Below are 57,671 nucleotides of genomic sequence, written 5' to 3'. Positions count from 1 at the left end.
AGGTCCGGCCAAGGTAAGAATATTTTTAAAAAAATTCATACGAATTATAATGAAACTCAATAAAATTTTTAATAATAGCAAATAAATAACTGTCCGTTATGATCGCCTCTCGCCACGGTTCCTGCATTACAACAATCCTGTCAATAGTGCGAAGTACATGTATTCCCCTCATGGCGGCGGGCAGGTTTCTCTCAATGAAAAAACCCGTTGGCCGCAGCATCTGCATTGCCGCAGCACTCGTACTTGCTACGAGTCTTGTACTCTTCCCGATCGCCAGCGCAAACGAATACATGGGCGGCATCCCGCTCCGGACCGTAAGTTCCGGTGTTGTCTCGGGAGGTCTCTGGTACGATTCCTACCCGGGATTCCCCCACAGCTCAGCATACAAGTCCTTCTCCCTGCCCCCGCATACGACGATCGAATGGGCACGGCTGTATGTTGGGGTATATTGCGGCCACATGCAGAACAACTACGAGGGGAAGGCGACCATAAGCCTCGACACCAACGGGGACGGGACAGGGGATTTTCTCCTTGCCAACGAAGAACTGAATGTCCCGTACTCTTACCCCGGGAACGGCGGGACCGGCCCGGTATACCTGGCGCATGGCAACCGGGTGACCAGCGATTATGTCTTCGCGTACGATATCAAGAACCAGTTATCCGGCAATACGGTAGGTGTCAGTGTCAAGACCGAGAAAGTCGACCCCTCGTTCGACGACAGGATCAAGTTTATCGCGCTGGTCGTTGCCTACAATGATGACGATGGGGACAAAATCTATTACTGGGTCAACGAAGGCCACGACCCCATGAGCGCATTGAACGATAACGGCTATACCGGGGAAACCGAATTCGGTACGTCCCAGATCGTTGCAAGCGAAGACCGGGAATTTACGGCCACCCTCTCCTCGCTGTACATGGCAAGCGTGGACGGGACCTACACCTTCAATGGCGACGAACTTATCGGGAACGGTGCTCCTCAGGGAGAGTATTTTGGCACAGTGGACTGGGAGGTCACCGATTCGATCGATCTGGAAGATGACAGCACGCTGAAGTACGAACGGGCAGGCGGATATTTCAAACTGCCCCTCGCACTCCTCACCGTTGCATTCAGGGAACGGCCGGAAGGTACGCTGGAGATAACCTCCAACCCCGCGGGGGCACAGATCCTGCTTGATGACGAAGAGACCGGCAAGACAACCAACCAGACCTTCCCCGGCATCAGTATCGGGGAGCATACCGTGCAGGTAATCCTCGTGGACAATGATAAATACCGTGAACCTGATCCGGTAACCGTCAACGTCAGGAACAAGGAGACCACGATAGTGAACATCACCATCCCCCAGATCAACGGGTCCATTGACATCACATCCGATCCCGACGGTGCGTGGATATACCTTGACGGGAAAAACATGTCGGCCCAGTCAGACTCCCTCCTGGAGGGAGTAATTATCGGCGATCACACAATCGACCTCGTAAAACCCGGTTTCAGTAACGCAACTGCAACCGTCAGCCTTGAGGAGGACCAGACAGAGTCCGTCGATCTCATCCTTGAGGCAGCCGGGGGCAACACATCAGTCCTGAACGACAATTCAACGGAAGCGGTGGGGTATTCCGGGAAATCCCTCTCAATGCATACGCACGGATCCGCGCACGGCAGCCTTGACCTCAGGGACTCCGGGGGATATTCCGGGCTGCTTGGCAAGGGTATGAGCGCCACCTACCCGCTCACGCTCAACCTGACCCCGAATGCATCGGTAAAGGAAGCCCGGCTGTATGTCTATACGACATGGAGTTACAATGCCGATACCCTCGCCGGGACCCCTGCATCCCTCACGGTGGACATGAATGGCGAACAGCTGACAAAGGACCAGACGTATTCCGACCGGAAAGGGAGCGGGACCTACGATTACCCGGTCGAGACGCATTGTTACCTTCCTGACGGGATCGTGACCGGGAACCCAGACCTGTCGTTTACCATTACCAATACCGGGGAAACGCCGGACAAGTTTGCTGTGTACGGTGTCACGCTCCTTGTCGTGTCCGAGGACCCGGATGGCCAGGATATCGAGTACTGGATCGGGGAAGGTTCCGACGCTGTCTATGCAAACCCCGAGTTCAACGTTGATACGGAAAATGCCGTTACACGTATCACCTTCCCCGGCGCGCTCAATATGACCTCGATATCTCAGGGAGAACTGTACGCCATCAGCACTGCTGCATCCGGGAATGACAACCGGGTCATGTTCAATGGCCGTGAGTGGCAGAACCCGCTGAGTGGCGGATCCTCCGGCATCAGCATTGCGCGGCTGAACGTGAGCACGGATGTCCTGCGTTCCGGTAACAGCGCAGGTATCGGGAGCATTGGCCGGGAGACCAAAGGCGATTACATGGAAAACCGGAACCTCATTCTCGTGGTGAAAAAAGCCATTGAAGGGGGATTTGCCGTCAATAGCAGTTCCACGGTCAGAGGGGGTGAAGCCGATGTTGAGGAGGATACTTCCGATCCCACCAGTACCGTGAACCAGACAAACACGGCCCTGCTGGCAACCGGTCCGATTGAGGAAGTCCTCAACCAGTCCGGCAAGACGTACGCGGTCCGCGTCCTCTCCAACCCCCCCGGGGCGCTCGTCTCGGTGGATTACCAGTACCGCGGCAAGGCAACACCGGATACCGTCACGGGTCTTACGGCCGGGAACCATACCCTGTCCGTTGATATGCCGGGTTTTGACCCCGTAGAGGAACGGATTTTTCTTACCACAAACCAGACGATAACATTTGATCTGGCAACACGGGGAACTTCCGTGTTATCGTTGGAAAAGGTTGCAGACACCGAAAAAGAATTCCTGGATCAGGAAAAATACGGGGGTGTATATGTAACGTCTAGCCCCGACCAGGCCATCATTTATGTTGACGGGAAGAAGACCGGCTTTACCACCCCGGGAATTATTTACGGCCTCAAGGAAGGCAAACATACCGTACAGGTAAAACTCAGTACCACGGCGTCCGCAAACCAGGAGAAGATCAAGTTCCCCATCGAGAAGAAGGAAGTCTGGGTTGCTAACGGGATCATCACCCCGGTCTCTATCACTTCGTATGAGAACCCTGTCCTTGCACGACCTGTGATCAATTCAACAGCATTCAACAGTTCCGTATTCACGATAAACGGGAATTCGCACCAGTACCATATGGCAGAGAGCATCCCGGTACAATCATCGCAGAATTATGTCACGCTCCATGCAAACGATTCCTATATCACCTACACGATCTTCGCGGACAATTCCAGCGAAAACGTGATAGAACCCCGAAGATATACTCTCAACAACGTGTGGGTGGAATCCGATCCCCCCGGGGCAGACATCTATGTGGACGGGTTTTCCACGGGTCTTACCACCCCTTATCTCGTCAGGAACCTGTCGGATATGGACCATCTCATCAGGGTCTCGAAGCCGGGATATTATCCCCTTGAAAGCACCGTCCATATTACCGGTGTGGACCTGGTTCGCCGCTTTGTCCTCGACCCCTACCTGAACGGCATGCTTTCCATCGCAAGCACGCCTTCGGGAGGCAAGATCTACATCAATGGCAAGGATACCGGGAAGAAAACACCGTACGTATTCCAGTACATGACTGCTGGGGAATATACGATCAAGGTGGTCCAGAACCAGACCAAGGCAACCTATGAAGGATTCATGGTCCAGCCCAATATGGTCAATGAGGTCAACCTCACGCTGAAGAAAAAGTAAGTAAGCCGGATGGGGCGGGTCTTCCGGACCATTTTTTTATGAATCCCCAACGTGGGAACCGATGAGTGTGGAAGAACTGTTTCCCCAATTCAGTCGTCGACAGGGAACGATTGGACAACCCGGCCTGTTGCATGATAATCCGGGATCGTAAAAATCTTCTGAGAAATGGGTATTGGATTCGTGTAATAAACCCGATTTTACTGATATTGGTATATAATACCTAATCCTCAATAGCGATGGTCGTGAGTTTCACGGACTCGATACCCTTGTGGGCCATCAGTTTCTCGGCAAGGGTCTTAAGTTGTGAGCCGTCCCCGTGAACGAGGATAACTTCCAGGCACCGCTCATGGGTGATATGGGAGTGGAGCGATGCCTTGATGACTTCATGATAATTGTGCTCGATATCCATAATATCAGAAAGAAGATTCCGCTGCTCATGGTCGTACACCATCGTGATGACCCCCTCCCGCTCCCCTTTGACATCCGACATCCATTTGTAATACGAGATGTACGTGCGGATCGCATCTCGTATACCTTCAGAACGGGAGGAATAGCCACGATAGTTCAGGATTTCATCAAACTTGTCGAGCAGGTTTTTCGGCAATGAGATGCCAATACGGGAGAGATCGTCGTCCATGGTCATGGTAACCTCTGTCAGGAGAATATCATTTTTAAGATGTTTTAATGTTTTGAAACTTTGAGAGTAAAAATTGTACTTGGTAAGAATTTATTATTTGAGAGCGGCAGGTCTGTCCTATGGAACCTTCTGGCAGTATCGGGAGTGCTATGAAGAGTACGACATTATTCTCTCATGATCATCCGAAGTGATGGTCTCCCGCATGCCCCGCGTGAGTCGCAGGTTACGATTGTTAGTACGCACCAATCGTAATCTCTGTCGTTTCACGGATCAGGGTCAGGTTGGGATTGAAAGTCAGCTGGATCTCCCGCTTGTCGGGTTCTATGTCACCGGGCCTTTTTACATTTTTATTGCAGCGGGTGAGGGTTTTATTAACCGTTGCATTCAGGGAATTCCATACAGCGTTCTTGAACCGTCCTGATGGTGCAGTGATACTGAGATTTACGCTGGACGCATTGAGAGCACGTTCCGGGTTCATGCTCAGTTCCTTAAACGTGATTTTACGGGAGCATGATGACAAAACCTCGCTATCCATCAATGACGTCTCCTATAGCAGCAGTCTGGTAAGAAACTTCACGGAAGTGGGGAGCAGCGCCGATAACGCCGATGCCACGATCCAGGCCGGCGATACTTTTTTTTATCGAAGGTTTATACGATCCTAACGGCATGAAATTCGGCAGTGTCATCCTGAGAAATAATACCAGGATCACTTGGCTCGTTGTGGACAAGGAGATGAGCAAGACCATATCAATGGGTTCATTCTCTCTCTGAAAAAAAGTAAAGGCTGACAGGAGGGATATCTGATCATCATTCCGGCACATGTTTTTGATAGTATCCCGTGGTTAGATTACGGCCTTTGCCCGGAACGGCACGATGAATTTCCCGAACTCGTTCTCCACGATGAACGACTCGACTCCGTAAACCTTGTTGATGCATGTCGGTGTAAGGACCTCCTGGGGTTTCCCGTAGCCTGCCATCTTTCCCCCGTGAAGCACGACAACCGTGTCGGCATAGCGGTAGGCAAGGTTGAGGTCGTGGACGGCAATGATCATGCCGGCCCCGCGTTCCCACGTGATCTCCCGCATGGTCTCCATCACCTCGATCTGGTACCGGATATCGAGTGCGCTGGTCGGCTCGTCGAAGAGGAAGAGTTTCGGGTCCTGAGCCAGGGCCCGTGCAATAAACACTTTCTGCCGCTCCCCTCCGGAGAGCTGATCCATGTAACTGCCGGCCATCTGCCCCATCTCCAGCACATCGAGCGAGTGCTGCACCCGGGAGAGTTCCTCATCCGAAACCGACCACCTTATGTGCTGTCTCCTGCCAAGGAGGACCGTCTCGAAGACCGTGGAGTAGAGGGTGTAGGTGAAATGCTGGGGGACGTACCCGACACACCTGGCAAGCTCGATGGGATCGATCTTCCGGATGTCCGTCCCGTCGATGCTGATGCTCCCCGAGGTCTGTTTGTGGACCCCTGCAAGGGTTTTGATGAGCGTGGACTTGCCGGAACCGTTGGGGCCGACAAGGGCGACAATCTCGGATTTTCCAAAAGAGAACGAGATAGTATCCAGTACCCGTCTCTCCCCATAATCCTTACAGACATTCTCAATCGAGATCTCCATCCGGTCATACCTCCTAATACAGTCCCCTTCCTTTCCCCCGCATGATCATGAAGAGAAAGAAGATACCTCCGATAGCGTACATGATGATGCCTACTGGGATCTCCACCGGGCTCATGATGGTACGGGCAACCGTATCCGAGAGCAGCAGGATTGCCGCACCCATCAGGCCGGCACACGGGATAAGATAGCGGTGATCGCTGCCAATAATCATCCGGCAGATGTGCGGGCCCATGAGGCCGACAAAGCCGATAATGCCGGTAAACGCAAGGCAGCAGGACGCGGCAAAGGTCGAGACCATCAGGCCGGAGAGACGCAGGCGCTCGACATTGATCCCGAGGTTCTTTGCCACGTCATCTCCCGCAGAGAGGGCATTTAGGTCCCATGCCTTCCGTTCGAGAAGAAAGAAACAGATAATGACCAGCGGGATGAGAAGGAGGACGGCGTTCCAGCTCGCCCCCCACATCCCTCCCATCAGCCAGACCATCAGTTCGCGGAGTTTCTCGTTGTTGGTGGTGTACTTGAGCGCCATCACGCCGGCCGTGAAGAGATAGCCAATCACGACCCCGGCAAGGATCAGGGTCGACTGCGTTGTGCCCCGCGACCGTGAGATCCAGTAGACCAGGATCATCGAAAGCCAGCCGAAGAGGAATGAAAAAACCACGATCCACATGTCGTAGCTCAGCAGGAAGTACGAGACGAGGATGCCGGGCCCGAGCACGATCGCCAGTGCAGCCCCAAAGGATGCGGCGGACGAGAGCCCGAGCGTGAACGGGCTGACCAGCGGATTGCGCAGCAGCCCCTGCATGACCGTCCCGGCAACCGCAAGACTGATGCCGGTGAGGATTGCAAGGAAGATCCGGGGCAGCCGGAACCCGACAACGATCAGTTCGGCCTGCGGGTTTGTGGGGGTGGGGATGGTGAACGGGATGGCATCGTACCACGCGGCAATGGGAGGGAGGTACGCGTGCAGGAAGTCCTGCAGGGTAACCGCAGAGGAATGCCCGATGGCAAGGATGGTGTCCTGTGGGGTGATGGAGACCGTGCCGATACCGGCTGACAGGACCGCGGTTGCAATGACGAGGAGCGAGAGGCCGGTGATCAGGGCGATCCGCCGGGCGCTGCCATCTTTGTAGAGCGTGTGAACCGATACGTCCGATGCCGATACGGGTGATGCGCTGTCAGGCATATGTTTTCCGGATTTGTTGTATGTAATAATGGAACCTGCAGGACCGCTGGTGAAACCGCATTCACATCCCGATACCTTTCACCACGCCCGCGAGCTGTTCGGCCCGGAGGTCCTCGAGCTTGCAGTAGGTTGCGCCCAGTTCATCCGAAAGTGTCTGCGCAAGCCCAAAGGAGATAAATCCCTTTTCTGAATCGATGACGAGTGAGGAGATCCCTGCATCGCGGATACGGGTGGCAACCTCCTTTGCATCGTCAAGGGGAGAGCCGGAACCCATGCCCACGTTTCCTTTCCCGTCGGAGACCAGGACCATTCTCGGGATTGTGTGGTGGTTGATCATCAGCTCCCGTCTGATGACCTCGAAACCCTTTGAGAGCCCGTGGGCAAGGGGGGTCTTCCCGCCCACCGGCAGGGACTGCATGTACTTGCGCGCCAGTTCCACGCTCGATGTCGGGGGAAGGAGGACTTCAGCACTTTTCCCGCGGAATACCACAAGGCCCACCCGGTCGCGTTTCTGGTACGCATCGATGAGGAGCGTGAGGATCGCCCCTTTGACTGCCGTCATCCGCTGCTGGGTTCCCATGCTCCCGCTTGCGTCTACTACGAACAGGACGGTATTGCCGGTCTTCCGCTCCCTCACCTTCTCGCGGATATCTGCGGGTTCAACCTTTACGGCAAGATCTCCAACCCGCCCATGCTGGTGGGGAGCGGCGGCCCGGATTGTGGCATCAAGCGCAATATCGGGAGTGATTGTTTCCGGGATCCGGTTGCGGACGTACCTGCCGTCGTGGGATTCCGTCACGCTCCTCCGCCCGCTGCCCTCGCGACGGAATGCATCGGGGCGACGCGGGGGTGAGATCGGTTTCTGGTCAAGCCTGAACGGCGAACCTTCGGCACACTGCGTTGTCGTGGAACCATCCGGCATCGTGTTCTCTTTTGGCAGCTCGTGGCGGTTGTGCTCGTTCTCATGGTTTGGCTGCTGCCGTTCGTCCCGTGAATTCCGGATGGACTGCTCTATCTTCTGCCTGTCCATCGGCTGTTCGGAGAATGGCCGGCGGCGCATCCTATGGGAAAGCACAAGGGTGGCGGCCTCGCGGACGTCTTCCTCGTTTACCTCAGCACGGTTGTTGAATGCCGCGATGGTCGAGGCTGTTTTCATCATCGTGATATCGGCACGGTGGCCGTCGACTGCCATGTCAATGCAGATCTGTGCGATCATCATCAGCATATCGTCGGAAACTTTCACTTCCCGCAGGAGTATCTGTGCCCGGACAATGCGCTCCCGCATCTCCTGTTCAGAGGATGCCCACCCGAAGATGAACTCATCAGGTGCATCGTCATACTTCTGCCTCCGCCGGATCACTTCGACTCTCGTGTCCGCGTCATGGATCCCCTCGATATCCACGCAGAGGCCGAATCGGTCAAGGAGCTGGGGCCGGAGGTCGCCCTCCTCCGGGTTCATCGTCCCGATCAGGATGAATGCAGACGGGTGGACATAGGAGACGCCTTCCCGTTCGATGAAGTTCATACCCATTGCAGCGGCATCTAAAAGGACATCGACAATATGATCATTGAGCAGGTTGACCTCGTCCACGTACAGGATATTCCGGTGCGCCTGTGCAAGGATACCCGGCTCGAATTTTTTCTCTCCCTTCCTGAGGGCATGCCCGATATCCAGGCTGCCGACCACCTTGTCTTCGGTAGCGCTGATCGGGAGTTCGATGACACGCATCCGTGCGGTTGTCGTGACAAGATCCGGGTGTTTCTTCTGGCAGGCAGGGCAGAGGCCGTTTTTGTCGGCAGGGTCGCAGCCGAATTGGCATCCCTCCACTACCTGCCGGTCCGGCAGGAGGTGGGCAAGGGCACGGGCAGCCGTTGACTTCGCAGTACCTTTCTCCCCCTTGATCAGTACCCCCCCGATACGGGGATTGATCGCGTTCAGGATGAGGGCTTTCTTCATCAGTTCCTGGCCTACGATGGCGGAGAATGGGTAGATGTCATTGAAGTGGTGCATGCTGGACTCCTTGGTGAATATTATTGCCGGAAATACCTGTCCCGGTAGTCTGGATGTTACGAGATGCAGGATAATCTAATTAAACGTTATCTTATAATTAAGTATTATTTATTTTATTTTTGTAGAACTGCATAGCATAATTGACAATATTTTTAACAATAGACGTGTCAAAATTCACGATACGTGTTATGCGAAGAGGTAGTTATCCAGCCTGCCGACAATGGGACCATACATGAAAATAACTTCGATTATGTGGGGGTCCTATGCCCCCGTTATGAAACGCGCAGCGGAGGGATGCGGTATCGGGTGTACCGTCTATCCCACCCGCGTTTTGGAAGAATCACCGGAAAAACGGGAAGAGGCAATCGCCTCTATGAAACAATCTGATGTAATCCTCCTCTATCACACCTCGGACCTGTTCTGGGAAGAGGTGGACCGGGAAATCGAAGTGATCAGAAAAACAGTTCCCGTCATCTCGCTCGGGCCCGACCCCTCCTTCTGGACCCAGTCCACCGTGGGAGCAGAGATTGTCACTACCTGCCACCGGTACATCACCAACAATGGGGACGAGAATTTTAAGAACCTTCTCCGGTATATCGACCGGAAACTCTTTGGTGCCAGCTGCCTGGCAGCACCCCCAGCGGATGTTCCTTGGGAGGGTCTGTATCATCCTGCTGCACCGCAGGTATTTGCCAGCGTCGACGAGTATCTTGCCTGGTATGGGGAACGTGCAGATGGGAAATACCGGGTTGCCCTGATCTTCTCCCGTACATCGTGGGCGGCAGGCAACGTTGCCCTCGAAGACCAGCTGATTGGCAGTCTTGAGGCAGTTGGCCTTGCAGTCATCCCGGTTTTTACCTATGCGATCCGGGATGATGCCCTCGGGGCCCGGGGGATGGACGAGGTGGTGTCCGATTACCTCCTCCGTGACGGCGTTCCCCGTATCGATGCGCTGGTCAAGCTCATCCCTTTCCTCTTCGGTTCGGTGAGGGACAGTGCCCGGTCCCGGACCGGTACCTCGGACGGGATCGACCTGCTCAGGTCCTTTGATGTCCCGGTATTCTCGCCTGTCGTAACCATGTACATGACCCTCGAACAGTGGCGGGCATCGGAAGGGCTCTCCATGGACATCGGGTGGTCGATAGCCCTTCCGGAGTTCGAGGGGGTGGTAGAACCGGTCTTTGTCGGAACCAGCAGGAGCGAACCCGATGGCGGCAAGACCCGGGAAGCGGTTCCGGATCGGTGCGCGAAAATCGCGGGCAGGATCCGGCGGTGGATTGACCTTGCGAAGAAACCTGCCGGTGAGCGGAAGGTCGCGTTCATCTTAAACAACAACCCGTGTGCCGGGACCGAGGCAAACATCGGCGGCGGCTCCAACCTCGACACGCTGGAGAGCGTTGCACGCATCCTGCACCAGATGGCGGGGGCAGGGTATGCCGTTACCCCGCCGGCATCCGGCAAGGAACTCGTGGAAACCATCCAGAAGAAAAAGGCGATCTCGGAGTTCCGGTGGACAACGGTACAGGACATCGTGGCATGCGGGGGAGCCCTCGCCCTGATGGACCTCTCCACCTACCTGCCCTATTTCCGGTCGCTTCCCGAGAGAGTACAACAGCAGGTGAACGCCACCTGGGGAGAGCCCCCCGGTGAGGGGATGGTGCTCGACAACCGGATGCTGATTACCGGCATCCGGCTGGGCAATGCCACGATCCACGTCCAGCCCAAGCGCGGCTGTTACGGCTCACGGTGCGACGGCACGGTCTGCAAGATTCTCCACGATCCAAAGTGCCCGCCGCCCCACCAGTACCTGGCCACCTACTACTGGCTCGACAAGGTCCAGAATGCCGATGTCCTCATCCACGTCGGCACCCATGGCAACCTCGAGTTCCTGCCGGGCAAGGGGACCGGTCTCTCGCAGGAATGTTTCCCGGACATTGCTGCCGGGACGCTGCCGTTCCTGTACATCTACAACTCCGACAACCCGGCGGAAGGCACGATTGCCAAGCGGCGCGGCTATGCGGTGCTGGTCGATCACATGCAGACCGTCATGACCGGCAGCGGGCTTTACGAAGGCCTCGAGGAGATCGACACCATTCTCACCGAGTACGAGACCACAAAACACGACCCGGCCCGGGCCCACGCCCTCCAGCACCAGCTCATCGAAGCCCTGGTCCGGGCAAATCTTGATGCGGACATGCACCTCAACCACGGCATGCCCCTTAACGTGATGTCCGCAAAGGCCCACGAGGTCCTCTCGAAGATCCGCAATACCCGGATCCAGTCCGGCATGCATATCTTCGGCACCGTCCCGTCGGGAGATCAACGGGTGGAGTTCATCAGTTCCATCATCCGCTTCGATTCCGGCGAGACATCGCCACGCCGGCTCATTGCCCGGGTCATCGGGTTTGACCTGACCGATCTCCTTGCGGGACAGGGCCGGTACTCTGAAGAACACGGAATGTCCTACGGCGCCCTCCTCGAACAGGTCGACCTGGAACTGGAGCGCTTTGTCGCCACGGTGCTGGAAGACCCGGCACTCCCAGTTCCCCTGATCTTCGGCAGGAGGATATCCGACGAACAGGTACAGGCCCTCAATGAAGTACGGGAGCGGGTGATCGGGATCAGCCGGCGCATCGACGGATCCCGGGAGATCGACGCCCTCCTTCACGGTATGGACGGGAGGTACGTGCCGGCAGGGCCTTCCGGCCAGATCACCCGGGGGCACGAGGACGTGCTGCCAACCGGCCGGAACTTTTACTCACTGGACCCGCACCGTGTCCCGACACAGGCTGCATGGAGGGTGGGGCAGCGCCTGGCCGACGCGCTCATTGAGAAATATTCCCGCGAGGAAGGCACGGTCCCGGAGAACATCGCATTTTACTGGATGGCAGGGGACATCATGGCTTCGGATGGTGAGATGTTTGCCGAGATGCTATGGCTTATCGGTGCGCGGCCGGTCTGGCAGAAGAACGGCCAGGTCCGGTCCTTTGAGATCATCCCGCTCCACAAGCTCGGTCACCCCCGGATCGACATCACGGTAAGGACGACCGGCATCCTGCGGGACAACTTTGCGAACTGCTACGAGCTGCTCGACGATGCCATACAGGCCGTTGCCGCTCTCGACGAACCTCCCGACCGGAACTTTGTGCGCCGGCACACCCAGAAAAGCATGGTTGAGAACGGAGCCGGTTTCCGCGATGCAACCCTGCGGATCTTCTCCTCCAAACCGGGCTCGTATGCAAGCGGTGTCAACCTTGCCGTGCTTTCCAGCGCATGGAAGACCCAGGCGGACCTTGCCGATATCTTCGTTGCCTACAACGGGTACGCCTACGGGACGGGTGTGCAGGGGAAGGATGCCCACGAGCACCTTGCAGCCAGCCTCTCGACGGTCTCGGTCACGTTCAACAAGATCCAGTCCGATGAGCAGGACCTCCTCGGCTGCTGCTGCTATTTCGGCACGCAGGGCGGTTTCACCGCAGCGGCCCGGCACTATTCCGGCAACAACGTGAAGCCCTATTACGGGGATACCCGCGAGCCCGGGAATGTCGAGGTGCGGGATCTCTCCGATGAGATCCGCCGCGTAGTCCGGACAAAACTCCTCAACCCGAAATGGATCTACGGTATGAAAGATCACGGGTACAAGGGGGCTTCCGATATCATGAAACGGGTGACCCGGGTCTATGGCTGGTCAGCCTCAACGCAGGAAGTAGACGACTGGATCTTCAACGACATTGCGGACACATTTGTCAATAATGAGGAGATGCGGGACTTCTTCGAGCAGAACAACCCCCATGCCCTCGAAGAGATTGCACGGAGGCTCCTTGAAGCACACACGCGCAGCCTCTGGGATGCCGATCCACGGGTGCTGGACGAACTGAAAAAGAACTACCTTGAGATCGAGTCCTGGATGGAAGACCAGTCAGGCCAGGGCGATTACCAGGGGGGCAATGTAGACATCGTCACCATGGATGACAATCCCTTATGGGGAGACGGGCTGAAAGATATTCTGGGAAAAGTACATGCGAAACATCAGCGCTGAATTATGGGATCTCCAGGGGGGATAATGCGATGAATGCGATCGAGACAACGGACCTGACCAGGTATTATGGCGTCCTTTGTGCCGTGAACCATCTCACCCTTTCGGTAAACAACGAGATCTTCGCCCTGCTTGGCCCCAACGGGTCCGGCAAGACCACCACGGTACTGATGCTGACAACGCTGCTCACCCCTACCGAAGGCAGTGCCAGTGTCTGCGGGCACGATGTCATGCGGGAGGGCGAGATGGTGAGGAAATCCCTGAGTTACGTACCGCAGGACATGGCGGTTGATATCAAGTTGACCGGCCGGGAGAATGTCCGGTTTTTCGCAGACCTGTATGGAGTACCTCATGCCGCGGACCGGGTCGATGAGGCGCTGGCCGTGATGGAACTGTCCGACCGGGCCGACGACCTCATACGGACCTATTCCGGGGGGATGCGCCGCCGGCTCGAACTCGCGCAGGCCCTGGTCCATGAACCCTCCGTGCTCTTCCTTGACGAGCCGACAATCGGGCTCGATGTCGCAGCCCGGAAAAGGATCTGGGAACATATACGCGCCCTGCGGAAAAAAGGCATGACGATCTTTGTGACAACCCATTACATGGACGAAGCCGACCAGTTCTGCGACCGGGTCGGGATCATCAGCAGGGGCCAGATCGCCGCGCTCGGCACACCGGCAGAACTCAAGGCGCGGCTGATGAAAGACGTGATAACCGCAAAGGTCGAGGGGATGTTTGCCCTGCCGGACGTTGACGGGATTGCCTTTGTCGGCCGGAACGATGACGAAGTCTCGTTTACCGTCGAAAACGGCAGGGAGGCACTCCCGCTGCTTGCCGATGCGCTCAAAAAATCCGGGTGCATTGTCCGGTCCATGTCGCTGCGTGAACCCACCCTCGACGACGTATTCCTGCAGGCCGTGGGCCGGCAGGAGGAACCGCACGGGTTCGAGTTTGATAAGTTCAGGATTATGCTCAGGAGGAGAAAATGAGCGGTATCGTTACCTACATGAAACGGGATTTCCTGAAATGGGGCCGCGGGAAAGTCGCCGTGATATCCGCACTGGTCATGCCGGCTGCATGGCTGATCTTTGTCGGGCTTGCCCTGCCGGTACAGTTTACCGGAAACTATCTCGATTTCATCACGCCGGGCATCCTTGTCATGACCATGCTCTCGGCCGGTCTCTCCGGCGGGGCGCTCCTGATGTTTGACAAGATCCTCGGTTTCCTCAATAAGTTCCTTGCCCTCCCGACTCCAAGGAGCAGCATCCTTGTCAGCAAGATCCTCTTCATTACAGGACGCGGCCTGATCCAGACCACCATCATCCTCGTGATTGCGCTCCTGATCGGCGCCACCCTGCTCAGTCCCCTGCAGTACGGCCTCACCTACTTCATCCTCTTCCTCTTCGGGGTCCTCATCTCGACCTTTGCTACGACCATAGCCCTCTATCTCGAAGATCACGATTCCTATGCCGCGTTCAATACGATGATCTCGATGCCGCTCTTCTTCACGTCAAGTGCCCTGATGCCCTACAGCGTGATGCCGGCATGGCTGGCAACGATTGCGCATTTCAACCCGCTCAGTTATGCCATCGATGCGGTGCGGGACGTGACCGTCGGGGGGTTCCCTGCCGTCCCGATCATCGTCCTGCTGGTACTGACCGGGGGGCTCCTTGCGATCTGCACGCATGTCTTCAGGAAGGTGACGGTATGACTGCACATGACAATCCTTCGGTTGCGCGATCCCGCGTCATCAGCAGGATAATGGGACAGGGTAGATGGGAACAGGATGGCGCTGTCCCTACCCCCGGCAGGGATGCATCTGCCCCATCATGGTGGTGTGAGATCATTCTTTAACCCCGGGTGCGGGAGCCATCCCGGGTTGGTATTTCCCCGGTAATTATCAGGCATATGAACGTCATATCTCGTGTCACTCTGATTCCCCGTTGTTCAAAAACATTAAAACTCCCGGCAATGATATTCTCATAACGGATATTACCATGACCATGGATGACGACCTATCCCGGATCGGCATATCGCTGCCGAAAAACCTGCTCGACCGGTTTGATGAGATCCTGAACTACCGCGGCTACTCCTCGCGGTCGGAAGGCATACGCGATGCGATCCGTACGTACATCACCTATTACAAGTGGATGTCGGATGTCAAGGGGGCGCGGGAAGGTGTCATTACGATGGTATACGACCATGAGCAGCGCAACCTTCTCTCTTCCATTACTGAAATTGAGCACGATTATCATGAGGTTATCAAGGCCTCGCTCCACTCCCATGTCACCCATGAGCGGTGCCTGGAAGTTATCCTCGTTCACGGGGACGGCTCACAGCTCAAGGCTCTTGCCGAGAAACTGATGGCCCATAAGGGTGTCGAGTCGGTCAAACTCACGACAATCTCTATCGATGAATAAGGTCATCACCCTGTCCCGTGATGCTTGTGCCATGCGGTCTGCCCTCCCGGGTGACAATTCTTTTCGGGGGGGCGGTGATTCCTGTATAGGGTGTCCTTTTTTTCGAACAGTTTCCCCAAGGCTGCCTGTCTGAATGAGGGCTGGCATTGGCCTGCGAAGTTATGGAAGATACGATGGTAATGGCCGGGTTCCTGGAATGTGATGGAGTACCAGATAGTATTTTATGACATTTTCATATAATATTAAATTTTTTTATACTTGCGTAACTCACGGATACTATGGTAATGTATAAGGGGAAACATTACCCGCCGACCGTTGTCTCATCATCATCCAGTGACGATTACATGTTCCCTAAATGATTTATCAATCTTTTATTGTTCTGCAAGTTGACCTCTAGACAAATTCTCACGAAATCATACAAAATAAAAAATATTTATTACTATGTGGGGCATACAGATATCACTGGGAGATGATGCCCATAAAATTCATCTGTTCGTCCACCCGATACCCTGACGAAGGATGCAACATTTCCTTGGCACTCATCTCCTTATTATTCTATTGAAGATACTTCCAGATAGGAGTTGAACATCAGAATGGTTGTAACAACGAAAAAAACAGAGACTAAAAAACCAAAGACGAATAAGGCAGAACCGAAGAAACCGATTGCAAAAAAAACCATTACCGGTAAGACCGCGACGAAGCCGGTAATAAAATCAAAAAAATAATTTTTATCTTGTGTATTACGCCCTGCTTTTCTGGAATAAGTCAATTCTCCCATGGGATTACTGTCAGCCCGTCTGCTATACCGGATCCATTTCAACGGTTTGTCAAGGTGTTAAACGGTTATCAAATAAGATTGTTTCCTTGACTTATGAGTGAAGAGGGGGGTGGGGGATATTACCCACCTGACAACGATTTTCCCGGAATGGGGTGATTCCAATCCCCATTAATTTTCAGGAGGGGTATAACCCCCTTGTTTTGCCGGGTCTCTATCTCGTGCTGCATATCTGTGCATGTCTTCAGCCAGCTGGTTATCCTGCCCGTGTGTTGCCGGGATATCTGTGATCCCCTTGTTCCTGTCTTGAATTTCGTTATTGCTATATTTTTACATTATTCTATTTTTTAATATTTTTTTATTATGTAGCAAAAGATAAGGTTAAGAATTTCCCCCCTTGATTTTCGAGAGAGAGTTCCCTACGAGTACTTCCCTGATCAGGATTCAGGTGCTGCTATTTACGAAAGTTCCGATAGAACTAAGTAAATGGATCTCAATTCTGGTGATCACTTTTTTCAAGACCAAGTCGATTTACTATTAAAATTTTTTAGAGTAATAACATTTAGTATGAAATTAAATAAGAATCATTTTAAAATAGTGTTACCTATTTGATTAATATGGTGTTAAACGATGCCGAGATCAAGGATGCTGTCCGTAAAAGCTGGGACTCGTCGTCTGCGACGTATGACATGAGCCCCGGCCATAGAATCGGTACTCAGGAAGAGAAAGAGGCATGGAAACATGAACTGAGCCGGAACCTGCCGTCATCTCATCAGAACGTTCTGGATGTAGGTTGCGGGACCGGTGCGATGGGTCTCCTGTTTGCTGAAATGGGAAATCATGTTACTGGTGTCGATCTGTCCGAAGCGATGATGGCTAAAGCCCGCCATAAAGCGGATGCCCAGAAGCTCTCGATCGATCTGAAGATTGGGGATGCCGAACACCTCCCGTTCGAAGAAGGCGTGTTTGATGTCGTCGTCAACCGCCACTTGCTCTGGACGCTCCCCCATCCGGATATCGCCCTGAAAGAATGGAACCGTGTCTTAAAAACCGGAGGAAACGTCCTCATCATTGACGGGGTCTGGAAAGACAGGAGCTTTCCAACCCGGGCAAAACGGATGCTGAGTGACGGGCTGGCAAAGATCTTCGATCGCACCAAACACAGCCAGTATACCCAAGAGCTCCGGAGCCACCTCCCGTTTGACGGGGGAATGCCAAAGGAGACCATGATCTCTTATCTTGAGCATGCCGGGTTCACTGATGTCTGCTTCCGGGACCTGATGTACATCCGCGAGATGCAGAAACCGCAGCAACCCTGGTACCGGAGATTCGCACCAAGCAAATCGTACTACATTCTCGCTGCGACAAAAAGAACAGACACCTAAAGACCGAATTCAGGACCGATTTTGAGATAGTATTGTTGTGATTATCATGAAAACAAGGACACTTACTGTATGTTTACTGGTATTCCTGCTCATTGCAGGAATACTCATCGCCGGATGTACGAGCACAAATGCGAAGGCCACTCCTGCTTCGAATGCCCCCGCGGTAACACAGGCAGGATCATCGCAAGCATCAGCTGCTTCTGCCACCCTGGCATCAACAAGTCCCAAAATCCTAAGGATGGCGGACTTGTCGGCAATTACAAGCATTGATCCGGCTTCTTCTGGTGTATTTGTGACGGAGAAGGCTATGGTTACCGAACCGCTTGTCGGTGCAACCCAGGAATTCGTTCTTACCCCCAAGCTTGCCACCTCCTGGAATCAGACCAGCCCTACGACATGGGAGTTCAAGCTCCGTGATGACGTGAAGTTCCACAATGGCCAGCCGATGACCGCCAACGAGGTAAAATTTACCCTTGACCGTACGTGTAAACTCAACGCGGCATCAAGAGAGATGGCGGATTACAAGAGCAGCAGGGTAATTGACGACCATACGATCGAGGTCACGACCAACACGAATATCCCCATCCTGCCTGCCATCCTGCATTATTCCAACTTTGGCATCATCCACCCGGATTCCCTGAATGCGCAGGGGAACTTCTCAATACCGGTGGGTACCGGACCCATGATGTACGATTCATTTGATCAGCAGACCCGTGTGTTTACAGTTAAGAAAAATCCGGATTACTGGGCCGGAACGGTAAAACTCGATGGTGTTGTTTTCTCATCAGTACCCGATCATAACAGCCGTACCCTTGCCATTGAGAAAGGGGATATTGATTTCACCGTTGATTTACCGTACAACGAAGCCGAACGTATCGATGCACTTCCGGGGATCACTGTTGAAAAATACCTGACTCCGAGGGTTTACGTATTGTATGTTAACTTTGATCGTGCACCTCTCCAGGATATCCGCTTACGCCAGGCACTCTCCCTTGCCATCAACCGGACGGATATTGTCAATCATGTCCTCTATGGAATCGGGCAGCCCGCCAAGGGATTCTTCCTTCCCTCCATGTCATTCGGCAACAAGAACCTTGAGCAGCTCCCGTACGACCCCGTGAAGGCGAAAGCGCTTCTTGCGGAGATGGGATACAAGGATACGAATGGAGATGGTATTGTTGAGAAAGACGGACAGCCGCTCACAATTAATCTCATAACGGCGACTAATCGTCCGGCACTTTCACCCATGGCAGAAACAATCGGATCGGATCTCAAAGCCATTGGTATCCAGTCCAAGGTTGAGGTTATGGCCAGTGCTGCCGGTAACGACAGAGTATCCGCAGGGACGTATGATCTGAACCTTGTCGCGAATAATATTGCCATGGTCCCCGATCCGGGATATATCCTTCCCAAGTGGTTCAAATCGACTGGAGATACCAATAAGGGCCATTATAAGAATGCCACCCTGGATGCCCAGATCGATGATGCTATGCACACGGTCGATGACAAAGAGAGACTTGCCAAGTGGAACAAGGTTGAAGCTGACGCGTATGATCTTTTGCCGATCATCCCGGTTGCAGATTATGGCGTATTGATCGTGAAAAAGGATACTGTCCAGGGCTACAAGTTTGATCCGACTGCGCATGACTACGCGTTGGATTACGAGATTACCATTACGGAATAAGGAGATTGTGAACTCCACGTTCCACCATCTTTTTTTCGGGAGACACCATGCACTATTACCTTATCAAGAGGCTTGGATTCCTGGTTCTGACCATCATCGCAGCATCCGCTTTGGCATTCTTCATGCTGCATGCGGTACCTGGAGAGACCGCCGAGAACGTTGCCCGTCATACCATTGTTGGAATGGAAGATTCCGTATCCGCAGAAGTGGCACAGGAGATCAGTTCTAAGTATAACCTGAACGATCCTATCTGGATTCAATATACGAATTGGTTATCTGGGTTGATATTCCGCGGGGACTTGGGCTCGTCCTATGTCTACAAAGATACTTCCGTGATGACATTAATCTCTCTCGCACTCGGCCCGACGATTATCCTTGCAATAGCGAGCATGCTGATTGTCATCGTCGTGGGAATTCCCCTTGGTATGTATTGCGCAGTGCATGAGAACCGCCCCAGCGATCTCATTATCCGGGGTGCGACCATCCTCAGTATCAGTTTCCCGTCATTCTGGCTCGCACTCATGCTGATCCTTGTCTTCTCCCTGATGCTGAACCTGCTTCCGGTTGCAGGCTATGGGTCACCAGCCAACATCGTACTACCGGCTGTTGCCTTGGCTCTCCATCCGACAGCAGTTGTCCTTCGCATCGTCAGGACAAGTATGCTCGAAACGCTCGGGCAGCAGTATATCACCTTTGCAATTGCAAAAGGGCTCTCGTTTGGTCATATCCTCTGGAACCATGCAATTAAAAATGCACTCATCCCGGTTCTTACCCTCCTCGGTGTATATTTTGGTCACCTGCTGGCAGGGACTGTCATCATCGAAAATATCTTTGCCTGGCCGGGAATTGGCAACCTGTTGATTAGCAGTGTCGATGCACGTGATATTCCTGTGGTAACCTCATGCATCGTCGTAATCGTGGCGATGTTTTTGATTGTGAATTTCGTTGTTGACATTTCGTATCATTTCATAGACCCGAGGATCCGTTATGAGTGAAGAAATAATTATCAGTCCTGAAACCCGGCGGATGTTACCAGTAAAATCCATCGATAGTTCTAAAAACCGGTTGTATCGGGAAATAGCGAAACGTCCTGGCTTTCAGGTATGCCTGTTACTTCTGGGGATTCTTGTCATTGTGGCAATCTTTGCACCGTATATTTCCCCCTATGATCCTGAGGCGATTTCCGTCAAGGATAAGAATCAGGGGATCTCATCTGCCCATCTCTTCGGCACCGACTTCCTGGGACGGGATCTCTTCAGTCTTACCATATGCGGCGCCCAGACCTCCCTGCTGATTGCATCTATCTCGGTGGCTGTTGCCCTTGTCTTCGGATGTGTTGTCGGCTGTGTTGCGGGATATTATGGGGGAGTAGTTGATGAAGTCCTCTCCCGCTGCGTTGATCTCCTCCTTGCGTTTCCCGGCATTATCTTTGCCCTTGCCCTGCTGGCATTCATGGGCGCCGGGATACTGAATTTGATCATCGCGATCACCCTTTCCCAATGGGCCATTTATGCACGTCTGATGCGCGGACAAGTAATTTCGATAAAAAATCTGGAGTATGTCCAGAGCGCCTATACTGCCGGTTTGCCGGACCGCCGTATCATGATCCGACACCTTTTCCCGAATGCAATAATGCCGGTGTTGATCCTTGCAACGCTTGATATCGGTCATGTCATCCTCTCTGTTGCCGGCCTGAGTTTCCTTGGTCTCGGCATCCCCCCGGGCATACCGGAGTGGGGGTCCATGATCGGGGCAGGGAAGGAATTCCTGCGCACCGCACCGCTGAATGTCATTGTCCCAGGACTTGCCATCACATTTGTTGTCCTGATCTTTAACTTCCTCGGCGAAGGCCTGCGGGACATTCTTGATGTCCATAATGATCAGGTGAATATCGGATGACGCTCCTCTCTATCCATGACCTCAATGTCCGCTTCCCGACCGGGGAAGGTACCGTACATGCCTCACGTGATGTGTCGTTCTCCATGGAATCCGGTGAGGTATTAGGACTTGTCGGGGAGACCGGTTCGGGAAAGTCCGTGATAGGACAGGCAATAATACGGCTGCTTCCCTCAAATGCCAATATTACCGGGACGATCGCTTTTAACGGGCAGGAACTCACAACGCTCAAGGATGATGCCATGCATGCGCTCCGGGGACGATCGATCTCCCTTGTTCCGCAGAATCCCTCCGGCTCCCTTGACCCGCTGCTCCGGAACGGTATGCAGATTGGCGAGATCTTTATTGAACGGGGCACGGCAAAAAATACGGCATGGGAGAAAGCCTGCGACCTGCTTGTCACGGTAGGACTTATCCCTTCCGAGCAGATTGCAAAGGAGTACCCCCACGAACTATCCGGCGGGATGCGGCAGAGGCTCACGACAAGCATTGCGATCGCAGAAAATTCCCGCCTTATTATTGCCGATGAACCCACCAAGGGGCTGGACTTCCACGCACGGGAAACCACGGCCCGGGTATTGTCGGAGATTAAAAAACGGGATAACGCATCCCTTCTTCTAATCACGCACGACCTCTATCTTGCTGAACATCTCTGCGACTGGATCGCGGTCCTTTACGCAGGGGAGATTGTCGAGATTGGGCCCGCCGGGCAGATCTTCAATACACCCCGCCATCCCTACACACAGGCACTGATCAGGGCCATGCCGAAGAACGGGCTCGTCCCGCTTGACGGTCAGAGCCCCAGCCTGATGGCAATTCCCGAGGGGTGTTGCTTTGCGGACCGGTGTTCCTGCCACTCTGAAAGATGCAGTAAGGAACATCCGGATCTTATACAGGAATCCCTGAACGGAGGTGTCCGGTGTCATCACCCGTTCTCCAGCTGACCGGGCTCTCAAAGTCATATGGCCACGGCGACATCTTCTCCGGGATCTCGTTTGAAGTCGGAAGCGGGAAGACCGTGGGGCTCTTCGGGCAGAGTGGGTCGGGCAAGTCCACGCTCGGGCGGTGTATCATGCGCCTTGAAGATCCCAGTTCCGGCCATATCACAATGCAGGGAATGGAACTCGCACGCATGAGGAAAGGAAAACTGCGGGAACTCCGCCCGTCCTTCCAGATGATCTTCCAGCACCCGGAGGTCTCCCTCAACCCCCGTATGACCCTTGCAGAGAGTGTTGCCGAGCCGCTCATGGTCCACAAGGGTATTGGTATGGATGAAGCGCTCAGGGAGATCGGCCTGCTCATCCGGCGGGTCGGGCTGAGGGATGAACACCTCGCACGGTATCCCCACCAGCTCTCGGGTGGCGAGGTCCAGCGGGCCGTACTTTCCCGGATCTTCTCACTCAAGCCAAAACTCGTGGTGGCCGATGAGCCGACCTCAATGCTTGATGTATCTGTACAGGCTCAGGTCCTCCGGCTGATGCAGGATCTCCAGGCGGAGACCGGTGTATCCTATGTCTTCATCTCGCATGATCCGGATGTGATGGGTGTTATGTGTGACAAGGTACTCTGGATTGAGCAGGGAAAAGGTGTCATGTATGACAGGTCCACGTTCATTGACCATGTTAAAGCGAAATATACATCGGAAGTGCCGTCTTAACACTCCGGGGGCAGGAAGGGCAGGTTGACCGGCGCTTCCTCAGATATCCCGGATATTCTTTAACGGGGGTAAGAGGGTGGAATACATAAACACAGTCTCCGGCTGTCGTTTGTTTCTTACCAATGGGGGTCAGAGTGAGAGTCGGTAATCATGGATGTAATTGAAGCGCACAATCTTTACAAGTCTTTTGGGCCGGTCCCTGCAGTCAACGATGTCAGTATCACCGTGAAAAAAGGAGAGATTTTCGGCTTTCTGGGACAGAACGGTGCGGGGAAAACTACAACCATCCGGATGCTGACCGGCGTCCTTATCCCGGATTCCGGGACCGCACGTATCTGTGGCATTGATATCCAGCAGGATCCCCTTGAGGCTAAGAGGCATATGGGGGTCATTCCGGAGAACGGTACCGTCTATGCCGATCTCACCGCGGAAAAAAACATTCTCTGGACGGCAAAATGTTACGGGATGGACCGGGTCTCCCGGGAAGAAAATGCCCGTGAAATATTGATTCGCCTGGGTCTGGAAAGCCGGAAGGACGACCTTGTCAGGACCTTTTCCAAAGGAATGCGACAACGGATAAGCATTGCCTGCGCCATCGTACATTCCCCCCCGGTCCTCTTCCTTGACGAACCGACAACCGGCCTCGATGTTATCAGCAGGCGGCTTGTGATCGACACCGTGCGGCATATGAACAGGGAAGGCAGCACGGTCCTCATTACGACTCATAATATCGAAGAGGCAAGTGCCCTCTGCTCTGCCATCAGCATTATCCACAAAGGGATACTTATTGCAACGGACAGTCCGGAGAAGATCAGGAAACAGTATGATACCTCCGGTTTTGTTGAGATCGCATTTGAGCAGAAAATCATGGGCAGGACACTTATGACCGGGGGGATCTCGCGTGTTGAACCTATGGGGGATAAGTGGCGGGTGTACACGGACGATGCGGATCGTGCAGTCAAGGACCTTGTGAAAATTGCTGAACAGAACCACCTGAAGATCGTCTCGGTTGCAACATCGACACCATCTCTTGAGCAGGCATTCATTGAAATGACGGAGGGAGCCTGATGGATCCCAGGCGTTTTATCTGGAGCGTCCTGATGGTCACTGAGAAGAATATGCGGATCTATTATTACAAGGGGTCAGTCGTGATCTTCGGCCTCCTCTTCCCGTTTATCATGTTCCTCACATTCTTCATCGGGCGGAATCTTGATCTTATCCAGTTCTTTCCCGGATTCCTTGGCATGATGCTCTTTTTTTCATCATCTTCAACCGGCCCCCTTATCACCCCGTGGGAAAAACGGGAGAAGACCTACGAGCGGCTCGTCTCCCTGCCGGTGGTTATCGAAAGTATCGTTCTTGGAGATATTCTTTCAGGAGCCGTGTTTGGTTTTGTCATTACTTCCCTTGTCTGGATGGTGGGCTCATCTCTCCTGCACCTGCCCCTTACAAACCCTGCGGTACTCCTCGCAGCCCTCTTCCTCGGTTCGCTTGCGTTTGCCTCGCTCGGTACCCTGCTCTCTTCCCCGGCCACGAACACCCCTTCCAATATCATGATGTTCTCCAACCTGGTTCGGCTCCCGCTAATATTTGTGAGCGGCATCTTCATCCCGCTCAGCCAGCTGGGAGACTGGGCGTGGACGAACCTGTTGTCGCCCCTCACGTATCTCGTCGACCTGTTCCATACGGCAATTACCGGTGACGGGGTCTATTCACCGGTCCTGGATTCAGCAGTCCTTATTATTGTGATTCTTATCTTTGCAACGGGTGCCAAGGTCATCCAGCAGCATAACCTGCTGAGCGGGAGATAAGCAGGATCTTGTCGCCGGGAGGGTACTGGCATGGCCCGGTTTCTGAAGGGAGATGGCTGTAGATCTCACCGGATTACAGAGTGATGGATTACCTCTGCATCATCGGTTTTGTTATGTTTTCAACAATCTTCTTGAAAATTCAGGTATCCACTTTTATCATCAGTTTGGAGCCAGAATATTCTTTGTTTTGATATAAATACAAAATAGAACATCTGTGTTAATTATGCAATAAATTAGTTTCAACAGATTTATTTCGTAATAACTTTAATGAAAAATGTAAGAAACTGTGCATGGTTTCTTCCTGACAATATATATGACGGGTTAGACGATAAAGGCCCCCGGTACTCCGTTATCAGTAACTGGGTCCTGTGCCTGGGTACAGGATAGTGGTTTTGTCTGCATCTCGTATTTCGGGATTATTCACACGGCAGGTGAAAAGGAGAGAGCCGTTGAACAAAAAGTGTATGATTACCAGAGTGATGTTTATGAAAAAAAGTGGTATATGTGCTATTGTAATTACACTCATTTGCCTGACCGTACTGTTGGCCGGATGCGTTTCACAGAACAGTACTCCGACAGCATCGTCCGGCACAGGATCCGCAGTGCCATCCGGCACGGGCACAGGAGTGACCCAGGCGGATATTGTCCACCTGACCGGTGGGGACTACGGGTACCCCCAGCCATTCTCGATCTCCCCCCGGGGCCCGGGTTCATCCAAGGTAACGATGATCTTCGACAGTCTGCTCGAGAGGGATGAGAAAGGGATTATTCCCTGGCTTGCCGAGAGCTGGGAGATCAGCGCTGACGGCAAGGAGTACACGTTCCACCTTCGCAAGAATGTCAAGTGGCAGGATGGTGTCTCCTTCACGGCAAACGATGTGAAGTTCACGACAGACTATGAGCGGAAATATATCCCTATCTCCGGCGGGATTGAGACAGAACTCATTGACAGCGTCCAGGTCATTGATGACAATACAGTGAAATTCATCCTGAAAACCCCGGTTTCGTCGTTCCTGTACAAGATCTCCAGTTTCAAGATCATTCCGGAACACATCTATAGCAAGGTTGAGGACCCGGTAAAATTCCTTGACAAAGAAGCTGTCACCGGCACCGGGCCTTACACGCTGGCCGAGTACAACAAGGAGCACGGGTCATATCGCTATGTTGCAAACGAAGGATTCTGGGGACCACGGGTGGCAATCAAGACCGTCGAATTCATCCCGGTCAGCAACGAACTGATCGCTTTTGATCAGGGCGAGATCGATTTTTCCAGTATCACACCGGATATACTCAGCAAGTACCTGAATAATTCTCAGTACCGACTCGTCCAGCAGCCCGCGTTCTGGGGATATCAGTTCTACTTTAACATGAAGAAGAACCCGGAACTCCAAGATGTAAAGGTCAGGCAGGCATTTGCCTATGCAATTAACCGAAGCGAGATGGTAGAGAAGATCCAGCGGGGTGCGGGTGCCCCGGGCAATCTGGGAATCCTCCCCAATGACCACATCTGGTACAATGCTGACCAGCCCGCATATGTAACCGATCTGATAAAAGCACAGGCACTGCTTGACCAGGCGGGGTGGAAGGACACCGATGGTGACGGTATCCGCGACAAGGATGGAAAGAAACTGGCTTTCACGCTCAGTCTGGCCAGTACTGAAGTCAGGATTGGGGAACTCATCAAGGAGCGGCTCAAGGAAGCCGGTATTGACATCCAGGTCAAGGCCCTCGAGAGCAAGGCCCGGGATACCAACTTAAAGAAAGGTGACTTTGAACTGCTGGTCAGCGGGTTCGGTGGCTGGGGTCAGGATGCGGATTACCTGCGAACACGATACAGCGATGACGCAACACAAGCCGGTGCCAGCACAGTATCCGGGGAGGCATCTGTCATCGGATACCACAATGACACGTTCAATACCCTTGCCGCGAGCGAGGTCCAGGAACTGGACGACGCGAAGAGAAAGCAGATCGTCTTTGAGATGCAGAATGTCCTTGCCGAGGATATACCGACCATCCCGCTCTTCTACACAAAGACATGGGATGTCTGGACTGTATCGAAGTATGATGGGTGGATGAATATGTACGACCATCACGCACGGGTACACAGCAAGCTGACCTATCTCGTGAGGGAAGGTATTGCAGCAAAACGCTAATGTACAGTGCTGGGCGGACTGCTGGGATGCAGTATCGCGTCAGGATAGTGCGGTGTCTGATACATGGCTCGCCTCCTTCTGGAGCAAACGGTCTGCCATGTATTCGCAGAACATGTCCCGGGACAATGGGGAAAAGCGGGTTGCTGATGCACTCGCTCTCTTGAACGATGCCGGTTTCTCACCGGCCGGAGCACATGTGCTCGATATCGGGTGCGGCCCGGGGACCCTCTCCCTCCCGCTTGCACGGGCAGGTGCAAACGTTACTGCACTGGATATTGCACCGGGTATGCTCGACCAGCTGAGGGGCGCTGCCAGAAACGAGGAGTTGGTCCTCACCCCGGTTGAATGCTCCTGGTGGACGGCGGATATCGACCAGATGGATTTCCGTGATCAATTCGACCTCGTGATCGCATCTATGACACCTGGTATCCGGGACCGGGAATGCTTCGACCGGATGACCGCCTGCTCGAAGAAGTTCTGTTATTACAGCGGTTTTGTCAGACGGGAATGGGACAAGGCGTACACCGATATCAGCCGGTACGTTCTTCACGAGGACTTCAACAACCGGGTCACAAGCATGCTCTACCCGTTTATGTACCTGTATTCACAGGGTCATACCCCTCTCACCCGCTTCAGCCAGACGGTATGGAAAGAGGATGAACCTTGGGAGGCGGCAGCAGAGAGGGCGATCGATTTTATGGCCCGTGGACGTGAGTTTGACAATCCCGTAAAAGAGTGGATCCGTGAGTATTACCGGGCCGCGTCTCACGATGGGATTTACCCCTCCGTTACAAACGGTCATATTGGCATGATGGTCTGGACGGTTAATCGCAGATGAACGGGAACGACAGGAATACGCTCATTTACCGGTTCGTAATAACGTTACTCGTAATACTGGCCATCAACTTTTTCTTGCCGAGGATGATGCCCGGCGACCCGTTCTCGACGTTGTCATCAGATATCGAAGGTGAAGATGTTATTATAATGACGGAGGAGCAACGCCAGTACTTCATCCATTACTATGGCATGGACCTCCCGCTCCATGAACAGTTCTTCCTGTATCTGGCAAACATGGCTAAAGGCGATTTTGGGCAGAGTATTTATTATAAATTACCCGTAACCCGTGTTATCCTCCTCCACCTCCCGTGGACAATCCTCATTGTCCTCAGCGCAACCGCCATGAGTACAATTATCGGCATCATCATCGGGACGATCTCCGCCCGGAACCGGAAGAAGGGATCGGACCGGTTCATGATGGCGGGCCTGATCGCGTTTGCCGAGATCCCGTCCTTCCTTCTGGGAATCATCCTCCTTCTCATCTTCTCCGTACAGTTCAGACTCTTCCCGCTAGCAGGTGCCATCACACCGTTTGCACACTACACCAGTCTGCTGGATCAGGTATGGGATATTGCACACCATGCATTTCTCCCCATTATTACCCTCTCCCTTGCCCAACTCACTGGCGTTTACCTGCTGACGCGTAACACCCTGATCACGGTCTCAACAAAGGACTACATACGCACCGCAGTTGCCAAAGGTATCGGGGAGAAAACGGTCTGGACACGTCACGCACTCCGGAATGCATTGCTCCCGGTAGTGACGCGGACCGGCTTTATGATCGGGTTGATGATGGGCGGGGCTGTGCTGGTCGAGACCGTCTTCAGCTACCCCGGGATCGGGTTGACCCTGAGAAGTGCGGTAGTCAACCGGGATTATGCGCTGATACAGGGAATACTGCTCATTGTCGCAGTAGCGATCCTTCTTTGTAATCTGGTTGTTGACCGGGTCTACCGGCAACTGGATCCTCGGGTGACGGAGTAGGTGATCCTGATGCATTCTGAATCTCTTCCAATAAACCGGCCATTCGACATATCATTCCTGCAGAATTACATCGACCGTTCCAAATACATATTCACCCTGTTCAGTATAGAGGGCAAGATCGCGTTGTGCGGGGTCATCCTGATTTTTATGGTTGCTCTTTTTGCTCCGGTCCTGTCTGTATATCTCCCGGATAAGATCACGGGCAGTTCTCTTGAGCCCCCGGGACCTACCCACCTGCTCGGTACCGATGAACTGGGCATGGATATCTGGTCCCAGATTTGTTATGGTGCACGGATGAGCCTTGTCATCGGTCTTTCAGTTGCATGTATTGCAGGGCTTGGCGGGGGAGCACTCGGGATACTGGCAGGGTATCTTGGCGGGCCAACAGACCAGCTGCTGATGCGGACCGTCGATGTCCTCATGGCCCTGCCCAGTTTTCCCCTTCTCATCGTCATCTCTGCGTTCATGGGCCCGAGCATTCTCAATGTCATCTGTGTTCTTGTCCTGTTCAGCTGGGCAAAACCGGCACGGGTTGCCCGATCCCAGACTCTCGCTATACGGGACAACACCTACATCATAGCAGCGAAAAACTTCGGGGGCACACCAGTCTATATCCTCCGGCGGCATATCCTGCCGGAAATGCTCCCTATCCTCTTTGTCCTTATCATCTCCATCACCTCATATGCAATCGTGGCAGAGACCGGGCTGGCATTCCTCGGGTTGGGAGATCCGACCTCGAAGAGCTGGGGAATGATGCTGTATTATGCAACCAGTTTCAAGGCAATATACTTCACCTCGTTCTGGCAGTGGTGGCTCATTCCGCCGCTGGTGGCGCTGGTTTTTCTCGTCCTCAGTCTGGCGTTCATAGGCCGGGACCTTGAACAGGTACTGGACCCCCGGCTCAGAAAGAATGGAGGGGTATAATGATACTTCTTGCAGTTAATGACCTGAAATGCCAGTATCATACCGACGGCCATACGGTGAATGCCGTTGACGGAGTCTCGTTCAATATCGAGCCGGGCGAGATCCTCGGCATTGTGGGAGAGTCCGGCAGTGGGAAAACCACTATTGCCATCAGTATCATGCGTCTTCTTGCGGACAGCGCCAGTGTTTCCGGTACGGTCTTCTTTGATGGAACGGATCTTGCGCTGCTTCCGGAAACTGAATTGGATAAAATCCGGTGGAAAGAGATTGCCATCGTGTTCCAGAACAGCCTTGAGGTCCTGAACCCGGTGATGACCATTGCAGACCAGGTTATCGAACCGATGATCCGTCATGGAATGGTTTCTGTGAATGAGGCACGGGCACGGTGTGCAGATCTCTTTTTACTGGTTGGCCTTGATGAAGCCTGGATGGACGTTTATCCCCACCAGCTCTCCGGAGGCATGCGGCAGCGGGCATTGCTTGCCATGGCACTTGCCTGCAATCCGCGGCTTCTCATTCTTGATGAAGTGACCTCCGCCCTCGATGCATTTACACGAAAGGAGATCCGCGATCTCCTTGTCGACCTGCAGAAGACCCGTGGGTACAGCATGATCGTGATATCTCACGACATCACGTTCGTCTCCTCTCTTGCATCCCGGCTACTTGTCCTCTATGCAGGGCGGGTTGTCGAGGCCGGGCTTACGAGGGATATCCTCAACGGGCCCCGCCACCCGTACACCCGGGGCCTGGTTCATGCCACGCCGGATATTTTTATTTACAAGGACCTGTGGGGAATACCGGGGGACTCTCCTGTTGGTGACCGTCATAAAGGCTGCCCGTTCAACTCCCGTTGCACGCAATCTATCGATATCTGCAGGAAGAATCCCCCCCTCCTGCAGCCGTGTGGGGAAAGCCGCGAGATTGCATGTCACCGTGGCGGGATTGCAATGCTCTTGAAAGCAGAAGACCTCCGGTTCAGTTACCAGTTGCCTGACGGGAAGGCACTGCATGCTGTGAATGGGGTGAATATCGAGGTCTATGAAGGAGAAGTTTTATCGATTGTCGGCCAGACCGGTTCCGGCAAGTCCACCCTGGCCCATATCCTTGCCGGGATTATCAACCCTGACAAGGGGAGTGTACGGTTCATGAACGGGAACGTACAGGGAGGAACCATGGGAGACCACTTCAAAGGTGTCCAGATCGTTTTTCAGGATCCATTCAGCTCCACCAGCAACCGGTTCACCGTTCTCGATGCGGTAAGGGAGCCGCTTGACATCAACCGTATCGGCAGCCCGGAAGAGCGGCTGAACATGGCAAGAGAAGCACTCGAACTGGTGAGACTCCCCTCAACAGGTATGTTTCTAAAAAAGTACTGTGGCGAGTTGAGCGGGGGCCAGAGGCAGCGGGTTGCCCTGGCCCGGGCCGTGGTTATGCAGCCAAAACTGCTCATCGCAGATGAGATAACCTCCGCACTGGATGTTTCAACAGCAGCAAACGTGATGCGCCTTCTCAAGGGACTTCAGAACCGGCGTGGTTTTGCCATGATCTCCATCTCCCATGACCTTACACTGACCCTGAAGATTGCTGACCGGATCGCCGTCCTGAACGACGGGAAGATCGTTGAGACCGGCAATGCCCATGATGTGATGCTCACCCCGTCTGATGAGTATACCAAACGGCTGGTAGGTTCACGGATCGGGCTCTGCTGTCATGAACACACCAACGGGGAACATGATTTCCTGAGAGATGAATCTCAGCATTATCCTGGAGATGCGAATGTATGAGCGGGATTGACTGGGATACACCGGAGATTGCCGGACACTACGATCAGAACTGCGACCACCAGTTCGAAAAAGGTAGGATACTGATAGGGATGATGGGGATCGATAAAGGTGACACTGTGCTCGATGTCGGTTGCGGGACCGGCCGGATGGCGGTCCATGTGGCAGGGATTATCGGGCCCTATGGTCGTATCATGGGAATCGATCCCTCCTCGCACCGTATCGCTCTTGCACAGGCAAAGTTCTCCCAGTTGCCCAAAGGCAATTCTGGTTTTCTTGTCGGGCAGGCAGAGAACATGAGTGCAGTGGCAACCGGTTCTGTTGGTTTTGCATACTTCTGCTCCTCATTCCACTGGATTGATGACAAGAAATCTGCCCTTACCGAGGTCTTACGGGTGCTGAAACCGGGTGGAACGGTCGGGATGACCACCCGTGATAAGGGAAGTCCGGATACGATGAGAGATATCAATGATACCATCCTTTCCCGGCACAATCTCCCCCGCGGTACTGCACACACCGGCGGGATGAAACGGGTCACAGCTCAGGAGCTGTCTGGTCTGCTGACAGACGCCGGTTTTACTGGTGTTTCGGTTGAACCTCGGGTCATCACGCGACACTATGGTTCGCCGGATGAGATCATCCGGCATTACGATAAGAGAGGCAGGCTTCGGGGGATCACGGATAACCTCCCGGACGACATGAAGGAAACGATCAGAACAGAGATCGCCGAAGAACTGAAACGGCGACAGCATTCCGGTTTGACAGGGTCCGGGAATGTCACGCTGTATGCACGTGCATTGAAACCCTGTGCAAGGACGTGAATCCATGACTGACACATCACACGACAAGAACAGCAGGTACTGGGAAGAATTCTGGCATAAGGCAACACTACCGGCAAAGGACCGCGGACCGATGCAGGTCGGGTTCTGGGATAACAAGGCGGAGAGTTTCGGGCGGAACATGACTGACGGCCGGCGGGAGAAAAAACTAAAAACCGTCCTTGATCTTATCAACTCAACCGGTCTTGACCTTGCAGGTGCAGAAGTGCTCGACATTGGCGCAGGCACCGGTGCCCTGGCAATTCCGCTGGCAAAAATGGGTGCACGGGTGACTGTTGTCGATTTTTCTGCAGAGATGTTGAAAAGACTGAACCAACGGGCTGAAGACGAGAACGTCATCTTAACCCGGACAGTGCTGGCATCCTGGGACAAGATCGATCTTGATGCGGAAGGATTCTGTAAAAAATTTGATCTGGTCATCGCATCCATGACACCGGCCGTCCAGACTCCCGATGCATTCAATCTTATGCTGGAGGCATCACGGGGGATATGTTTCTACAGCGGATGGGTGGACCGGAAAAGGGACCCGGCATTCAATGAGTTGTACCGTACTCTGTTCAACCAGGAGTTCCGGGAAGGTTCGCATGGATTCTATCTTCCCTTCATGGACCTGTACCTGAAAGGATACCGGCCAACCGTGACTCTGCGGCAGGAGGTCCAGCATGGTGATGAGACCGTTGATGAGATGGTCAACAGCATTGTTGGCTTTTTCAGTGCAACGAAAGATATCGATACAGCGATGAGAAACCAGATACACGAGTTTATCCTCACCCGGTCAAAGGACGGGAAATATTATTCGGAGTCTGTTGCTACGACGGGAATGATGGTCTGGGACATGAGAGACCATAGTCCCAGCTAAGAACGGTTCAAAAAAGGTGATCCGGTTGATACCCGGGAATAACCCGCCTCGTAAATCTTCAGACACATTTTTCCCGTGTTGTACTGCATGCGTTTTTGTCATGATTAAAAAAAAGTTATTCCGTCCGGCTGAATGCATACGTCCCCACGGTGAACATGATCACATCGAATACAAGCAACACCGAGATACTGAAATATAGCGGAAACAGGGGTGTCCATGCATATCCCATCATAACCGTCCTGAGTGCATCGACCCCGTATGTGAGCGGATTTAAATAACTGACCCACAGGAGCCATTGCGGCACATTGGTGAGGGGGAAGAGCGCGCCACTCAAAAAGAACATCGGCAGGTTGATGAACGTCTGGATGAGCCCGAACCCTTCGAAACTTTTCATTACGCTGGCAAACGTGAGCCCGATACAGACAAGGCCGAATGTGATCAGGAGCATGATCGGCAGCGCCTCAAGAAAAATGACGAAATTCATGTGGGCACCAATGAGAAACGCAAACGGGAAGATGATAATTCCCTGGAGCATCACATCCGTGCTCGCCCCAATCATCTTTCCAAAAAAGATGGAGGTCCGGGATATCGGGGAGACCAGGATCTCCTTGAGAAATCCGAATTCACGGTCCCAGATAACCGAAATTCCCATGAACATTGCCGTGAAGAGCATTGCCTGGCAGACAAGGCCCGGGAAGATGAACTCCTGGTAATTGATCCCCGGCATCCCTGCTGTAAACCGCATACCGGTACCGAAAATGAACAACCACAATAGTGGCTGGCAGAACGCGTTGAGAAGGCGCGGTTTCTCCCGCAGGAACTTTTTCACTTCCCGGAGCCAGAGCGTATAGATCCCCCGCAGCTCGCTCATCGCACCCTCCTTCTTCGCATCATGGCCATCTTTCCGATGTGCCCATGGGCCTGTTCGTGCCTCAAATCCTTACCGGTATAATGGATGAACACGTCATTCATGTCGGGATGGTTGAGATAGATATATTCGATATGAATTCTGGCTGCTGATACCTGTTCCATAATTCTTGGAAGAATGATATTGGCACTGGCAACCATGACCCGGACTTCGCCGTTATGGACCTGCACGTTATCCGACACCTTGGTTTTGAGGAACAGGTCGTAGAGTGCCTGCCCGTCTTTTGTGCCAAGGATGATGGTATCTCCGCCAAGCCCGTTCTTCAGCACAGAGGGCTGGTCGAGGGCCACGATCTTCCCATGATCGATGATGGCAACGCGGTCGCAGAGCCGGTCGGCCTCTTCCATATAGTGAGTGGTGAGGATGATTGTCATGTCCTCCCTTTTCTTCAGCATACGGATATGATCCCACATGTGTTCCCGGCTCTGCGGATCGAGGCCGATGGTCGGTTCGTCAAGGAAGAGCACTTTTGGATAATGAAGAAGGCCCCGGGCAATCTCAAGTCTTCTCCGCATTCCCCCGGAGTAGGTGGACAGGAAATCTCCGGCCCGGTCTTCAAGCTGCACCAGTGCCAGCACCGATTTTATCCGTGTATCTACCTCGGAGACAGGGACATTGTACAGGTCTGCATGCATCTGGAGGTTCTCAAGTCCGGTCATATCCGCGTCAACGCTCGGGTCCTGGAAAACGATGCCAATTGATTTTCGTACCTCGTGATGTTGCCGGAGTATATCGAAGCCATTAACGGTTGCAGTCCCGGAAGTCGGTTTGAGGATCGTGCAGAGCATTGATAACAGCGTGGATTTTCCCGCACCGTTCGGCCCGAGAATACCGAACACTTCCCCCCTCTCGATCGTCAGGCTGAGATTGTCAACGGCAGTGTTTGACCCAAACCTTCTGGTCAGATTACAGGTCTGAATAATGGGGGGCATTAAAAAACTCCGTCGGGATACTCATGAGTATTATCTTTATGTTTATCAGTGCTACGGTTTATTACGTATTTTTATTTGCACAATGAAAAGGGCATGTTCGCGGTACCTCAATTCCATGGGGAAGATCTCTTCTCCCTGCAAAAAAAATGCTGAACCTATTCGAGATTTTTACATGTTCATGATGAATTAAGGGATATTCTCTAAAAAAAAAGGTTAGTGATCGCCATCATAACCGCGTTAGAAATTAATAATCACAAATTTTGCCGAACTGTTTTAGAATAATCTCGCTTATCAATTGTACTGTTCTGTCCACAGTCAGACAATATGAAACAGGCTCTCATCCGGGGCATCATATAATGCGAGCGCAATCTCTTCGGTCTCCTCCCAATAGGTTGGTGAATCTGCTGCGGGAAGTGTTATCGTAACCGGGCGAAGAACCAGTGTTTTATCCTCACTGATAAAATTACAGAAGATATCGCTGGAATGCACAAGCGAGATCTTTCTTCGCCCGTACGAACACCCGCTGCCGAGCTGGATGCCGTCCACCAGACAGGATGTGGGAGGATTATCCGGGCAATGGACAACTGCATCCATATCGGGATAATTGTCAAACTGTTTTCGTGCAAACCTTCCCATACGATAACCGAGGACAATATAGGGTCCCAGGTGCCCGTGGAATTTGATGAGATCAGGTACCGAATATTCCGTCTTTTCAAACGGGGTGATCCTGTGAGATTTGTTTTTCATAATTCCGGACCTGTAAAAAAAAATCAGGTTGATGATACCTGTACAGAATCATTTGACGTCCAGCTAAACCATTGGCTTTCCCGGATCTCTTTTGCAACGGTCTCATCGACACCATACAGGTTCTTGTAGAAATCAAGGGTCCATTGCCCGAAGTTGATGTCACTGAACCGGTCCGGATATGCTCCCCTGGCAATTACCATCACATCAAGCGGATATTCGAGCCTTCGGTCGCAGTTGCAGGGAGTGTATGGCATGGAATAAACACGCTTCTCCTTGACCGCTTTCAGTTCCCTCAGGTTCTGGTAATAGGGAGCATTGTACAGCTCTTCGGCCGGGTGGTACCCGTATGCCGTGGAAAGGACAATCACATCAGGATTGAGTGCCAGGATCTGCTCGGCACTGATGGTCTTGAAATACGCGTTTTCCTGATATGCATTCTTTGCGTTTGCAATATCTTCGATGAAATACGATTCGATGGTATCAGTGCCGTATACAACGCCGGCCCCTCCCGCCTGCCGGGCGGTGGGCGAGAGCCCGAGGATCAGCACCGTTGGTTTCTTATCCTCAGGGACGTCACGGGTCCGGCTTTTAATCATATTGACCTGTTCTTCAAGGTACTGTGCCGTCTGTGTTGCCCGTTCTTCTTTTCCGAAGACCGAGCCGATAATTTTGATCTCATCGGATAATCCACTCATGTTGGGGCTGTCATAGAAATGAGGACTCTTTATGATGACCAGGGGGATGCCCAGGGAATTGAGCGTTTCGATACTCTTCGGTATCTTCTCGTCATTCGGGTAGCGGAGGGTGCAGTCCCCGAGGCGCATGATGATGACATCGGGCTTGAGGCCCGCAACAGTCTCATAATTGATCGCTTGGCCGGACTGGCCGACAAGCGTCAGGTCTGCAAGCCGGGGATTGAGGTAACGGACAGTATTCATGCCATTCTGGTAGGATAAGTTCGGGCCCTCTGACTGGGGATAATTGAATTTATAGGAAAGCTGGACACAGGTCGAACCAACACCCACCTGTTTGTCCTCTTCCCCGAGAATAACCATCATTCCCTCGATAAGCCCGTCGCTGATGGCAAGTACCCGCTGCGGGGATGCGGGAACCTGTACAGCCACACCCCGGCTGTCAATTACCGTCTTGTATCCCGGAGTGGATGTATCCTGTTTTGCAGTTGTTTTTTCTGATTGCGATACTTGCTGGGTACATCCCGCACAGAGGATTGCACCGATGACCATAATCGTAAACACCAAAAGCCACTTTTTTTGCATATCACACCTCTTTCACACATCCCGCATAAAAAAAATCTCATTTTCTCCCTGTGATCTCACTTATCGAGTGTCCAGTCCATCCACTGCACGGAACGGAGTTCTTTTGCCGTGGCTTCATCCACGCCATACAGGTTTTCATAGAACTGGAGGAGCCAGTCCGAGAGCTGGATATCGGTGAACTTGTCCGGGTATGCCGCTTTTGCGATCACCATCACATCAATCGGGTACTCAAGACGTTTTCCGCAGTTGCAAGGGGTCCACGGGAGTGCCGATACCTGCTGATTTTTAACAGCCGATAGTTCCTGCAGATTCTGGTAATATGGGGCCTCGTAGATTTCCATGGGTGGATGATATCCGTTAGCGGTACAGAGGACGATCTTGTCGGGATTGTTTGCAAGGATCTGCTCGGCACTCAGGGTCTTGAACGTAGCGCTTTCCTCATTGTACGAGTTCCTGGCATTCACCAGGTCCTCGATAAAGAACGATTCAATAGTACCCCGCCCGAATACCTGTCCTGCTCCACCCTGTTTCCGTGCCGTCGGGGAAAGACCGAGGATGAGAACGCTTGGTTTCTGGGCATCAGGAATATCTCGTGTCCGCTGCTTGATCATATTGACCTGCCCCTCAAGATACTGGCTCATCTCTTTGGCCTCTGTCTCCTTCCCGAACACTTCACCAAGGATACGTATTTCGTCAGTTATCCCGGATACGGTCGCGGTCTTGTACGCGTTTGGCCCGTATGTTACAACGAGGGGGATGTTCAGGGACTCGATGGTCGAGATGGTCTTCTTCACGTTCTCGTCATCGGGATACCGCAGGGTGCAGTCCCCGAGCCGGAGGATCACGACATCGGGTTTGAGCCCGGCAAGAGTCTCGTAATTGATTGCAACGCTCGATTCGCCAATCCTTGGCAGGGTCCCAATCTTCGGGTACAGGTAGAGCACCGGGTTCATCCCCCGCACGTAGGTGATATTCTTGCCATTTACCGAGGGGAAATCATACGTGAAATTCCGCTGGATACAGCTGGAACCAACCCCGACAAGGGTGTCCTGGACCCCGAACCGGATCATTGCTCCTTCAACAAGCCCATCACTGATTGTGACGACCCGGTGGATCTCAGTTGGGATGTTAACCGCAACACCCCGACTGTCGATAACCGTCTTGTATCCGGACGTTGATATATCCTGTTTTCCAGTTGTATTTTCAGGATGCAATGCCTGCTGGGTGCATCCTGCACAGAGGATTGCACCGATGAGAATAATCATAACCACGAACAGCCACTTTTTTTGCATATCACACCTCTTTCCACACATTCCTCATACATTTCCTAAAAATGAAATTCTCTTTCTCTCCCTGTGGACTTAAACCTCGACCGTCCAGTCCATCCACTGGGCGGTTCGCAACTCTTTTGCCTTCTCTTCATTTACCCCATAGACATTTTTATAGAATTCAAGGAGCCACTCATCCAGCTTAACATCTGAAAACCGGTCCGGATAAGCGGTTTTTGCAATCACCATCACATCAATCGGGTATTCAAGCCGCATTGCACAGTTGCATGGAGACCAGGGAAGGGCGGATACTCTCTTGTTTTTAACGGCATTGAGATACCGCAGCGGTTTGTAATAGGTTGCATTGTATAATTCTCCCGGGGGGTGATAACCCATTGATGTGCACAGGACAATTGCATCTGGATTCATCAAAAGTAACTGTTCTGTATTGACCAGCAGTCTTCCCTCGGACCGGTAGGCGTTCTTTGCATTGACGATATCTTCAATGATATATGATTCAGTTGTTTTCAGACCATGTACATTTCCCGCACCGCCCTGGGCACGAATCTGTGGGGATAATCCCAGGCTGATAACCGTTTGTTTTTGGGAATCGGGAATATCCTTTGTCCTGTTCTGGACAAAAGCCAGCAGTGATTCAAGATACTGTGCAATACGTTCTGCTTTTTCTTCTTTTTCAAAAAGCCGCCCGAGAACTCGTATTTCGTCCGAGATCTGTTTTGGATTTGGCTGGTCATAACAGTTCGGACTGTACAGGACAACAACCGGAATTCCAAGGGACTCAATTCTCTTAATTGTCTGGGGAGTCTTTTCATCATCCTTTTTCTGAAGGGCACAGTCACCGATCCTGAGTATGACAACATCCGGTTTGAGTCCCGCCAGACTCTCATAATTCATGGCAGTACCTGATTTGATTACCGCAGGCATGCCGGCCACATTGGGCGAGAGGACTTTGGCAATGTCCCGGCCGCCGGACCCATTGGTAAACCCTCCATTATCCAGAGGATAGGAGTACGTGAAGTCCTGCGGAATGCACGATGAACCGATCCCGATAATTTTATCATCGACACCTAATGCGGTCATGGTCCCTTCGATCATTGCATCCGAGACAGTCACGACCCGGGTGATATTTTTCGGGACCGTGACCTGAACTCCCCGTGAATCGGTAATGGTTCGGGTCGTCTCCTGTACGGACGGCACCGTTCCGGTTTTTTCCTGAGTGCTCATGCACCCTGCCCCGAACACTGATATTACCAGTAAAATAATGAGAAAACAAAGAAAAATGCGCTTCATTTAAACCTCCCACCAGAACTGGACCCCGGTTGTTTTTCCCGGCAGGGCGAGCTGCCCGTTTTTCGGGATCATTACCTCTTCAAGATAGTGCCGGAGTACCTCATCCTGCTCCGGTGTCGATATGGCGAACTGCTCCCTGAGATCACCGATCGCAGAAGTGACATCAGGGTAAATCTTGGCATGATCCAGTTCTCCCGAGCTCATATTCGGGGTAATCCCCATGGACCAGAGGACATTGAAGAGGATATCGGCTTTTGGGCCGGGAGTATACGCTTTTCCATGCAGTTTCGGCCAAAGGTCCACCATTGGTCTCTCCCAGGATGTGACCCCTCCGAACCAGAATAAAAAGATCTGTCTGGATGCAACGGCTGTCATCTTTTCGATGGCTTTCCTGATGTCGGGCATTCCCAGCGAGTGGGAGGCAAAGACGATATCATAGGGTCCATCGAGATCGGTTGCCGGGTCGATATCCTCCCATCGCTTCCGAACGACCGTAAGGTTTGAGATCCCTTGTCTGGCAGCATATTCTTTCATCACCTCTGCCATCCCTGCCGCAGGCTCAACGGCAGTCACCTGTCCGGCAAGACCTGCGATAGGTACGGCAAGGGTTCCCGGGCCGGCACCGATATCCAGGACCTTACTCCCGGGACCCGGCCGTAACCGTTCGATCACCCTGCTGATCCGTTCAGGGTTTTTATCAGACTGGGCCAGAAATTCTTCTGCCTTCTTTTTTGAGTCCCAGATCGTGGCGCACTCGCCCCGTCCTCTCGATCCAACGTTCTTCTCATAGAGGCCCTTCCAGACCTCGTTCCAGTCAATTGTTTTATAATCCATCTCTTTCATCTCATCATATTTTGGTATCTGTTCATTTACAGGAGTGATCCGGGTGTTCAGCCAGGATGCCAGAACTGCACTGTTCCTTTTTTTCAATAATACACCGGGGCATCACCATCCTCACGCCATCGGTGGACCGTACCGAGCAGGTATCTTTGTAAATCAGGTCCAGGATCTCATTGTTGATCACATCACGGGGATGGCCGTTTGCGACAACACCGGAATTTGATATGACGATCACCCGGTCGCAGAACCATGCCACATGGTTGGGATCATGACTGCAGGCAAGGATGGTCTTTCCCTCTTCCGTGATGCTTCGCATGATCTCCCAGATCTTCATCTGGTTGTGAAAATCGAGGGTTGACGTGGGTTCATCGAGGAACATGATCGGCGTGTCCTGCGCAATCGCACGGGCGATCAGGACCATCTGGCGCTGTCCTCCGGAGAGCTGGTTGTAGGGACGGTCAGCAAGATCGGAAATCTCCAGCCGGTCCAGGGCGTCAAGCGCAATCTCCTTATCTTTTCGCCGTACTCCAAAGAAGCCCCCCAGGTGCGGTGTTCTCCCCATCAGGACAACTTCCCGGACAAGATAGGGGAATGGTGGTTTATGCTCCTGCGGTACGTATGAAACGATCTTTGCGAGTTCTTCCACCTTCTTTTTCGATACATCTTCTCCATTGATATGGACCGTTCCCTTGTGGGCAGCAAGGAAACGGAGGCAACACTTAAAGAGGGTGGTCTTCCCGCAGCCGTTTGGCCCGAAAAGGCCGCACAGTTCTCCCTGTTCTACCGAGAATGAGACCCCGGAAAGGACCGGGAAATTCTGATAGGTATAATGGATATCGTTCACGGAAAGCATACTATCACCCGAAAATGATCCGCCCCTTATTTCTCAGGAGGTAACAGAGATACGGGGCACCCAGGATCGATGCGATGATGCCCACGGGAATTTCTGCATTCGTGAGTGTCCGTGCCATGGTGTCGCAGATCATCAGATAGATTCCGCCCATCATGAATGATGCCGGGATTACGTACCGGTTGTCCGGCCCGAGAAGAATTCTTGAGGCATGGGGCATCATCAGGCCGACCCAGGCAATGATGCCCACAAGGGAGACGGCAAATGCCGTGACGGCAGTTGCAATACTGATGACAATGAACTTGTATCTCTCCGGGTTCACACCCAATGTTCGTGCCTCATCATCACCCATTGAAAGGATATTGAGCTTCCATCCCAGCGCCCAGAGAACGATGAAGCCGATTATTACAACCGGGGCAATGACCCGGACATCATTCCATGTGGCATAGTAAAATCCCCCCATCATCCAGAAGACAATCTCTCGTAAGGCCGCATCAGTGGAGAGGTATTTCAGGAGTGAGACCAGTGCTGCAAATATTGATCCGACAATAACGCCGGCGAGAATCAGAGTGACAACCGGGGTCTCTCCCCGCACCCGGGCAAGGAGGTATGCGACCGCGACAGCAATGGACCCGAATGCAAACGCGGATAACTGGAGCGAGAAGAAAATTGCAGGAAATACGATGCCGAGTGCTGCTCCGAATGCGGCCCCGGAAGAAACGCCGAGGATATATGGTTCTACGAGCGGGTTCCTGAAGACGCCCTGAAAAACCGCCCCGGCTATTGCAAGAGCCCCCCCGACAAACAGGGTGAGCAATATCCGTGGTGCTCGTATGTCCCAGATGATTGTGTTGTTGAGTTTTTCGATTGCCGATACGTCCCCGAACGTGACGTGGGTAAACACCGTCTGGTAGACATCCAGGACCGTGAACCCGTATTTGCCCATAACAACCGCAGTCAGGGCCGAGATAAACATGAGTGCCGCAATAACAAGAAGGATCAGTATCTTCTTGTATTCTGAAAATCCTCCGACATCGTCATAGCCCATCCTTTCCAGCAGTCGTTTTAACCGTGTTGTCTCTGTCATCTTGCTACTTTCCTTGAAACAATAATCCGCGACGGGTGGAACGGCGTATTTAAATCGTGCACTTTTTCGATCTCAAAACCATTGGATTCCAGAGTCCTGGAAAATTCTGTAGAAGAATAAACGCGATCGGTGTCTTCTGCAAGGGAGAACATGAGATCGAAATAAACCGCTGTCGCATCCCGGACAATATCGTCGATATGCCAGTGTTTTGAGATGAATATCCCGTCATTATTGAGGCTGGAATGAACTCTGCCGAGGATGGCATCCAGCTGCGTTTTTTCCCGGTATAGTACGTCGGATGCAAAGACCATGTCATACCCTGAACCGAGATTGTCCGTGGTAAAGTCTCCAGGAATGGCGGTGACCCGGTTCGCATGATACGTTGATATCATCGGTGAGGTTACCTGTGTGACTACCGGGGGGAGATCCAGGACTGTTGAAGAAAGACCCGGGTTCATCCGGGTAAAGGCAATCGAATAAAGACCGTGGCCCCCACCAAGATCAAGCATTGTTTTTACGTTCCGGAATCCCGGATAGTTTTTCATGAACTCGATTGTTTTTTGCAGACTTCCTCGTACCGCACCTTCGGCCATCGCGTGGACAAAACCTGCATCAAAGACCCCGTGAAGGCCACGTTCGTACCCCTCAGGACCGTTGCGGATGATCTCGGAAAGGCGGCTCCACCGGTCATTCCGTGTGGTGCTCCAGAGTTTGATGAGATTTCCCTGGTAAAAGGGGGATTTTTTCCGGAAAAATGCCTTCGAACTGTCTGTTGGCGCGAAACGTCCTTCAGTCTGTTGCATGAAGCCGGAAGCCACAAGTGAGTTGCAGAATTTGCCCGTGAGCTTTTTTTGCAGACCCAGACGATCAGCGAGTTCATCGGACGTTTTCGGCTCATCAAGCGCATCAAAAACTCCCAGTTCCACTGCTGTTGCAACAATGCGATATGTTTCAACAGCGTGTGCAAGCTCCTGGAGTTTTCCGATATCTTCAGGTGGTAATAATTCAAGATTGGAGTTGAATGTTATTATTGGATCATTCATGGACTATTCGTTATCACATAATAAAATAAAAGTATTACTAAATGATATCCAATCAGATTGTTTAGCTCCTGTTATATCCTTAATAATATTGTATGTGAGGTTTTTTCTGAACCTTACACCCCTCCCAGGAAAATCAGGAGTATGACCATGATTATCGTTGCGCCCTGTAACATGCAAAAATCAATAGCGGAGACCTTGAAACCAAGGGTCTTCCCGAATAATGCGACATTTGTGGGGAATCCTGACTTGATCTGGCCAATGCCAAGGTGAATCGCCCGGGAGATAACATAGATCAGGAGACACTGTACAACTGTCAGATCTTCCGCAACAGCGATCGTCCCTATTGCAGCAATGGCTGCAACCTGGCTCATGAACGCCGCGGCATAGACAATAATGGATGAAGCTGGCAGGTTAAGGGACGAAAGGAGCGGATCCAGGAATGAAGCCAGCATGTCCCGGACACCGATATTGAATAACAGGATTATAATCGCGCCTGTCGGGATTAGGACGATGGTGATCTCATAAAAACCCTTCACACTATCGATAAAACAGTGTTTCAGGGTTCCGATCCATGTCATGTTTTCCCGTTGTGGCGAAGGTGCAGGACCGGGATTCAGTGAAGGATTTTTTTCAGTTCCTGTATCGGGGTCAAAGAGGATCCGCCCGGCAATAATTCCTACGATGGCGATCCCAAAACAGATAAGGAATTCAACCCCCATTATGCTTCCCCCGACCCAGATACCAAAGACCGAGAGAGCAACGGGTGCAAGGAAGAATGTGACGCTGTTGATACTTTTCGGGAAATAAGCGACTAACACTGATATAATAATTTCCTTATCCGTGAGGTTTTTTTCCTTATAGTTTTCCGACATCATGCCCAGCGCTGAATAGGAGTTCAGAAGATAAAAGGAAAAAATTGCCGAGCATTTTTTTGGCAGGTGGGCCGCCCGGGCGATGTATGACATTGGTAACCCGATCAGGTCGAGATACGGTGATGCCTTGATCAGGTTTGCAACAAAGAAGCCAAAGAATATATACGGCAGCGTAAGCCAGAAAAAATTCAGTATCTGCTGGAGAACATTCAGGAGATCCATGAAGACATCATCGCTTGTGTTTGCTGGTATACCTGTTTTTGGAATCTGGTGTTCCGGTGATTGTGATGTTTATGAGTTACAGTTACGGGATCTTCTATCCTGACATATCGCTATACTAAAATCTCCGTCGGATCGTGTTTGCCGACAGGGGACGTTCAACAGCAGCTGCATTGGCCTGGACACCCCCAGGCAGGCACGTTTCCCATCAGTAATCCTTTGACAATAATTCTTTAATCAGAAATTTTATCTTTGAGATATGCAGATTGTGTGTAAATAAATAAATAGATTTTCGAATTATTGCTATCAATTAAGAAAATATTATTACTATTACTGCCCACAATTCACTGGTTACAAATAACCACGAGATGGTTAAAACATGGATAAAATGGTACTGATGGTATTTGGTCACGAGATATGGCTCGAGGGCCAGAATGGAAAGGGAACAAAAACTGACATCAAACTGATGTACGGCCATAACATGAAGACCGACGGGCACGTTGATGCAAAAAGAATCTCCTCGGTTGTGTATGGTCCTGGCAGGAAAAAGATTGTTCCCGGGATCAAATCGAAGACCGATTGTCATATCGTTACATTTACCGGAGAAAAGCCGGGATATTATATTCCGGTAGTCGACCTCTCGCCCCTGGTGATATCGAAAACAAAGAAGGACGAATACAAGCAGGGCTCGCGGAAGATGTATAAGGATATCGTCTATGCAGGTGCATTCCACCAGATGGCAAAAAAGATCATCCCTATTGGTGATGTTGGCGCCTATAAGGCCCGGCACGTCCATGGAATCCTTGATATCCTGCCGGAAAACCCGCAACTTGCCAAGGGTAAGGATATCAGTATGACTCTTCTTTATGAAGGAAAGCCTGTTAAAGGGGTGACCGTGAAGGCAGTTTCAAAGGCGGAAGGAAAAGACCTGGCGACCGGCATAACTGACGCAAAAGGCATCGTCAAGTTCCCCATCACGCGCAAGGGCACCTGGATGTTCATTGCACGGCACAACGATCCATCGAAAGCGGTAGAGGATGAATACGATGAGACGGTGTTCGTGTCCACGCTGGTGATGGAGACTGCCTGAACATGATCAGGATCATTGCAACGGGGAAAGGGGGTGCGGGTAAAACTACCGTGATAGCTACCCTGTCCCGTCTTCTTTCCCGGAAGGGATACCGTATCCTTGCTATCGATACCGATCCCAGTATGAATCTTGCAATGTCCCTTGGTATCCCCTTCACAACGATCCGGACCCTTGCTGAAGACAAAATTGGTATACGCGAACAGCTCTTCGGGAATGATTCGGATGATGATTATGATCACGACCATCCCCCAAACATCGATATTGAAGAAATCCTGAGGCAGTACGAAGTGTATGCGTATGATGACGTACGGGTCGTTGTTATGGGAACCATACCTTATGGTGGTGCCGGGTGTATCTGTTCCTCGATATCGCTCGTAAAGCTCCTGATCGAACACATCGCTTCCCAGACCGACCGGTATGATATTGTTATCGTGGATTCCCAGGCCGGCTCAGAGATCCTCGGGAGGGGCCTGGCCGTTGATTACGATTACAATCTTGTCATTACCGAGGCCTTCCCGAAATCGATGGAAGTTGCACGGCATGTAATGAAACTCGCCGGTGACCTTCGTATTAAAAGGCAGGTGGTTATTGTAAACAAGGTTAAAAACGGGAACGAGGTTGGAAAGGTGATACAGGAATTGTCCCTGACCGGGGATACCGTGATTCCCGTCCGTTACGATGAACAGGTTGCCGAGGCTGACCGGAACGGGCAGCTTATTCTTGATACTGCCCCGGAATCCATGACTGTCTGCGATATCCGGGGGATTATGGATATGATACAGGGATCCTGCCAATCGTGAAAAGGTGGTATACAATGTGCGAGTTTACGGTAATTCTGGAAGAAAGCGGAGAAAAGAAAAAAATTGCAGAGAATGTTGTCAAAGCCCGGCGCAAAGAGGGAATTGTTGTCCTGACGAACGCGTCCGGTTCACTCTCTAAAGTAGAGGGGGCAACCATCGAGGTCGTCGATACCCTCATGCAGGAGCTGGTCCTGAAAAAGGCATAACCTATGGGAACATTTTTTCAGGAAAAATATGGATAATGGGGAACCTGGCCGTGAATACACTACGCATGAACCGGAGATATTAATCCTCATTTTGGCAGTTCCTTTTATAGAACCCGATTAAAAGAACCAGTTATTTTCTTCAGACATATTTTCATATTGCCGGTGAAAAAAAAGGGGATATCGTTCAGGACCTGTTCTCCTTATCTGTCGGCCGCTCAATTCCGATTCAGATAGCAACCGTGTCCGATCGGGGATCCAGGATTGTCCGAAGTTCGGAACCGATCAGGTTTGTTGCGAGGACAAACAGGACGATCATTATACCGGCTGATAGGGCTATCATGGGTGTTTTATCAAGCAGAGGCAGCCCCTGGTTGATCATCGTCCCCCACTCTGGTATTGGTGGCTGTACCCCAAGACCAAGGAACCCAAGTGAGGTAATCGTGATGATCTTGGCACCAAGCCCGAGTGTAGCAATCTCGATGATTGGACCGTAACAGTTCGGCAGGATATGCCGGAAAAGGATGTGCGTGTCTGATGCCCCGGCTGCTTTTGATGCCTCGATAAAGCCATTGGATTTGACCGACAGTGTACTGCTCCTGATTACCCGCGCAAATTTTGCCCAGCCGGGAAGTAATATCGCGAGAATTATTCCCAGTGGTGTCGGGCCTACTATGGCGATGATCGGAAGAGCAAGAACGATCGCGGGAAAGGCAAGGAAGATATCCGTCGTCCGCATCAGAACCGCATCGAGTTTCTGGTAATAACCGGCATACGTGCCGACGAGGACTCCGATCAGGACGCAGGCGATGGTTGATATAACAGCGATTGCAAGGGAGATCTGCCCGCCGTAGACGATCCTGCTGAAGATACACCGGCCGAACTGGTCGGTTCCCAGGGGATAAGTGAACGATGGCGGGGAAAACCGCAGCTCAAGGGTCTGTTCGGCCGGGTCATGCGGGGCAATGACCGGTGCCAGGACCGTGATGAGGCAGAGCGATATAAAAATAAAGAGCCCGACCGTGAGGGTCTTGTTGCTCCGGAGGATTTCCCATAGCCCGTTCAGTTGAGTTAACGGATTCATCTCTCTAACATTGCCGGTATCCATTTCAGACCTCTTCATACTTGATCGCCGGATTGAGATAGATGTAGGACAGATCGACCACGAGATTGATCACGACAAATATTATGGCGAACGTGATCATGCATCCCTGCAAAATCATGATATCCCGCGTTTCAACTGCTTCCACCGTGAGCCTTCCAATCCCCGGTAGGGCAAAAATACTCTCAACGATGACAGCCCCTCCAAAGAGCCAGCCGAACTGTGTGCCCATATACGTCATGACCGGAAGCAGGGCATTTTTTATTGCATGTTTTGTGATAATCGTCTTCCGGTCGAGTCCTTTGGAGCGGGCAGTCAGGATATAGTTCTCCTCAAGGACATCCAGCATACTCGTTCTCATGATCCGTGATGTTATGGCAATAAGGCCGATAGCAAGAACAACGGAAGGAAGGATGAAGTACTGGAACCCCCCGCTCCCCGCTACCGGTAAAATTTTTAAGTTGATTGCAAATACCAGGAGCAGGATGATCGCGATAAAAAATTCCGGGGTAGAATTCCCGATTACAGAGAAAATCCTGCAGAAATGATCGAGGAGCCCGTTCTGTCTCACTGCGGCAGCAATTCCCAGCGGGATACCGATGATTATCGAGATTGACATCGCAAGTGCTGCCAGGTAAAATGTTGTTGGCAGTGCATACAGGATCTCATGGACCGTACTTTTATGCGAGAGATAAGAAAATCCAAGGTCTCCCTGCACGACGCGGGAAAGCCAGATAAAGTACCTGATATGTAACGGCTGGTCAAGGCCCATCTCCGCTCTCATCACGGATATCGCTTCCGGGGAAGGACTGTCCGTGTCAAGGATAGCTTTGAGCGAGATCTCCGCAGGATCGCCCGGAGCGAGCGAAACCAACAGGAATGTGATGATGGATATCCCTAATAATACTGGTATAATCTGAAGTATCCGATGAATAATAATTGCCTGCATAGCGCTTTTCCGGGACCCGGCTCCTTAAAAAAAATAGATCATTTTTTTCTGGCAGATTATACGAAGTACACATTTTCCAGATGGTAACAGTACTCGTTTGTATGGCTGCGGTATCCACTGATCTTGTCATTGGTGATATCCAGGTTGACATAGTAGTTGAGGTAGGCAACGGGGGTCTCAGCAACGACAATTGACTGTACTTCATCATACATCGCCTTGCGGGCGGACAGATCCTGAGTGGTCCGGGCCTGTTCTATGAGCGAATCGACCCGGCTGTTGTTCCACCGGAACGCTCCATATGCATTTTTACTTGTTCCGCTTGAATGGTAATCAGTCATCATAATCTCATCGGGATCCGGTGTGAACAGCACGCCTCTTCCCATGAGATACATATCATATTCCCCTGTTTTGAAGATACCTTCCGTTGCTGTGCTGGTGCCAACGGTGATTTCCATATCCATCCCTGCTTTTTTGAGCTGCTGCTGTATCACTTCAGCCATCGGGGGAAGCTCCGCCCGTTCAGAATAGGTGAGAAGCTTTACCCTGAATGGATTGCCGTCTTTTTCCACGATCCCGTCACCATTCGTGTCTTTCCAGCCCGCATCCGCAAGGAGCTGGCGTGCTTTATCCAGGTTGTACGGATAGGGTTGGATCGACTTGTTTGCCCAGTAAGAATCCGGTGGGAAAAGACCGGTTCCCGGGGTACCGATACCTTCAAGGACACTCGTGATAAGAGCGTCGCGATCGATGGCATAATTGACAGCCTGTCGCACACGGGCATCGTTGAACGGGGCCTTGATGTTGTTGAACGAAATCATCCGCACGCGGGGAATTGACTGCTGCTGGACCGTGAACCCGGACTGGTTCATGTATCCTACCGCGATATCCGGAGGCATGATAACCGCAAGCTGGATCTCGTCGCTCTTCAACAACATGTTCCGTGTCAGTGCTTCGGGTATAATCCTGTACACGACTTTATCGACCAGAGCGCCTGTCCCCCAGTACCTGGGATTTTTGACTAATGAGATCTCTTCTTTCGGTTTCCATGAGTCGAACATGAATGGCCCGGTCCCGATCGGTTTAATGATAGTCCCGTTGGCGTCCCATGATGAGGAACTAAGGGCGGAAGCCTCCCCTCTTGAGAGGTATGCAGGTAACAGGAGGAACGATTTATTCATCCTGACAACGAGGGTCTGGGTGTCCGATGCATCAATACCGGCAATGGGTACTGCAGCAAAGGACATTGATTTGGTCAGGGAACGTTCAAGGGATTTCTTCATCGCCTCGGCAGTAAAGGGAGTGCCATCGTGGAATACAACCCCCTTCCTTAAGGTAAATGTCCATGTTTTTCCATCCGGTGAAACGCTCCAGTCCGTTGCGAGGGATGGTATGACTTTTCCTTCATAATCCACACCGGTCAACGATTCTGTGTACCCGATTCTTTGGCCGGTATACCCATATTCATGGGGGTCAATTGTCTTTGGTTCCCATTGCGCTGCAAGTGTGAGTGTTGTCGGCTTTGCAGACTGCTGGATGCCCGTTTGCGTTCCCGTGCAACCTAAGGTTAATACTGCAATGAACAGCATGAGCACCAGAATACAGAAATGTTTCTTCATAATAATTGATCATACGTTTTTACTTTTTTTTCTTATTTAGTGGTTCTTATTTGGATCCGGTATCGTGGAAGCTGAGGGTAAAAAATCGATTTTTTTCATATGATCCCGTTTTTTCCCCATGGTAAGAATGGATAAAAAACATGGTTCACGATAGCAGGTGACACCGGACCCTGCGATCCCCGTATTCCTGCATTTTCGGATAACTATTACATAGCGGGGAACGGGACGGGCAGGAGGGAAGGTACGAGCAGGCCCGGGAGCTGCAGTTGCATACCGGGACAAGTTCGGGCACAGTCTCATGGGGATCCGGTGAAACAATCTTTTGCGTGAAAGGATGGGCAGGATGATCCAGGATTCCCGCACCCTCTTCAACGATTTGCCCGTCAAGCATGACCGCTATCCGGTCGCCCATGATCTTTGCAAGCTGGATATCGTGAGTGATGAAGAGACAGCCACACTTTATCTCCTTCTGGCGGGCCTGGAGGAGACGGATGATCGAGGCCTGGATCGACACATCCAGCATTGAAGTCGGTTCATCGCATACGATGAATGCTGGATCGAGCGCTATCGCCCGTGCAATAACCGCCCGCTGAAGTTCCCCTCCACTGAGCTGGTGGGGAAACCGTGCTGCCTGTTCGGGTTCGAGACCTACGAGATCGATAAGTCGTTCCAGTTCCCTTTTTTGGTCCCTTCCCCCGGTCATTTTCGAATGTATCCGGAATGGCTCGAGGATGGAATCGGCAACCGTCCACCGGGGATTGAGAGCGCTATCGGGATGCTGAGAGACAATCTGGAATTTCCACCGGATTGCACGGAGTTCAGACGGGGTCATCTTCGCGAGGTTTTGTCCCTCAAAGAGCACTTCCCCCTGGCTTGGCGGAATCAGGTTGAGGAGGATCCGTCCGAGCGTGGATTTGCCGCACCCGCTCTCCCCGATCAGCGCAAGGGTCTCGCCTTTATCGATCCGGATATCAACATCCTCAATAGCCCGGGTATGTTTTTTCCGGTTATTCTCTGATATAAAATTCTTTGTAAGTCCGATACCCTCAATCATAGTTCCAGCACCTCACCAGCGTCCCGCTTTCATGGCGGATCAGGGGCGGTTCATTGCAGCACCGCTGCGTTACATCCGTGCACCTGAAGCGGAATTTGCATCCGGTATCGTGCTCATCCAGGTCCTGTGTCTTTCCGGGGATGGGGATGAGACCATTTTCGGGAAGCGAGTGGAGGAGCCCCGCGGAGTAGGGATGTAGCGGCCGGGTAAAAAACCGGCTGCTCTCTGCAATCTCGATGATCCGCCCATTGTACATTACGACGATCCGGTCCGCAAGATCGTGGGCAAACGAGAGGTCATGCGTGATGATGATGAGAGTAATGCCCTGATCCCGCACCGTGCGGAACACGGCAGAAATGGATCCTTTATTGATCACATCGATTCCCTTGGTGGGCTCATCAGCGATGATGACTTCCGGGAGGGCGGATACCCCCATCGCCACGAGCGCTCTCTGCAGCATTCCCCCGCTGAATGAATGAGGATAGGCAGAGAATCTTTCTTCCGGAGGTAACACCCGGAATTTATACAGAAGATCGAGAACCTTCAGGTGAATCCTCTCTCGTCCCCATTCGGTATGCCGGCCCAGTGGCTCCCCGATCTGTTCGCCAACACGCATCGACGGGTTCAGGGCGCTTGCCGGGTTCTGGGGAACCCAGGCAATCTTAAGGCCCCGTACTGACTGGAGTTCCTTGTCCGACAGGGAGAGCAGATCGGCTCCGTCATAGGTGATAGATCCGGATACTGTACAGGTCGGGGGGAATAATCCCAGGATTGACGTTCCCAGCACAGATTTCCCACTCCCGCTCTCCCCGATGATGGCGAGCGTCTCGCGTTCTTCAACTGCGAGATCAACCCCGTCCACTGCCTTCACTGTTGAGGTGGCAAGAGGAAAATGCACGGACAGCTGGTTTACATCGATAATCGTGGTCATCCGATTCTCCCGGTTTGTGTATCTGCACAATGATTCAAATTGTAATGAGTTTTAATATGGTAATACTAAATGATAAGTATTATTAATTTTGTATGAAAATTGAAAAAGGTCTGCCCGGATTATCAGGAACAGCGATTTGACAAAAAAAGGGGTGACGGAGTGAGCATGACAAAATCTATTGACTGGAAAGAGGCCTGGAAGGAAAGCGTGGATGAATCGAGCCGTGTCAGTACATCCAGCTACTGGAACTCGCGCGCCTATGATTATGCAAAAATGGTTGACACGAGCGATTGTGATCACGGCAGGAGGATCCTGAATGTTTTCCTGAACCAGGGAATCATTCATGATGACTGGAACGTACTTGATATTGCATCAGGCCCGGGTGCGCTGACCCTCCCTTTTGCTGAAAGGGTCAGGAATGTAATGGCCATTGAACCCTCTCATCAGATGGCTTCCTGTCTTATGGAAAATGCCCGCAGACAGGGACTGATTAATATCGGGGTTATCCCGAAGACCTGGCAGGAGGTGAAGGTATCTGACTATGAAAACCAGTTCGACATGGTCACCTGCTGTCACGCGCTCTGGCAGTTCCCTGACCTTCTGGAGCAGGTCCGCCGGATGGAGACGGTGTCCCGGGGATACTGCTGCCTCGCTCATGGCGTGGATGTCAGCGAACGGGAACTGAAGAAGAGTGTCGGGGCACCGATTGAAGGCAGGGATCAGTTTATCACGCTCTTCAATTACCTGAATGACGAGGGGATCTATCCCAATGTGAATATCATTCCATATTCCCTGATGTGGCCTGTCGATGCGGCAATCGCATCCAAGGAACGGTTCGTTGAAAAGTACCGCCCGCTTACCGATGAGGACCGGGCGATCATCCGTGAGTATATCGCACGCCACACCACTGACGGGATTTATAAGATCGCCGGCAGGATGGGCGTCCTCTGGTGGAAGGTGGGATGATGGCTGCAACAACGGTTGACTGGATCAGGAACTGGGAGGAGATCTATGATGGGCGTCTTAAGGTAATGCAAAGGGATTATTCCATTGATGACTGGACTGAGCGCGCCGAGGATTATTCTGAGAGAAGGAAAACAAACCAGTACGAGTTCGGGGAGAACGTGTATGCGGCCCTTACCGGCCATGGTATTGTTGGGGATACGTCCCGTGTGATCGAGGTCGGATCCGGACCGGGGACATTTGTCATTCCGTTTTCAAAACACGCAGAGCATATAACAGCAGTCGAACCTGCTGACGGGATGATCCGCATTATCCGGGAAAATGCGCGGGAAGCGGGAATTGAAAATTATGATATCATCAACAAGATCTGGCAGGATGTCAGTATCCCTGAACTACGGGGCAAGTATGATCTTGTCATCACTTCCACAGTCATCTGGATGTTCCGTGATATCATGGCGCAGATCAGTCGCATGGAGGAGATGACTCATGGGCACTGTTGCGTTGTGGAGGGTATCGACAGCACAGATGCCTTAGGAAAAAAAATCTGGTATACGATCATGGGAGAGATCCCGTACCCCCCCTATCCCGGGTATCCGATCATCTTCAACCTGCTCTACCAGAACGGCCGGATCCCGCAGGTCAGGATTGTTGAAGCAAAGAGCCGTCGCTCCACAGAAAAACTGATGAAGATGTACAAGGTTTTCTACTCGCTGTATACAAAGTTCACACCAGAAGTAGAGGAGAAGATCCATTCAGCTCTGCTCGCTGACAGTGCAAGCGGCCTTCATGAAGGGACGTACCGGTCTGCCGTTGTCTGGTGGGACCCGAAGGAGCGGCGGGAAATGGTATAAGGTTCACTTCCCGTATTAGTTTTTTACATATTGATTTAAAAAAAAGAGATCAGATGAGGGTGAGCGCCAAGTTCGCATTCTTTATCATCATGTCGGCAAGCAGGGGATCCACGCCGATAGGGCCTGCATAGTGAAGAGGGACGGTTCTCCCGTTCATCGCAAACGATCCCCGCGTCTCCCCTTCCAGAAGTCCGACACGTCGGGGGATGTCCTGGTTGATATGGACTCCCTTTGCAAGGAAGAGCGGCACAACAACGAGGGCATCGATCGGTTCCTCCCTGAAGGCATCGAGCGATTCCGGGATGGTCGGGTTGTTGACCCTCATGAATCCGCACTTCACGATATACTCGGGGTATTTCTTTTGGATCAGGGCAGCAGTATTTTCAGCAAGTTCCTGGTTATAAGGGAGGGAACTTCCGTGCCCGACCAGCAGCAATCCTTTTTTCTCCATAGGGAACACTCCACAGGTATTTTCCGGAAATTTCAGAACGGTAATGGCCAGAATCTGAAAGGACGGTGTATGAAAATTGTTTGCATGCGTAATAATAAGTATCTGTTTTATTTTTAATTCGTGGCATCTGATAGAACCCTGCTTTAGGATCGTGATTCCGTCAGATGAATTTTTGCAATATACAGAACAGGACGGGGATCCTTGACCCACGGAGGATCCAAAAGATCGGTATTGGGTGTGTATGGTGAAACCCATGATCTCGAATATACTCCCAATTATGGAAGACACGATTATTTCGTTGCAACATACACGTTTAGGAGTTCAAATAGTATTACATTTATAATTCCTTATCACATTCGATCTAAAATACAAGGATTTTTCTACTATTTAGTGTTACAATTATTAAAAAAGGTATAACTTTTTAGGATCTATGGGATTGACGTTTGATGAAACAATTACCTCTTATCTTAGCCACAGTCGTTCTGTTCGTGCTGATGGCAATCATTCCGGTATCGGCAGTAACTGACACCAACGCGAATGGAACGATTATTCAAGCTGGTGCAACCGTATTTATCGGTGAGGATAGTCTCAACCTGACTCACGCATTGAACTCAGTACAGCCCAATACCGGGCTTGATAATGCCCCGGTGTTAAAGTCCATTGGCTGGTGGGCATCGGCAGCAGGGCTGACGACCTCATCACCGACCAAGACCCTCGTTCTTGACAACACGTACAAGAACTTCGAGGTCGCCGACACAGACTTTGTAGGATACACCGGAAACTGGTATGTGCTCGCAGCGGATGGCAAGACTCCGTCAAGCACGGCCCTGTTCAACGTCCAGGACCCGACCCTCTCTATTGCGGTCTGGGACTTCAGCCGGGGTACCAATCCTGCCGGGACTGCGGGGATAGATGGTGACGATGTGACCGGGAAATCTGTTTTTCAGGGAGATGCCCTTGGGTTCCAAATCTCCACCAACATGCACCCGGCAACGCTGGCTTCCCAGAGGAACAACACGATCTCGTCCCTCGTCAATTGTGTCGCGGATTCTACGAGCGTAAGTGGTTATATGCCTGACGGCTCCTCTTCCGACTGGAACAAGAATTCCACGGGTTATGCCAATGCATCGTATTCTGAATTGATTTCAGGTCATATGTATAAAGTGTACAACGGTACTGTCTTCAACAAGATGACCTACGGTTGGAACTTTACTACCTCATACTATGCGTACTACTATAACGCAAGTACCACAATTGATTCAAACTATCCATTCACCGCTTCGAACTACACGGCAGACGCCGATGGTATAGTAATGATGGAAACCGCCAATTGGGCTGCTTATCTGCATACTGGTGCATCACCCGTAAACGGCCCCACCGCAACTGACGGGTACATCACCATCAAGCTGAAGGACGAGAGTGGTGCGACCTATAACAAACTGAAGACCAATACTACGGTCTCAAGCACTCCTGTGGATACGAGCATCACCAACCAGTTCGTCGATAAAGCACCATGGTACTTTGGATCGTCGCAGACCTATTGGGTCACCGGTACAATTGACAACAACGGCCAGTACGCGTACCCGGTTGGCACTTACACGTTCTGGGCAGAATCCCTGCTCAACAGCATGAAGGACAACTACAAGAACGCAGGTGCAGATTACACAGGAAAGACCATCTCTGCTTCCGGCACGTTCAGCCTTGCAACGTTTACAGTAAAGATCGAGGCAAAACCGGAGTCCGTTGTCCGAAGTAAAAGGTTCACGGTTACGGTTACCGGCAGACCCAGCACTTACTATTATATATGGGTCAAGGGTACCAGTGCAATGACCGGTGGCTATGATGACATGCCCCCGCAGATCGTCGACGACCAGGCTTCAGTCACCTTTGATGACGCAGTATCTGCATCGAAGGGCACTCACGCCATCGGTAACTACGCCTACGAGAATGGCGCTGGCAAGACCATCTGGGAAGATGTTGCAAGGAACAAGACCGATGTTAATTCCTATAACAGGACCCGGTACTACGCAAAGATCAAAACTTCGGGTGGCGGCGTAAGGCTTGTAGAATGGACCACCAACAACTGGACCAAGGCACAGAAGTACACGATCCGTGTCGAGGCAAACATCGATGGTACCTACAAGAGCGACGAAGTTGATATCAACGTCGAGCAGGGCGCAGTCACCATCGTGGCAGCAGGCGACCAGTCCTACTACCTCGGCGAAGAGATCAAGTTCTCCGGTACCAACACCGAGACCTACAAGACCTACCTGTTCATGATCGCACCGAACCTTCCCGAAGACGGTGCAATGATTGATCCCGCGGATAAGGACCCGAGGAACGCAGGATCCCTGAACCCCGGTGTCGCCACCAACGTGAAGGCAGACTTCAAGGAAGTCGAAGTCAACGGTGACAACACCTGGTCATGGAAGTGGGGAACCGCCAGCTTCGCACTCGATTCAGGCACCTACACGGTCTACGCAGTGAGCCAGCCGTACAACAAGAAGAACCTTGCAAATGCGGCATACGGCACTGTTTCCGTTATCCTCAAGAAGCCTTTTGTCTCCGCGACCGCATCCCAGTCCACGGTTGCCAAGGGTGACAGGATCTACATTTCAGGTACCGCACAGGGTGACCCCTCAAGTGTCCAGATCTGGATCATGGGTAAGAACTATGCAGTCCTGAAGTCTGCATCCGTCAACTCCGACGCCTCGTTCAAGTACGAAGTTAAGCAGGAAGACACCAAGACTCTTTCAAGCGGCCAGTACTTCGTGGTTGTCCAGCACCCGATGCAGAACGGCGAATTCGATGTCGCTCTCCACGCACTTGACGACGGAACTAACCCGGGATACGTCTACAACAAGCAGCTCATCAACAGCGGCGACACGACATCCACAACTACGATCTTCAAGCTCCTCGGATCAAACAGCCTCCAGGGCTCCGATGCAGCTGAAGCACTTGCACAGGGCATCAACGACGCAAACGTCGACGATACCTACACCAAGCTCCAGTTCCTTATCGAGGAACCCCAAATCAACGTCGATGCAGTT

50 protein-coding genes are annotated in these 57,671 nt (G+C 52.1%); 28 read left to right on the top strand and 22 right to left on the bottom strand.

Features of this window, described 5'->3' with window-relative positions:
- Window positions 1-194 precede the first annotated feature (194 nt).
- Window positions 195-3,743, top strand: coding sequence for a DUF3344 domain-containing protein (locus tag M0R30_RS12395; protein ID WP_292547354.1), 3,549 nt, complete (start codon window positions 195-197; stop codon window positions 3,741-3,743).
- Window positions 3,744-3,963: 220 nt separating this feature from the next.
- Here M0R30_RS12395 and nikR (M0R30_RS12390) read toward each other — a convergent pair whose 3' ends face one another.
- The 5 genes from nikR (M0R30_RS12390) to M0R30_RS12370 form a co-directional block, all read right to left on the bottom strand.
- The gene (nikR, locus tag M0R30_RS12390; protein ID WP_292547352.1) at window positions 3,964-4,386 is read right to left on the bottom strand and encodes a nickel-responsive transcriptional regulator NikR; all 423 of its coding nucleotides are present in this window, start codon (window positions 4,384-4,386) and stop codon (window positions 3,964-3,966) included.
- A 226-nt stretch (window positions 4,387-4,612) separates the two neighbouring features.
- Window positions 4,613-4,858, bottom strand: coding sequence for a hypothetical protein (locus M0R30_RS12385; RefSeq protein ID WP_292547349.1), 246 nt, complete (start codon window positions 4,856-4,858; stop codon window positions 4,613-4,615).
- A gap of 364 nt (window positions 4,859-5,222) precedes the next feature.
- Window positions 5,223-5,999: an ABC transporter ATP-binding protein gene (locus tag M0R30_RS12380; protein ID WP_292547348.1), complete on the bottom strand. Its 777-nt coding sequence runs from the start codon at window positions 5,997-5,999 to the stop codon at window positions 5,223-5,225.
- A gap of 13 nt (window positions 6,000-6,012) precedes the next feature.
- Entirely contained in the window at window positions 6,013-7,185 is a 1,173-nt protein-coding gene (locus tag M0R30_RS12375; protein WP_292547347.1) for an iron ABC transporter permease, read from the bottom strand.
- A 61-nt stretch (window positions 7,186-7,246) separates the two neighbouring features.
- Window positions 7,247-9,196, bottom strand: a complete 1,950-nt coding sequence (locus tag M0R30_RS12370) for a putative cobaltochelatase (RefSeq protein WP_292547345.1) — start codon at window positions 9,194-9,196, stop codon at window positions 7,247-7,249.
- A 220-nt stretch (window positions 9,197-9,416) separates the two neighbouring features.
- Between M0R30_RS12370 and cobN the strand changes: the two genes are divergently transcribed.
- The 21 genes from cobN (at window position 9,417) to M0R30_RS12265 (ending at window position 33,237) form a co-directional block, all read left to right on the top strand.
- Complete coding sequence (gene cobN / locus M0R30_RS12365; protein ID WP_366513136.1) at window positions 9,417-13,235, top strand: cobaltochelatase subunit CobN; 3,819 nt, start codon at window positions 9,417-9,419, stop codon at window positions 13,233-13,235.
- A 29-nt stretch (window positions 13,236-13,264) separates the two neighbouring features.
- Window positions 13,265-14,221: an ATP-binding cassette domain-containing protein gene (locus M0R30_RS12360; protein WP_292547341.1), complete on the top strand. Its 957-nt coding sequence runs from the start codon at window positions 13,265-13,267 to the stop codon at window positions 14,219-14,221.
- Window positions 14,218-14,943 (top strand): ABC transporter permease, encoded by a 726-nt coding sequence (locus tag M0R30_RS12355; protein WP_292547339.1) that lies wholly within the window; start codon window positions 14,218-14,220, stop codon window positions 14,941-14,943. Before M0R30_RS12360 ends, M0R30_RS12355 begins: the two co-directional genes overlap by 4 nt.
- Window positions 14,940-15,086: a hypothetical protein gene (locus M0R30_RS12350; protein ID WP_292547337.1), complete on the top strand. Its 147-nt coding sequence runs from the start codon at window positions 14,940-14,942 to the stop codon at window positions 15,084-15,086. Before M0R30_RS12355 ends, M0R30_RS12350 begins: the two co-directional genes overlap by 4 nt.
- Before the next feature lie 143 nt (window positions 15,087-15,229).
- The gene (nikR, locus tag M0R30_RS12345; RefSeq protein ID WP_292547334.1) at window positions 15,230-15,652 is read left to right on the top strand and encodes a nickel-responsive transcriptional regulator NikR; all 423 of its coding nucleotides are present in this window, start codon (window positions 15,230-15,232) and stop codon (window positions 15,650-15,652) included.
- A 1,392-nt stretch (window positions 15,653-17,044) separates the two neighbouring features.
- The gene (locus tag M0R30_RS12340; protein WP_292547332.1) at window positions 17,045-17,812 is read left to right on the top strand and encodes a class I SAM-dependent methyltransferase; all 768 of its coding nucleotides are present in this window, start codon (window positions 17,045-17,047) and stop codon (window positions 17,810-17,812) included.
- A gap of 114 nt (window positions 17,813-17,926) precedes the next feature.
- A complete protein-coding gene (locus M0R30_RS12335) occupies window positions 17,927-18,082 on the top strand; it encodes a hypothetical protein (RefSeq protein ID WP_292547329.1) in 156 nt (51 codons plus the stop codon).
- A 37-nt stretch (window positions 18,083-18,119) separates the two neighbouring features.
- Entirely contained in the window at window positions 18,120-19,496 is a 1,377-nt protein-coding gene (locus tag M0R30_RS12330; RefSeq protein WP_292547327.1) for an ABC transporter substrate-binding protein, read from the top strand.
- A 47-nt stretch (window positions 19,497-19,543) separates the two neighbouring features.
- Complete coding sequence (locus tag M0R30_RS12325; RefSeq protein ID WP_292547325.1) at window positions 19,544-20,491, top strand: ABC transporter permease; 948 nt, start codon at window positions 19,544-19,546, stop codon at window positions 20,489-20,491.
- The gene (locus M0R30_RS12320; RefSeq protein WP_366513135.1) at window positions 20,484-21,395 is read left to right on the top strand and encodes an ABC transporter permease; all 912 of its coding nucleotides are present in this window, start codon (window positions 20,484-20,486) and stop codon (window positions 21,393-21,395) included. The genes M0R30_RS12325 and M0R30_RS12320 overlap by 8 nt, the downstream gene beginning before the upstream one ends.
- Window positions 21,392-22,336 (top strand): ABC transporter ATP-binding protein, encoded by a 945-nt coding sequence (locus M0R30_RS12315; protein ID WP_292547323.1) that lies wholly within the window; start codon window positions 21,392-21,394, stop codon window positions 22,334-22,336. The genes M0R30_RS12320 and M0R30_RS12315 overlap by 4 nt, the downstream gene beginning before the upstream one ends.
- Window positions 22,312-23,049: a dipeptide/oligopeptide/nickel ABC transporter ATP-binding protein gene (locus M0R30_RS12310; protein ID WP_292547321.1), complete on the top strand. Its 738-nt coding sequence runs from the start codon at window positions 22,312-22,314 to the stop codon at window positions 23,047-23,049. Before M0R30_RS12315 ends, M0R30_RS12310 begins: the two co-directional genes overlap by 25 nt.
- Before the next feature lie 150 nt (window positions 23,050-23,199).
- Entirely contained in the window at window positions 23,200-24,117 is a 918-nt protein-coding gene (locus M0R30_RS12305; RefSeq protein ID WP_292547319.1) for an ABC transporter ATP-binding protein, read from the top strand.
- The gene (locus tag M0R30_RS12300; protein WP_292547317.1) at window positions 24,117-24,860 is read left to right on the top strand and encodes an ABC transporter permease; all 744 of its coding nucleotides are present in this window, start codon (window positions 24,117-24,119) and stop codon (window positions 24,858-24,860) included. The genes M0R30_RS12305 and M0R30_RS12300 overlap by 1 nt, the downstream gene beginning before the upstream one ends.
- A gap of 602 nt (window positions 24,861-25,462) precedes the next feature.
- Window positions 25,463-27,013 carry an ABC transporter substrate-binding protein gene (locus M0R30_RS12295; protein ID WP_292547315.1) on the top strand — a complete coding sequence of 517 codons (1,551 nt, stop codon included), beginning with the start codon at window positions 25,463-25,465 and terminating at the stop codon, window positions 27,011-27,013.
- 52 nt (window positions 27,014-27,065) lie between these two features.
- On the top strand, window positions 27,066-27,851 hold the full coding sequence (locus M0R30_RS12290; protein WP_292547313.1) for a class I SAM-dependent methyltransferase: 786 nt from the start codon (window positions 27,066-27,068) through the stop codon (window positions 27,849-27,851).
- A complete protein-coding gene (locus tag M0R30_RS12285; protein ID WP_292547311.1) occupies window positions 27,848-28,834 on the top strand; it encodes an ABC transporter permease in 987 nt (328 codons plus the stop codon). Before M0R30_RS12290 ends, M0R30_RS12285 begins: the two co-directional genes overlap by 4 nt.
- A 9-nt stretch (window positions 28,835-28,843) precedes the next feature.
- A complete protein-coding gene (locus M0R30_RS12280; protein ID WP_292547309.1) occupies window positions 28,844-29,758 on the top strand; it encodes an ABC transporter permease in 915 nt (304 codons plus the stop codon).
- Complete coding sequence (locus tag M0R30_RS12275) at window positions 29,758-31,542, top strand: ABC transporter ATP-binding protein (RefSeq protein WP_292547307.1); 1,785 nt, start codon at window positions 29,758-29,760, stop codon at window positions 31,540-31,542. The genes M0R30_RS12280 and M0R30_RS12275 overlap by 1 nt, the downstream gene beginning before the upstream one ends.
- Complete coding sequence (locus tag M0R30_RS12270) at window positions 31,539-32,360, top strand: methyltransferase domain-containing protein (RefSeq protein WP_292547305.1); 822 nt, start codon at window positions 31,539-31,541, stop codon at window positions 32,358-32,360. Before M0R30_RS12275 ends, M0R30_RS12270 begins: the two co-directional genes overlap by 4 nt.
- A 4-nt stretch (window positions 32,361-32,364) precedes the next feature.
- Entirely contained in the window at window positions 32,365-33,237 is an 873-nt protein-coding gene (locus tag M0R30_RS12265) for a class I SAM-dependent methyltransferase (RefSeq protein WP_292547303.1), read from the top strand.
- Between the two features lie 115 nt (window positions 33,238-33,352).
- On the opposite strand, the gene M0R30_RS12260 is transcribed toward M0R30_RS12265, so the two are convergent.
- From M0R30_RS12260 to M0R30_RS12210, 11 genes are all read right to left on the bottom strand, one after another.
- Window positions 33,353-34,108 (bottom strand): ABC transporter permease, encoded by a 756-nt coding sequence (locus M0R30_RS12260; RefSeq protein WP_292547301.1) that lies wholly within the window; start codon window positions 34,106-34,108, stop codon window positions 33,353-33,355.
- A complete protein-coding gene (locus M0R30_RS12255) occupies window positions 34,105-35,097 on the bottom strand; it encodes an ATP-binding cassette domain-containing protein (protein WP_292547299.1) in 993 nt (330 codons plus the stop codon). Before M0R30_RS12255 ends, M0R30_RS12260 begins: the two co-directional genes overlap by 4 nt.
- 315 nt (window positions 35,098-35,412) lie before the next feature.
- The gene (locus tag M0R30_RS12250) at window positions 35,413-35,844 is read right to left on the bottom strand and encodes a formylmethanofuran dehydrogenase subunit E family protein (RefSeq protein ID WP_292547297.1); all 432 of its coding nucleotides are present in this window, start codon (window positions 35,842-35,844) and stop codon (window positions 35,413-35,415) included.
- Between the two features lie 23 nt (window positions 35,845-35,867).
- Complete coding sequence (locus M0R30_RS12245) at window positions 35,868-37,121, bottom strand: ABC transporter substrate-binding protein (RefSeq protein WP_292547296.1); 1,254 nt, start codon at window positions 37,119-37,121, stop codon at window positions 35,868-35,870.
- A gap of 56 nt (window positions 37,122-37,177) precedes the next feature.
- Window positions 37,178-38,413 (bottom strand): ABC transporter substrate-binding protein, encoded by a 1,236-nt coding sequence (locus M0R30_RS12240; protein WP_292547294.1) that lies wholly within the window; start codon window positions 38,411-38,413, stop codon window positions 37,178-37,180.
- 69 nt (window positions 38,414-38,482) lie between these two features.
- The gene (locus tag M0R30_RS12235; RefSeq protein ID WP_292547292.1) at window positions 38,483-39,634 is read right to left on the bottom strand and encodes an ABC transporter substrate-binding protein; all 1,152 of its coding nucleotides are present in this window, start codon (window positions 39,632-39,634) and stop codon (window positions 38,483-38,485) included.
- Between the two features lie 66 nt (window positions 39,635-39,700).
- Window positions 39,701-40,543 carry a class I SAM-dependent methyltransferase gene (locus tag M0R30_RS12230; RefSeq protein ID WP_292547290.1) on the bottom strand — a complete coding sequence of 281 codons (843 nt, stop codon included), beginning with the start codon at window positions 40,541-40,543 and terminating at the stop codon, window positions 39,701-39,703.
- A gap of 22 nt (window positions 40,544-40,565) precedes the next feature.
- The gene (locus M0R30_RS12225) at window positions 40,566-41,393 is read right to left on the bottom strand and encodes an ABC transporter ATP-binding protein (protein ID WP_292547289.1); all 828 of its coding nucleotides are present in this window, start codon (window positions 41,391-41,393) and stop codon (window positions 40,566-40,568) included.
- Window positions 41,394-41,397: 4 nt separating this feature from the next.
- Entirely contained in the window at window positions 41,398-42,477 is a 1,080-nt protein-coding gene (locus M0R30_RS12220) for an iron ABC transporter permease (RefSeq protein WP_292547287.1), read from the bottom strand.
- Window positions 42,474-43,520, bottom strand: coding sequence for a methyltransferase (locus tag M0R30_RS12215; protein WP_292547285.1), 1,047 nt, complete (start codon window positions 43,518-43,520; stop codon window positions 42,474-42,476). The genes M0R30_RS12220 and M0R30_RS12215 overlap by 4 nt, the downstream gene beginning before the upstream one ends.
- A 113-nt stretch (window positions 43,521-43,633) precedes the next feature.
- Window positions 43,634-44,614, bottom strand: coding sequence for a hypothetical protein (locus tag M0R30_RS12210; protein WP_292547283.1), 981 nt, complete (start codon window positions 44,612-44,614; stop codon window positions 43,634-43,636).
- A 376-nt stretch (window positions 44,615-44,990) separates the two neighbouring features.
- On the opposite strand from M0R30_RS12210, the gene M0R30_RS12205 reads away from it, so the two are divergent.
- From M0R30_RS12205 to M0R30_RS12195, 3 genes are read left to right on the top strand one after another with little or no spacing between them, the layout of a single operon-like run.
- Window positions 44,991-45,701 (top strand): DUF4198 domain-containing protein, encoded by a 711-nt coding sequence (locus tag M0R30_RS12205; RefSeq protein WP_292547281.1) that lies wholly within the window; start codon window positions 44,991-44,993, stop codon window positions 45,699-45,701.
- A 2-nt stretch (window positions 45,702-45,703) separates the two neighbouring features.
- A complete protein-coding gene (locus M0R30_RS12200; protein ID WP_292547279.1) occupies window positions 45,704-46,501 on the top strand; it encodes an AAA family ATPase in 798 nt (265 codons plus the stop codon).
- 14 nt (window positions 46,502-46,515) lie between these two features.
- A complete protein-coding gene (locus tag M0R30_RS12195) occupies window positions 46,516-46,707 on the top strand; it encodes a CooT family nickel-binding protein (RefSeq protein ID WP_292547277.1) in 192 nt (63 codons plus the stop codon).
- A gap of 226 nt (window positions 46,708-46,933) precedes the next feature.
- Here the strand turns inward: M0R30_RS12195 and M0R30_RS12190 are convergent, their stop codons facing one another.
- From M0R30_RS12190 to M0R30_RS12170, 5 genes are all read right to left on the bottom strand, one after another.
- Window positions 46,934-47,788, bottom strand: coding sequence for an ABC transporter permease (locus tag M0R30_RS12190; RefSeq protein ID WP_292547276.1), 855 nt, complete (start codon window positions 47,786-47,788; stop codon window positions 46,934-46,936).
- A 25-nt stretch (window positions 47,789-47,813) separates the two neighbouring features.
- Window positions 47,814-48,755, bottom strand: coding sequence for an ABC transporter permease (locus M0R30_RS12185; protein ID WP_292547274.1), 942 nt, complete (start codon window positions 48,753-48,755; stop codon window positions 47,814-47,816).
- A 56-nt stretch (window positions 48,756-48,811) separates the two neighbouring features.
- Entirely contained in the window at window positions 48,812-50,341 is a 1,530-nt protein-coding gene (locus tag M0R30_RS12180) for an ABC transporter substrate-binding protein (protein WP_292547272.1), read from the bottom strand.
- 175 nt (window positions 50,342-50,516) lie between these two features.
- Window positions 50,517-51,425: an ABC transporter ATP-binding protein gene (locus M0R30_RS12175; RefSeq protein ID WP_292547270.1), complete on the bottom strand. Its 909-nt coding sequence runs from the start codon at window positions 51,423-51,425 to the stop codon at window positions 50,517-50,519.
- Window positions 51,418-52,356, bottom strand: a complete 939-nt coding sequence (locus tag M0R30_RS12170) for an ABC transporter ATP-binding protein (protein WP_292547268.1) — start codon at window positions 52,354-52,356, stop codon at window positions 51,418-51,420. Before M0R30_RS12170 ends, M0R30_RS12175 begins: the two co-directional genes overlap by 8 nt.
- Before the next feature lie 165 nt (window positions 52,357-52,521).
- On the opposite strand from M0R30_RS12170, the gene M0R30_RS12165 reads away from it, so the two are divergent.
- Together M0R30_RS12165 and M0R30_RS12160 are read left to right on the top strand one after the other, a co-directional pair.
- Window positions 52,522-53,322 carry a class I SAM-dependent methyltransferase gene (locus M0R30_RS12165; RefSeq protein WP_292547266.1) on the top strand — a complete coding sequence of 267 codons (801 nt, stop codon included), beginning with the start codon at window positions 52,522-52,524 and terminating at the stop codon, window positions 53,320-53,322.
- Entirely contained in the window at window positions 53,322-54,170 is an 849-nt protein-coding gene (locus M0R30_RS12160; protein WP_292547264.1) for a class I SAM-dependent methyltransferase, read from the top strand. The genes M0R30_RS12165 and M0R30_RS12160 overlap by 1 nt, the downstream gene beginning before the upstream one ends.
- Before the next feature lie 49 nt (window positions 54,171-54,219).
- Here the strand turns inward: M0R30_RS12160 and cfbA are convergent, their stop codons facing one another.
- Entirely contained in the window at window positions 54,220-54,621 is a 402-nt protein-coding gene (gene cfbA / locus M0R30_RS12155) for a sirohydrochlorin nickelochelatase (protein ID WP_292547262.1), read from the bottom strand.
- A 494-nt stretch (window positions 54,622-55,115) separates the two neighbouring features.
- On the opposite strand from cfbA, the gene M0R30_RS12150 reads away from it, so the two are divergent.
- Window positions 55,116-57,671, top strand: a 2,556-nt coding sequence (locus M0R30_RS12150) for an MEMAR_RS02690 family S-layer glycoprotein (RefSeq protein ID WP_292547260.1), incomplete at its 3' end; no start/stop codon positions are given.

It is taken from the genome of Methanoregula sp., assembly GCF_023227875.1.
Lineage (GTDB): Archaea > Halobacteriota > Methanomicrobia > Methanomicrobiales > Methanospirillaceae > Methanoregula.
This window is presented reverse-complemented; position numbering and strand designations above follow the sequence as displayed.

What these genes read in the sequence shown, in the direction of transcription:
- M0R30_RS12395 (WP_292547354.1), top strand. Translation starts at nt 195, where the DNA reads ATGAAAAAACCCGTTGGCCGCAGCATCTGCATTGCCGCAGCACTCGTA.
- nikR (WP_292547352.1), bottom strand. Translation starts at nt 4,386, where the DNA reads ATGACCATGGACGACGATCTCTCCCGTATTGGCATCTCATTGCCGAAA.
- M0R30_RS12385 (WP_292547349.1), bottom strand. Translation starts at nt 4,858, where the DNA reads ATGAACCCGGAACGTGCTCTCAATGCGTCCAGCGTAAATCTCAGTATC.
- M0R30_RS12380 (WP_292547348.1), bottom strand. Translation starts at nt 5,999, where the DNA reads ATGGAGATCTCGATTGAGAATGTCTGTAAGGATTATGGGGAGAGACGG.
- M0R30_RS12375 (WP_292547347.1), bottom strand. Translation starts at nt 7,185, where the DNA reads ATGCCTGACAGCGCATCACCCGTATCGGCATCGGACGTATCGGTTCAC.
- M0R30_RS12370 (WP_292547345.1), bottom strand. Translation starts at nt 9,196, where the DNA reads ATGCACCACTTCAATGACATCTACCCATTCTCCGCCATCGTAGGCCAG.
- cobN (WP_366513136.1), top strand. Translation starts at nt 9,417, where the DNA reads ATGGGACCATACATGAAAATAACTTCGATTATGTGGGGGTCCTATGCC.
- M0R30_RS12360 (WP_292547341.1), top strand. Translation starts at nt 13,265, where the DNA reads ATGAATGCGATCGAGACAACGGACCTGACCAGGTATTATGGCGTCCTT.
- M0R30_RS12355 (WP_292547339.1), top strand. Translation starts at nt 14,218, where the DNA reads ATGAGCGGTATCGTTACCTACATGAAACGGGATTTCCTGAAATGGGGC.
- M0R30_RS12350 (WP_292547337.1), top strand. Translation starts at nt 14,940, where the DNA reads ATGACTGCACATGACAATCCTTCGGTTGCGCGATCCCGCGTCATCAGC.
- nikR (WP_292547334.1), top strand. Translation starts at nt 15,230, where the DNA reads ATGACCATGGATGACGACCTATCCCGGATCGGCATATCGCTGCCGAAA.
- M0R30_RS12340 (WP_292547332.1), top strand. Translation starts at nt 17,045, where the DNA reads ATGGTGTTAAACGATGCCGAGATCAAGGATGCTGTCCGTAAAAGCTGG.
- M0R30_RS12335 (WP_292547329.1), top strand. Translation starts at nt 17,927, where the DNA reads ATGTACGAGCACAAATGCGAAGGCCACTCCTGCTTCGAATGCCCCCGC.
- M0R30_RS12330 (WP_292547327.1), top strand. Translation starts at nt 18,120, where the DNA reads ATGGTTACCGAACCGCTTGTCGGTGCAACCCAGGAATTCGTTCTTACC.
- M0R30_RS12325 (WP_292547325.1), top strand. Translation starts at nt 19,544, where the DNA reads ATGCACTATTACCTTATCAAGAGGCTTGGATTCCTGGTTCTGACCATC.
- M0R30_RS12320 (WP_366513135.1), top strand. Translation starts at nt 20,484, where the DNA reads ATGAGTGAAGAAATAATTATCAGTCCTGAAACCCGGCGGATGTTACCA.
- M0R30_RS12315 (WP_292547323.1), top strand. Translation starts at nt 21,392, where the DNA reads ATGACGCTCCTCTCTATCCATGACCTCAATGTCCGCTTCCCGACCGGG.
- M0R30_RS12305 (WP_292547319.1), top strand. Translation starts at nt 23,200, where the DNA reads ATGGATGTAATTGAAGCGCACAATCTTTACAAGTCTTTTGGGCCGGTC.
- M0R30_RS12300 (WP_292547317.1), top strand. Translation starts at nt 24,117, where the DNA reads ATGGATCCCAGGCGTTTTATCTGGAGCGTCCTGATGGTCACTGAGAAG.
- M0R30_RS12285 (WP_292547311.1), top strand. Translation starts at nt 27,848, where the DNA reads ATGAACGGGAACGACAGGAATACGCTCATTTACCGGTTCGTAATAACG.
- M0R30_RS12280 (WP_292547309.1), top strand. Translation starts at nt 28,844, where the DNA reads ATGCATTCTGAATCTCTTCCAATAAACCGGCCATTCGACATATCATTC.
- M0R30_RS12275 (WP_292547307.1), top strand. Translation starts at nt 29,758, where the DNA reads ATGATACTTCTTGCAGTTAATGACCTGAAATGCCAGTATCATACCGAC.
- M0R30_RS12270 (WP_292547305.1), top strand. Translation starts at nt 31,539, where the DNA reads ATGAGCGGGATTGACTGGGATACACCGGAGATTGCCGGACACTACGAT.
- M0R30_RS12265 (WP_292547303.1), top strand. Translation starts at nt 32,365, where the DNA reads ATGACTGACACATCACACGACAAGAACAGCAGGTACTGGGAAGAATTC.
- M0R30_RS12260 (WP_292547301.1), bottom strand. Translation starts at nt 34,108, where the DNA reads ATGAGCGAGCTGCGGGGGATCTATACGCTCTGGCTCCGGGAAGTGAAA.
- M0R30_RS12255 (WP_292547299.1), bottom strand. Translation starts at nt 35,097, where the DNA reads ATGCCCCCCATTATTCAGACCTGTAATCTGACCAGAAGGTTTGGGTCA.
- M0R30_RS12250 (WP_292547297.1), bottom strand. Translation starts at nt 35,844, where the DNA reads ATGAAAAACAAATCTCACAGGATCACCCCGTTTGAAAAGACGGAATAT.
- M0R30_RS12245 (WP_292547296.1), bottom strand. Translation starts at nt 37,121, where the DNA reads ATGCAAAAAAAGTGGCTTTTGGTGTTTACGATTATGGTCATCGGTGCA.
- M0R30_RS12240 (WP_292547294.1), bottom strand. Translation starts at nt 38,413, where the DNA reads ATGCAAAAAAAGTGGCTGTTCGTGGTTATGATTATTCTCATCGGTGCA.
- M0R30_RS12235 (WP_292547292.1), bottom strand. Translation starts at nt 39,634, where the DNA reads ATGAGCACTCAGGAAAAAACCGGAACGGTGCCGTCCGTACAGGAGACG.
- M0R30_RS12230 (WP_292547290.1), bottom strand. Translation starts at nt 40,543, where the DNA reads ATGAAAGAGATGGATTATAAAACAATTGACTGGAACGAGGTCTGGAAG.
- M0R30_RS12225 (WP_292547289.1), bottom strand. Translation starts at nt 41,393, where the DNA reads ATGCTTTCCGTGAACGATATCCATTATACCTATCAGAATTTCCCGGTC.
- M0R30_RS12220 (WP_292547287.1), bottom strand. Translation starts at nt 42,477, where the DNA reads ATGACAGAGACAACACGGTTAAAACGACTGCTGGAAAGGATGGGCTAT.
- M0R30_RS12215 (WP_292547285.1), bottom strand. Translation starts at nt 43,520, where the DNA reads ATGAATGATCCAATAATAACATTCAACTCCAATCTTGAATTATTACCA.
- M0R30_RS12210 (WP_292547283.1), bottom strand. Translation starts at nt 44,614, where the DNA reads ATGGATCTCCTGAATGTTCTCCAGCAGATACTGAATTTTTTCTGGCTT.
- M0R30_RS12205 (WP_292547281.1), top strand. Translation starts at nt 44,991, where the DNA reads ATGGATAAAATGGTACTGATGGTATTTGGTCACGAGATATGGCTCGAG.
- M0R30_RS12200 (WP_292547279.1), top strand. Translation starts at nt 45,704, where the DNA reads ATGATCAGGATCATTGCAACGGGGAAAGGGGGTGCGGGTAAAACTACC.
- M0R30_RS12195 (WP_292547277.1), top strand. Translation starts at nt 46,516, where the DNA reads ATGTGCGAGTTTACGGTAATTCTGGAAGAAAGCGGAGAAAAGAAAAAA.
- M0R30_RS12190 (WP_292547276.1), bottom strand. Translation starts at nt 47,788, where the DNA reads ATGAATCCGTTAACTCAACTGAACGGGCTATGGGAAATCCTCCGGAGC.
- M0R30_RS12185 (WP_292547274.1), bottom strand. Translation starts at nt 48,755, where the DNA reads ATGCAGGCAATTATTATTCATCGGATACTTCAGATTATACCAGTATTA.
- M0R30_RS12180 (WP_292547272.1), bottom strand. Translation starts at nt 50,341, where the DNA reads ATGCTGTTCATTGCAGTATTAACCTTAGGTTGCACGGGAACGCAAACG.
- M0R30_RS12175 (WP_292547270.1), bottom strand. Translation starts at nt 51,425, where the DNA reads ATGATTGAGGGTATCGGACTTACAAAGAATTTTATATCAGAGAATAAC.
- M0R30_RS12170 (WP_292547268.1), bottom strand. Translation starts at nt 52,356, where the DNA reads ATGACCACGATTATCGATGTAAACCAGCTGTCCGTGCATTTTCCTCTT.
- M0R30_RS12165 (WP_292547266.1), top strand. Translation starts at nt 52,522, where the DNA reads ATGACAAAATCTATTGACTGGAAAGAGGCCTGGAAGGAAAGCGTGGAT.
- M0R30_RS12160 (WP_292547264.1), top strand. Translation starts at nt 53,322, where the DNA reads ATGGCTGCAACAACGGTTGACTGGATCAGGAACTGGGAGGAGATCTAT.
- cfbA (WP_292547262.1), bottom strand. Translation starts at nt 54,621, where the DNA reads ATGGAGAAAAAAGGATTGCTGCTGGTCGGGCACGGAAGTTCCCTCCCT.